The sequence below is a fragment of the Micromonospora sp. WMMD558 genome, from assembly GCF_049315255.1.
Lineage (GTDB): Bacteria > Actinomycetota > Actinomycetes > Mycobacteriales > Micromonosporaceae > Micromonospora.
The window spans coordinates 2,312,769-2,369,301 of the sequence record NZ_CP186061.1 but is presented as its reverse complement, the minus strand read 5'-3'; the positions used below and the strand labels follow the sequence as shown (position 1 = coordinate 2,369,301).

At 74.0% G+C, this 56,533-nt stretch carries 54 protein-coding genes and 1 pseudogene (2 of these 55 only partly in view); 25 read left to right on the top strand and 30 right to left on the bottom strand.

Annotated elements, in window-relative coordinates:
• Positions 1–11: the start of a chaperonin GroEL gene (gene groL, locus ACN26Y_RS11620; protein WP_155330300.1), read on the bottom strand. It extends 1,639 nt beyond the left edge of the window; only the first 11 of its 1,650 coding nucleotides appear in the window; it begins with the start codon at positions 9–11; the stop codon falls past the left edge of the window.
• A 70-nt stretch (positions 12–81) separates the two neighbouring features.
• Complete coding sequence (gene groES, locus ACN26Y_RS11615; protein WP_089005269.1) at positions 82–396, bottom strand: co-chaperone GroES; 315 nt, start codon at positions 394–396, stop codon at positions 82–84.
• A gap of 422 nt (positions 397–818) precedes the next feature.
• On the opposite strand from groES, the pseudogene ACN26Y_RS11610 reads away from it, so the two are divergent.
• The 10 genes and pseudogenes from ACN26Y_RS11610 to ACN26Y_RS11565 all read left to right on the top strand — a co-directional run.
• A pseudogene (locus ACN26Y_RS11610) lies at positions 819–1,007 on the top strand (Scr1 family TA system antitoxin-like transcriptional regulator); the annotation flags it as partial.
• The gene (locus ACN26Y_RS11605; protein ID WP_155330299.1) at positions 998–1,189 is read left to right on the top strand and encodes a DUF397 domain-containing protein; all 192 of its coding nucleotides are present in this window, start codon (positions 998–1,000) and stop codon (positions 1,187–1,189) included. The pseudogene ACN26Y_RS11610 and the gene ACN26Y_RS11605, both read left to right, overlap by 10 nt.
• A gap of 237 nt (positions 1,190–1,426) precedes the next feature.
• Entirely contained in the window at positions 1,427–2,659 is a 1,233-nt protein-coding gene (locus tag ACN26Y_RS11600) for a THUMP-like domain-containing protein (RefSeq protein WP_422734703.1), read from the top strand.
• A gap of 129 nt (positions 2,660–2,788) precedes the next feature.
• The gene (gene ybaK / locus ACN26Y_RS11595) at positions 2,789–3,268 is read left to right on the top strand and encodes a Cys-tRNA(Pro) deacylase (RefSeq protein ID WP_155330297.1); all 480 of its coding nucleotides are present in this window, start codon (positions 2,789–2,791) and stop codon (positions 3,266–3,268) included.
• Positions 3,269–3,502: 234 nt separating this feature from the next.
• Positions 3,503–4,600 (top strand): sugar ABC transporter substrate-binding protein, encoded by a 1,098-nt coding sequence (locus tag ACN26Y_RS11590; protein ID WP_155330296.1) that lies wholly within the window; start codon positions 3,503–3,505, stop codon positions 4,598–4,600.
• Between the two features lie 109 nt (positions 4,601–4,709).
• The gene (locus tag ACN26Y_RS11585; RefSeq protein WP_155330295.1) at positions 4,710–5,519 is read left to right on the top strand and encodes an ATP-binding cassette domain-containing protein; all 810 of its coding nucleotides are present in this window, start codon (positions 4,710–4,712) and stop codon (positions 5,517–5,519) included.
• Entirely contained in the window at positions 5,516–6,775 is a 1,260-nt protein-coding gene (locus ACN26Y_RS11580) for a sugar ABC transporter permease (protein WP_155330294.1), read from the top strand. Before ACN26Y_RS11585 ends, ACN26Y_RS11580 begins: the two co-directional genes overlap by 4 nt.
• A 28-nt stretch (positions 6,776–6,803) precedes the next feature.
• A complete protein-coding gene (locus tag ACN26Y_RS11575) occupies positions 6,804–7,985 on the top strand; it encodes an ROK family protein (RefSeq protein ID WP_155330293.1) in 1,182 nt (393 codons plus the stop codon).
• 122 nt (positions 7,986–8,107) lie between these two features.
• A complete protein-coding gene (locus ACN26Y_RS11570) occupies positions 8,108–8,842 on the top strand; it encodes a DUF4142 domain-containing protein (RefSeq protein ID WP_155330292.1) in 735 nt (244 codons plus the stop codon).
• Between the two features lie 29 nt (positions 8,843–8,871).
• Entirely contained in the window at positions 8,872–10,533 is a 1,662-nt protein-coding gene (locus tag ACN26Y_RS11565) for a copper resistance CopC/CopD family protein (protein ID WP_422734702.1), read from the top strand.
• Between the two features lie 66 nt (positions 10,534–10,599).
• Here the strand turns inward: ACN26Y_RS11565 and ACN26Y_RS11560 are convergent, their stop codons facing one another.
• Genes ACN26Y_RS11560 through tsaB form a run of 4 tightly spaced genes read right to left on the bottom strand, consistent with a single transcriptional unit; the run spans position 10,600 to position 13,090 of the window.
• Positions 10,600–10,854 carry a hypothetical protein gene (locus tag ACN26Y_RS11560; protein WP_155330290.1) on the bottom strand — a complete coding sequence of 85 codons (255 nt, stop codon included), beginning with the start codon at positions 10,852–10,854 and terminating at the stop codon, positions 10,600–10,602.
• 14 nt (positions 10,855–10,868) lie between these two features.
• Positions 10,869–11,915: a tRNA (adenosine(37)-N6)-threonylcarbamoyltransferase complex transferase subunit TsaD gene (gene tsaD, locus ACN26Y_RS11555; protein ID WP_422734701.1), complete on the bottom strand. Its 1,047-nt coding sequence runs from the start codon at positions 11,913–11,915 to the stop codon at positions 10,869–10,871.
• Positions 11,908–12,372, bottom strand: a complete 465-nt coding sequence (gene rimI, locus ACN26Y_RS11550) for a ribosomal protein S18-alanine N-acetyltransferase (RefSeq protein WP_422734700.1) — start codon at positions 12,370–12,372, stop codon at positions 11,908–11,910. Before rimI ends, tsaD begins: the two co-directional genes overlap by 8 nt.
• Before the next feature lie 40 nt (positions 12,373–12,412).
• Positions 12,413–13,090, bottom strand: a complete 678-nt coding sequence (tsaB, locus tag ACN26Y_RS11545; protein ID WP_155330288.1) for a tRNA (adenosine(37)-N6)-threonylcarbamoyltransferase complex dimerization subunit type 1 TsaB — start codon at positions 13,088–13,090, stop codon at positions 12,413–12,415.
• A 381-nt stretch (positions 13,091–13,471) separates the two neighbouring features.
• On the opposite strand from tsaB, the gene ACN26Y_RS11540 reads away from it, so the two are divergent.
• Positions 13,472–14,167 carry a helix-turn-helix domain-containing protein gene (locus tag ACN26Y_RS11540; RefSeq protein ID WP_422734699.1) on the top strand — a complete coding sequence of 232 codons (696 nt, stop codon included), beginning with the start codon at positions 13,472–13,474 and terminating at the stop codon, positions 14,165–14,167.
• Between the two features lie 12 nt (positions 14,168–14,179).
• On the opposite strand, the gene ung is transcribed toward ACN26Y_RS11540, so the two are convergent.
• From ung to ACN26Y_RS11510, 6 genes are all read right to left on the bottom strand, one after another.
• The gene (ung, locus tag ACN26Y_RS11535) at positions 14,180–14,881 is read right to left on the bottom strand and encodes a uracil-DNA glycosylase (protein WP_155330286.1); all 702 of its coding nucleotides are present in this window, start codon (positions 14,879–14,881) and stop codon (positions 14,180–14,182) included.
• A 105-nt stretch (positions 14,882–14,986) separates the two neighbouring features.
• On the bottom strand, positions 14,987–15,463 hold the full coding sequence (tsaE, locus tag ACN26Y_RS11530; RefSeq protein WP_155330285.1) for a tRNA (adenosine(37)-N6)-threonylcarbamoyltransferase complex ATPase subunit type 1 TsaE: 477 nt from the start codon (positions 15,461–15,463) through the stop codon (positions 14,987–14,989).
• A 52-nt stretch (positions 15,464–15,515) separates the two neighbouring features.
• Positions 15,516–16,610 (bottom strand): alpha/beta fold hydrolase, encoded by a 1,095-nt coding sequence (locus tag ACN26Y_RS11525; RefSeq protein ID WP_422734698.1) that lies wholly within the window; start codon positions 16,608–16,610, stop codon positions 15,516–15,518.
• Positions 16,607–17,725 carry an alanine racemase gene (alr, locus tag ACN26Y_RS11520; RefSeq protein ID WP_155330283.1) on the bottom strand — a complete coding sequence of 373 codons (1,119 nt, stop codon included), beginning with the start codon at positions 17,723–17,725 and terminating at the stop codon, positions 16,607–16,609. Before alr ends, ACN26Y_RS11525 begins: the two co-directional genes overlap by 4 nt.
• Positions 17,726–17,809: 84 nt before the next feature.
• Positions 17,810–19,279 carry an NAD(P)H-hydrate dehydratase gene (locus tag ACN26Y_RS11515; protein WP_422734697.1) on the bottom strand — a complete coding sequence of 490 codons (1,470 nt, stop codon included), beginning with the start codon at positions 19,277–19,279 and terminating at the stop codon, positions 17,810–17,812.
• Positions 19,280–19,321: 42 nt separating this feature from the next.
• Positions 19,322–19,690 (bottom strand): holo-ACP synthase, encoded by a 369-nt coding sequence (locus ACN26Y_RS11510; RefSeq protein WP_155330281.1) that lies wholly within the window; start codon positions 19,688–19,690, stop codon positions 19,322–19,324.
• A gap of 174 nt (positions 19,691–19,864) precedes the next feature.
• Between ACN26Y_RS11510 and ACN26Y_RS11505 the strand changes: the two genes are divergently transcribed.
• Together ACN26Y_RS11505 and ACN26Y_RS11500 are read left to right on the top strand one after the other, a co-directional pair.
• The gene (locus ACN26Y_RS11505) at positions 19,865–20,161 is read left to right on the top strand and encodes a type VII secretion target (RefSeq protein WP_155330280.1); all 297 of its coding nucleotides are present in this window, start codon (positions 19,865–19,867) and stop codon (positions 20,159–20,161) included.
• A complete protein-coding gene (locus ACN26Y_RS11500; RefSeq protein ID WP_155330279.1) occupies positions 20,158–21,759 on the top strand; it encodes an alpha/beta hydrolase in 1,602 nt (533 codons plus the stop codon). The genes ACN26Y_RS11505 and ACN26Y_RS11500 overlap by 4 nt, the downstream gene beginning before the upstream one ends.
• Before the next feature lie 60 nt (positions 21,760–21,819).
• Here ACN26Y_RS11500 and glmS read toward each other — a convergent pair whose 3' ends face one another.
• Complete coding sequence (gene glmS, locus ACN26Y_RS11495; protein ID WP_155330278.1) at positions 21,820–23,733, bottom strand: glutamine--fructose-6-phosphate transaminase (isomerizing); 1,914 nt, start codon at positions 23,731–23,733, stop codon at positions 21,820–21,822.
• 162 nt (positions 23,734–23,895) lie between these two features.
• On the opposite strand from glmS, the gene ACN26Y_RS11490 reads away from it, so the two are divergent.
• The gene (locus ACN26Y_RS11490; RefSeq protein ID WP_422734696.1) at positions 23,896–25,089 is read left to right on the top strand and encodes a pyridoxal phosphate-dependent aminotransferase; all 1,194 of its coding nucleotides are present in this window, start codon (positions 23,896–23,898) and stop codon (positions 25,087–25,089) included.
• Positions 25,086–26,195, top strand: a complete 1,110-nt coding sequence (locus ACN26Y_RS11485; protein ID WP_155330276.1) for a threonine aldolase family protein — start codon at positions 25,086–25,088, stop codon at positions 26,193–26,195. The genes ACN26Y_RS11490 and ACN26Y_RS11485 overlap by 4 nt, the downstream gene beginning before the upstream one ends.
• A gap of 425 nt (positions 26,196–26,620) precedes the next feature.
• Here the strand turns inward: ACN26Y_RS11485 and glmM are convergent, their stop codons facing one another.
• The 7 genes from glmM to ACN26Y_RS11450 form a co-directional block, all read right to left on the bottom strand.
• Positions 26,621–27,976: a phosphoglucosamine mutase gene (gene glmM / locus ACN26Y_RS11480; RefSeq protein WP_155330275.1), complete on the bottom strand. Its 1,356-nt coding sequence runs from the start codon at positions 27,974–27,976 to the stop codon at positions 26,621–26,623.
• A 114-nt stretch (positions 27,977–28,090) separates the two neighbouring features.
• Positions 28,091–28,555 (bottom strand): 30S ribosomal protein S9, encoded by a 465-nt coding sequence (rpsI, locus tag ACN26Y_RS11475; RefSeq protein WP_030501567.1) that lies wholly within the window; start codon positions 28,553–28,555, stop codon positions 28,091–28,093.
• Between the two features lie 20 nt (positions 28,556–28,575).
• Positions 28,576–29,019, bottom strand: a complete 444-nt coding sequence (rplM, locus tag ACN26Y_RS11470; RefSeq protein ID WP_091102704.1) for a 50S ribosomal protein L13 — start codon at positions 29,017–29,019, stop codon at positions 28,576–28,578.
• A gap of 192 nt (positions 29,020–29,211) precedes the next feature.
• Positions 29,212–30,579: a NarK family nitrate/nitrite MFS transporter gene (locus ACN26Y_RS11465; RefSeq protein WP_155330274.1), complete on the bottom strand. Its 1,368-nt coding sequence runs from the start codon at positions 30,577–30,579 to the stop codon at positions 29,212–29,214.
• Between the two features lie 202 nt (positions 30,580–30,781).
• Entirely contained in the window at positions 30,782–31,075 is a 294-nt protein-coding gene (locus ACN26Y_RS11460) for a type II toxin-antitoxin system PemK/MazF family toxin (protein ID WP_155330273.1), read from the bottom strand.
• The gene (locus ACN26Y_RS11455) at positions 31,065–31,322 is read right to left on the bottom strand and encodes a DUF6364 family protein (protein WP_155330272.1); all 258 of its coding nucleotides are present in this window, start codon (positions 31,320–31,322) and stop codon (positions 31,065–31,067) included. Before ACN26Y_RS11455 ends, ACN26Y_RS11460 begins: the two co-directional genes overlap by 11 nt.
• A gap of 81 nt (positions 31,323–31,403) precedes the next feature.
• Complete coding sequence (locus tag ACN26Y_RS11450) at positions 31,404–32,102, bottom strand: class I SAM-dependent methyltransferase (RefSeq protein ID WP_422734695.1); 699 nt, start codon at positions 32,100–32,102, stop codon at positions 31,404–31,406.
• A 236-nt stretch (positions 32,103–32,338) separates the two neighbouring features.
• On the opposite strand from ACN26Y_RS11450, the gene ACN26Y_RS11445 reads away from it, so the two are divergent.
• From ACN26Y_RS11445 to ACN26Y_RS11425, 5 genes are read left to right on the top strand one after another with little or no spacing between them, the layout of a single operon-like run.
• Complete coding sequence (locus ACN26Y_RS11445) at positions 32,339–34,408, top strand: molybdopterin oxidoreductase family protein (RefSeq protein ID WP_422734694.1); 2,070 nt, start codon at positions 32,339–32,341, stop codon at positions 34,406–34,408.
• On the top strand, positions 34,405–35,844 hold the full coding sequence (locus tag ACN26Y_RS11440; protein ID WP_155330269.1) for an FAD-dependent oxidoreductase: 1,440 nt from the start codon (positions 34,405–34,407) through the stop codon (positions 35,842–35,844). Before ACN26Y_RS11445 ends, ACN26Y_RS11440 begins: the two co-directional genes overlap by 4 nt.
• Positions 35,841–38,354 carry a nitrite reductase large subunit NirB gene (nirB, locus tag ACN26Y_RS11435; protein WP_155330268.1) on the top strand — a complete coding sequence of 838 codons (2,514 nt, stop codon included), beginning with the start codon at positions 35,841–35,843 and terminating at the stop codon, positions 38,352–38,354. Before ACN26Y_RS11440 ends, nirB begins: the two co-directional genes overlap by 4 nt.
• Positions 38,351–38,707 (top strand): nitrite reductase small subunit NirD, encoded by a 357-nt coding sequence (gene nirD, locus ACN26Y_RS11430; protein ID WP_155330267.1) that lies wholly within the window; start codon positions 38,351–38,353, stop codon positions 38,705–38,707. Before nirB ends, nirD begins: the two co-directional genes overlap by 4 nt.
• A complete protein-coding gene (locus tag ACN26Y_RS11425) occupies positions 38,708–39,796 on the top strand; it encodes a uroporphyrinogen-III synthase (RefSeq protein WP_155330266.1) in 1,089 nt (362 codons plus the stop codon). It abuts the gene before it with no gap.
• Between the two features lie 140 nt (positions 39,797–39,936).
• Here the strand turns inward: ACN26Y_RS11425 and ACN26Y_RS11420 are convergent, their stop codons facing one another.
• The 4 genes from ACN26Y_RS11420 to ACN26Y_RS11405 all read right to left on the bottom strand — a co-directional run bounded on the left by ACN26Y_RS11420 (position 39,937) and on the right by ACN26Y_RS11405 (position 44,473).
• The gene (locus tag ACN26Y_RS11420) at positions 39,937–40,560 is read right to left on the bottom strand and encodes a GTP-binding protein (protein ID WP_155330265.1); all 624 of its coding nucleotides are present in this window, start codon (positions 40,558–40,560) and stop codon (positions 39,937–39,939) included.
• Positions 40,541–40,906, bottom strand: a complete 366-nt coding sequence (locus ACN26Y_RS11415; RefSeq protein WP_155330264.1) for a DUF742 domain-containing protein — start codon at positions 40,904–40,906, stop codon at positions 40,541–40,543. The genes ACN26Y_RS11420 and ACN26Y_RS11415 overlap by 20 nt, the downstream gene beginning before the upstream one ends.
• Before the next feature lie 88 nt (positions 40,907–40,994).
• Complete coding sequence (locus tag ACN26Y_RS11410) at positions 40,995–41,402, bottom strand: roadblock/LC7 domain-containing protein (protein ID WP_030329975.1); 408 nt, start codon at positions 41,400–41,402, stop codon at positions 40,995–40,997.
• Positions 41,399–44,473, bottom strand: a complete 3,075-nt coding sequence (locus ACN26Y_RS11405; RefSeq protein ID WP_422734693.1) for a nitrate- and nitrite sensing domain-containing protein — start codon at positions 44,471–44,473, stop codon at positions 41,399–41,401. The genes ACN26Y_RS11410 and ACN26Y_RS11405 overlap by 4 nt, the downstream gene beginning before the upstream one ends.
• A gap of 445 nt (positions 44,474–44,918) precedes the next feature.
• On the opposite strand from ACN26Y_RS11405, the gene ACN26Y_RS11400 reads away from it, so the two are divergent.
• Positions 44,919–46,100 (top strand): ABC transporter substrate-binding protein, encoded by a 1,182-nt coding sequence (locus tag ACN26Y_RS11400; protein ID WP_155330262.1) that lies wholly within the window; start codon positions 44,919–44,921, stop codon positions 46,098–46,100.
• Between the two features lie 118 nt (positions 46,101–46,218).
• Here the strand turns inward: ACN26Y_RS11400 and ACN26Y_RS11395 are convergent, their stop codons facing one another.
• Positions 46,219–47,127 carry an ABC transporter permease gene (locus ACN26Y_RS11395; RefSeq protein ID WP_422734692.1) on the bottom strand — a complete coding sequence of 303 codons (909 nt, stop codon included), beginning with the start codon at positions 47,125–47,127 and terminating at the stop codon, positions 46,219–46,221.
• A gap of 96 nt (positions 47,128–47,223) precedes the next feature.
• Positions 47,224–48,255: an ABC transporter substrate-binding protein gene (locus tag ACN26Y_RS11390; RefSeq protein ID WP_155330260.1), complete on the bottom strand. Its 1,032-nt coding sequence runs from the start codon at positions 48,253–48,255 to the stop codon at positions 47,224–47,226.
• Between the two features lie 266 nt (positions 48,256–48,521).
• Between ACN26Y_RS11390 and ACN26Y_RS11385 the strand changes: the two genes are divergently transcribed.
• The 4 genes from ACN26Y_RS11385 to ACN26Y_RS11370 all read left to right on the top strand — a co-directional run bounded on the left by ACN26Y_RS11385 (position 48,522) and on the right by ACN26Y_RS11370 (position 53,273).
• Positions 48,522–49,301: an ABC transporter ATP-binding protein gene (locus ACN26Y_RS11385; RefSeq protein ID WP_155330259.1), complete on the top strand. Its 780-nt coding sequence runs from the start codon at positions 48,522–48,524 to the stop codon at positions 49,299–49,301.
• 2 nt (positions 49,302–49,303) lie between these two features.
• A complete protein-coding gene (locus ACN26Y_RS11380; protein ID WP_155334036.1) occupies positions 49,304–50,254 on the top strand; it encodes an LLM class F420-dependent oxidoreductase in 951 nt (316 codons plus the stop codon).
• Positions 50,251–50,553, top strand: coding sequence for a cupin (locus tag ACN26Y_RS11375; protein WP_155330258.1), 303 nt, complete (start codon positions 50,251–50,253; stop codon positions 50,551–50,553). Before ACN26Y_RS11380 ends, ACN26Y_RS11375 begins: the two co-directional genes overlap by 4 nt.
• 77 nt (positions 50,554–50,630) lie before the next feature.
• Positions 50,631–53,273, top strand: coding sequence for a hypothetical protein (locus tag ACN26Y_RS11370; RefSeq protein ID WP_155330257.1), 2,643 nt, complete (start codon positions 50,631–50,633; stop codon positions 53,271–53,273).
• Between the two features lie 149 nt (positions 53,274–53,422).
• On the opposite strand, the gene thiC is transcribed toward ACN26Y_RS11370, so the two are convergent.
• From thiC to ACN26Y_RS11350, 4 genes are all read right to left on the bottom strand, one after another.
• Positions 53,423–55,015: a phosphomethylpyrimidine synthase ThiC gene (gene thiC, locus ACN26Y_RS11365; protein ID WP_366598261.1), complete on the bottom strand. Its 1,593-nt coding sequence runs from the start codon at positions 55,013–55,015 to the stop codon at positions 53,423–53,425.
• 17 nt (positions 55,016–55,032) lie between these two features.
• Entirely contained in the window at positions 55,033–55,821 is a 789-nt protein-coding gene (thiD, locus tag ACN26Y_RS11360) for a bifunctional hydroxymethylpyrimidine kinase/phosphomethylpyrimidine kinase (RefSeq protein WP_422734691.1), read from the bottom strand.
• The gene (locus ACN26Y_RS11355; protein WP_230688959.1) at positions 55,818–56,426 is read right to left on the bottom strand and encodes a thiamine phosphate synthase; all 609 of its coding nucleotides are present in this window, start codon (positions 56,424–56,426) and stop codon (positions 55,818–55,820) included. The genes thiD and ACN26Y_RS11355 overlap by 4 nt, the downstream gene beginning before the upstream one ends.
• Positions 56,427–56,497: 71 nt before the next feature.
• Positions 56,498–56,533 carry the 3' portion of a thiazole synthase gene (locus tag ACN26Y_RS11350; protein WP_155330254.1) on the bottom strand. Its footprint extends 741 nt past the window's final position, so the window shows 36 of its 777 coding nt (coding positions 742–777); its start codon lies off the right edge, out of view; it ends in the stop codon at positions 56,498–56,500.

Below are 56,533 nucleotides of genomic sequence, written 5' to 3'. Positions count from 1 at the left end.
ATCTTCGCCATGAATGTCCCTTCGAAGCGTCGTTGCCCCGGCCCGGCGAGCCGGACCGGGGCAACGACACTGCTCGGTTGCCTACTTCTCGATGACCGCGAGGACGTCGCGGGCGGAGAGCACCAGGTACTCCTCGCCGGCGTACTTGACCTCGGTGCCGCCGTACTTCGAGTAGAGAACGGTGTCGCCGACCTTGACGTCGAGCGGCACGCGGTTGCCCTTGTCGTCGATCCGGCCCGGGCCGACAGCGAGGACGGTGCCCTCCTGCGGCTTCTCCTTGGCGGTGTCGGGGATCACGATGCCCGACGCCGTGGTGGTCTCAGCCTCGTTCGCCTGGACCACGATCCGGTCCTCGAGCGGCTTGATCGCAACCTTGGTCGCGGTAGTCACGGGCATACCCTCCTGGGGTACTGGTTTCGTTACCGGCCGGCAAGCCGACCAGCGCAATCTGCCACATGCCACCGGGCGGGGCCGTCGTCGCGGGTGCCGGTCCGCCTGGCGTTCACCTCCCGGGCACCCGGCCCGGGGGGTTGGCACCCTCAGGGTGAGAGTGCTAATCGCAGGTTATTCCTCGGCTAGCACTCCGTCAAGGAGAGTGCCAACGGGACACCCGACGCGTCGCCACAGCTTCGCCACTCTTCACCGCAACACGCCGGCTTTCGCTTCCCCGGCGGGCGAGCGCGCTCGTACGTTCCGGCAACGGTCGGGACACGGAGGGTGGCGAATGATCGAGGTACCGACACTGGGCTTCCTGCGCGACCAGTTGCGCCGGGCCCGCCAGGCGCGCGGCCTCAGCCAGGATGAGCTGGGCAGGCTGATTCATCCTGGCCCGGCTCGCCGACGGCACCGAGCTGGCACATCTGGACAACCAGCTCCGGGGCCAGACGGTGGACGGCCCGAACGACCTTGCCACCTTGGGACGGCGTTGGGAGACTGTGGCCGGTGAGGCGCTGCCGCGCCGGCAGTCCGCCCGCCTGATCGAGGAAGTGGCGACGTCATGGACCTGACCCGCGCCGCCTGGCGCACGTCCACCCGTAGCAACAACAACGGCGGCGCCTGCGTCGAGGTCGCCGACAACCTGCCCGGCGTGATCGCGGTGCGGGACAGCAAGGACCCGGCCGGCCCGGTGCTCGCCTTCACCCCGGCGAGCTGGCGGGCCTTCGTCGCCGCCTGCCCGACACCTCGCTGACACCGCACGCGCCTCCCCCACGCCGGCCCGGTGTCGCCTCCGGGTCTGCCCGGCCACGCCGAGTCACCCCTCTGCGCCGTCCTTGGCATGATCCACTCGGGTTCCTGCATATCGCGGTGTCCGAGTGAGCGGGACACCCCGATGTCACGGAAGTCGAGTCGATCATGCGAGGGCCGGCCGTTCGGCCCCGGGCTCCCCCGGCCCGGCCGGTTCGGGACCGGCCGGAAGAATGGCCGGGTGGACCTGGAACAGCTGGCGGAGCTGCGTACGCCCGAGGGGTCGGCCGCGCTCGCGGCGGCGGCCAAGGTGGCCGGCGGCGACCCGCTGGCCGCGGCGGCGGCGCTCCGCTCGGCCGGGGTGCCCGCCGCGCTCGCCGCGGCGGCGCTCACGCAGGCCGAACTGCGCCGCCGGGCGGTCGGCAAGTTCGGTGCGGCGGCCACCGGCATGTTCTTCACCCGCGCCGGACTGGAGCAGGCCACCCGGGGCGTGGTGGCACGCCGTCGCGCCGACCGGCTCCGCGCCGCCGGCGTGACCACCCTGGCGGACCTCGGCTGCGGCCTCGGCGCCGACGCGCTCGCCGCCGCCCGTGCCGGCATCCGGGTGTACGGAGTGGAGGCCGACCCGCTCACCGCCGCGATGGCCGCCGCGAACGCCGAGGCGACCGGGCTGGCCGAACGGTTCACCGTGGAGTGCGGCGACGCCACCGGGTTCGACGTGAACCGGGTCGACGGGGTCTTCTGCGACCCCGCCCGCCGGAGGTCCGGCCGGCGGATCTTCGACCCGAACGCGTACTCGCCGCCGTGGGACTTCGTGGTCGGGCTGGCCGAGCGGGTACCGCGCACGGTGGTGAAGGTGGCGCCCGGCCTCGACCACGCGCTGATCCCGCCCGGCGCGGAGGCGGAGTGGGTGAGCGTCGACGGCGACCTGGTCGAGGCCGCCCTCTGGTGCGGCGACCTGGCGACCGTCCCCCGCCGCGCGACCGTGTTGAAGGAAGGGCCCCCTTTTAACGCCTCCGGTAGAGAAGGGTCCCCTTCTCACCACGCGACCGTCCACGAGCTGACCGGTTCCGGCACGGTCGAGGCGCCGGTCGGTCCCGTGCGACGGTACGTGTACGACCCGGACCCGGCGGTGGTCCGCGCGCACCTCGTCGCCGAACTGGCCGGCGAACTGGGCGCCACGCTGGCCGATCCGGCGATCGCCTACCTGTACGCCGACACCCCCGCGCCGACACCGTTCGCCCGCGGTCTGGAGATCACCGACGTGCTGCCGTTCTCGCTGAAGCGGCTGCGGGCGCTGCTGCGGGAACGCCAGGTCGGCCGGGTCGAGATCCTGAAGCGCGGCTCGGCGCTCGAACCAGAGAAGCTCCGCCGCGACCTGAAACTCACCGGCAACCAACCAGCCAGCCTCATCCTGACCCGGGTGGCCGGCGCCCCGACGGTCCTGATCGCCCGCCCGCTCCCACCCGGCTGATCCAACCCCGTTGATCATGAGGTTAGCGGCGACGGCAACGGCGTGTCGCACCGCTAACCTCATGATCAACGCGGGCTTCCGGCGGGGATACCGGGTGGAACGGGTGGGGCGGGCATTAGGTTGGCGGGCGTGGCGGGACAGGGGACTCCGGCAACGGCCTTGCTGGCGAAGCGGAAGGTCGCGCACCGCACCCATCCGTACGACGTGTCGCCGGAGGCGCCGAACTACGGGGCGCTGGTGGCGGCGGCGCTCGGCGTGCCCGCGGAGCGCGTCTTCAAGTCCCTGGTGACCGAGGTCGACGGTACGCTCACCGTCGCGGTCGTCCCGGTGACCGGCGAGCTGGACCTGAAGGCCCTCGCCGCGGCGGTGGGCGGCAAGCGGGCCGCGATGGCCGACCGCGCGGTGGCCGAGCGCGCCACCGGGTACGTACGGGGTGGGATCAGCCCGCTCGGCCAGCGCAAGCGCCTGCCCGCCGTGCTCGACGAGAGCGCCCTGCGGCACGACACCGTGTACGTCTCGGCCGGCCGCCGGGGCCTCCAGCTGGAACTGGCCCCGCAGGACCTGGTCGCCCTCACCGACGCCACGACCGCCCGGATCGCCTCCGCCTGACCCCGGCGCCCGCGCACTTCCCCGGCTGCTCCGGTCCGCCCGTTTCACCCGACCTTGCCCCGGCGGAGAGCGCTCGCCGCTTGGGTAAAGCCCGGGAGTCGCTGACGTTGCCGAATTGTTACTGCCCACAACAAACTCATGACCTCGGCACTCTTGTGCCGGCGGTGGAGCGCGGAATACGTTGCCGGGCACAACAAAACAACACCATCCCCCACCTCCGAAAGGACCCTGCACATGCGCAAGGGCTTCCTCGCCGTCGCCGCCGCGGGCCTCCTGGCCACCGGCAGCATGGCGGCCTGTGGTGACAACTCTGACGGCGGCGACCAGGCCGGCGGCCAGAAGACCCCGAAGATCGGCGTGATCCTTCCGGACAGCAAGTCCTCCGCCCGCTGGGAGGGCGCGGACCGCAAGTTCCTGGAGGAGGCCTTCAAGGCCGCCGGCGTCCAGTACGACATCCAGAACGCCCAGGGCGACAAGTCCCAGTTCTCCACCATCGCCGACCAGATGATCACCAGCGGTGCGACCGCCCTGATGATCGTCAACCTGGACTCCGGCACCGGCAAGGCCGTGCTGGAGAAGGCAAAGTCCCAGGGTGTCGCCACCATCGACTACGACCGGCTGACCCTCGGCGGCTCGGCCGAGTACTACGTCAGCTTCGACAACGAGGCCGTCGGCAAGCTGCAGGGTGAGGGCCTGGCCAAGTGCCTCACCGACGCGGGCAAGCAGAAGCCGGTCGTGGCCTACCTGAACGGCTCCCCCACCGACAACAACGCGACCCTGTTCAAGAACGGGTACGACTCGATCCTCAAGCCGAAGTTCGACTCGGGCGAGTTCACCAAGGGCCCGGACCAGGCCGTTCCGGACTGGGACAACGCCCAGGCGGGCGTCATCTTCGAGCAGATGCTGACCCAGACCAAGGGCAAGATCGACGGCGTGCTGGCCGCGAACGACGGCCTCGGCAACGCGGCGATCTCCGTCCTGAAGAAGAACAAGCTCAACGGCAAGGTCCCGGTGACCGGCCAGGACGCGACCCCGCAGGGCCTGCAGAACATCCTCGCCGGTGACCAGTGCATGACCGTCTACAAGGCGATCAAGGAGGAGGCCAAGGCCGCCGCCGAGCTCGCCATCGGGCTGGCCAAGGGCGAGCGCAAGCAGACCGGCCAGACCGTCAAGGACCCGGAGAGCGGGCGGGACGTGGCGTCCGTGCTGCTCACCCCGAAGCTGATCTACAAGGAGAACGTTAAGGACGTCATCGCCGACGGCTTCGTGACCAAGGACGAGGTCTGCACCGGCGACTTCGCCAAGCTCTGCACCGACGCCGGCATCAGCTGAACCCCGCCGTGGTGAGCGCCGCCCGGCACGGGCCACCCCCGTGCCGGGCGGCGCACCGCCGCTGCCGACGGGCTGAAGAGACCTCCCCTTGATCCGTAAGGAGAACCCCGTGTCCGCGACCCCCCTGCTGGAGCTACGCGGGATCGACAAGAGCTTCGGTCCCGTCCAGGTCCTGCGCGACGTCGCCTTCTCCGCCTACCCCGGCGAGGTGACCGCGCTGGTCGGCGACAACGGCGCCGGCAAGTCCACCCTGGTCAAGTGCATCAGCGGCATCTACCCGACCGACGCCGGTGAGTTCCTCTTCGACGGCCGGCCGGTGACCATCAACAGCCCGCGCGACGCCGCCGCGTTCGGCATCGAGGTCGTCTACCAGGACCTCGCGCTCTGCGACAACCTCGACATCGTGCAGAACATGTTCCTCGGCCGGGAGAAGCGCAGCGGCATCGTGCTGGACGAGCCGACCATGGAGCAGATGGCCGCGGAGACGCTCGCCGGTCTGTCGGTACGCACGGTGAAGTCGCTGCGTCAGCACGTCTCCAGCCTGTCGGGAGGCCAGCGCCAGACGGTGGCCATCGCCAAGGCGGTGCTCTGGAACAGCAGGGTGGTCATCCTCGACGAGCCCACCGCCGCGCTCGGCGTCGCGCAGACCGCGCAGGTGCTCGAACTGGTCCGCCGGCTGGCCGACAACGGCCTGGCCGTGGTGCTCATCTCGCACAACATGAACGACGTCTTCGCCGTCTCCGACCGCATCGCCGCGCTCTACCTCGGCCAGATGGTCGCGCAGGTGAAGACCACCGACATCACCCACGCCCAGGTGGTCGAGCTGATCACCGCCGGCCGGTCCGGCGCGCTCGGCCTCGGCAACGGGCAGCACGACAACGGCGGGGAGCCCGCCACCACCCCGGGAGCCGTCCGATGACCACCACCGCAGTACGCGAGGAGGGCCCGGCCGCCGTCACAGCGGCGCCCACCGTCGCCAGTCACGTCCGCAACTACCTGGCCCGGGTCCGCGGCGGTGACCTCGGCTCGCTGCCGGCCGTCACCGGCCTGGTCGTCCTCTGTGTCGTCTTCGCGATCGTGCGGCCGGTCTTCCTCTCCGCCGGAAACTTCGCCAACCTGTTCACCCAGGGCGCGGCGGTCACGGCGATCGCGATGGGCCTGATCTTCGTCCTGCTGCTCGGCGAGATCGACCTCTCCGCCGGCTTCGCCAGCGGCGTCTGCGCGGCGATCCTCGCCAACGTGGTGACCGTGCTGGGCTACCCGTGGTACGTCGCGGTGCTCGCCGCGCTCGCCACCGGCCTGGTCATCGGCCTGACCCTCGGCTTCCTGGTGGCGAAGGTCGGCATCCCGTCCTTCGTGGTCACCCTCGCCGGCTTCCTCGCCTTCCAGGGCGTGGTGCTGCTGCTGATGAAGGAGGGCACCAACATCTCGATCGGCGACGAGGTGATCATCGCGATCGAGAACCGGTGGGTGCCCCCGCTGATCGGCTGGGCGCTCTTCGCGGTCGCGGTCGCCGGGTACGCGGCGGCGCAGCTGCTCCAGCACCACAACCGCACGGCGCGTGGCCTGGTCACCGACCCGGCCCTGGTGGTCTTCGGCCGGATCGCGGCGCTCGCGCTCATCCTCGGCTTCGCCGTGTACGTGCTCAACCAGGAGCGCAGCATCAACCCGCTGATCAGCTCCAACAAGGGCATGCCGATCGTGGTGCCGATCCTGGCCACGCTGTTGGTCTTCTGGACGTTCGTGCTCAACCGCACGGCGTACGGCCGGCACCTGTACGCGGTCGGCGGCAACCGCGAGGCCGCCCGGCGGGCCGGCATCAACGTCGACCGCATCCGGATCTCCGCGTTCGTCATCTGCTCCACCATGGCCGCGATCGGCGGCATCATCGCCGCCAGCAAGGACAGGTCGGTCGACCCGAACACCGGTGGCAGTAACGTGCTGCTCTACGCGGTCGGCGCAGCGGTCATCGGCGGTACGAGCCTCTTCGGCGGCAAGGGTCGCATGATCAACGCGGTGCTCGGCGGCGCCGTGGTCGCGGTCATCATCAACGGCATGGGCCTGCTCAACCTCAGCGCCGGTCTGAAGTACGTCTTCACCGGCGCGGTTCTGCTGCTCGCGGCCGGTGTGGACGCGCTGTCCCGGCGCCGGTCCGCCGCCACCGGCACCCGCTGACCAGCTTCACCCGGAGTAGCACACCGCGATGCGCGTAGGACCGAGCCAGGACGAGATCCGCCGGCAGAACCTCGGGGCGCTGCTGCGCCACGTCCACCTGCACGGGGCGACGTCACGGGCGGAACTCACCACCGCGCTCGGGTTGAACCGCAGCACCATCGGCGCACTCACCACCGACCTCGCCGCGGCCGGACTGGTGAGCGAGGGGGCGCCGAAGGAAACCGGCCGGGCCGGACGACCGTCGCTGGTCGTCCGGCCCGAGTCGGCCCGGGTGCACGCGTACGCGTACTCCATCGAGGTGGACCGGCTGCGGGCCGCCCGGGTCGGTCTGGGCGGGGAGGTGCTCGACCGCCGGGAGCTGGAGCGGCCCCCCGGCCTCACCGCCGCGGAGGCCGCCCCGCTGCTGGCCGGGGCGGGCAAGGAGATGCAGCAGACCGTGTCCGCGGACGCGATCTGCGTCGGCGCGGGCGTCGCCGTCTGTGGGATGGTCCGCCGCGACGACGGCCTGGTCCGGCTCGGCCCGACGACGGGCTGGGTGGACGAGCCGATCGGCGCGGCGATCGGCGCGGAGCTGGGCCCGGACCTGCCGGTCAGCGTGGGCAACGTGGCCGACGTGGCGGCCTTCGCGGAGCACGCCCGGGGCGCGGCGGCCGGCTGCGACAACGTCATCTACCTGTACGGCGACGTCGGCGTCGGCGCCGGCATCATCGCCGGCGGACGGCGGCTGACCGGGCACGGGGGCTACAGCGGCGAGGTCGGGCACATGGTCGTGGTACGCGACGGCGCCCGCTGCGAGTGCGGGTCCCGCGGCTGCTGGGAGACCGAGATCGGCGAGCACGGCCTGCTCCGCGCGGCCGGCCGCTCGGACGCGCGCGGCCGCGAGGCGTTGCTGGCCGTCTTCGACGCCGCCGACCGGGGGGACGCCCGCGCCCAGACGGCGGTACGGCAGGCCGGCGACTGGCTCGGCTTCGGCGTCGCCAACCTCGTCAACATCTTCAACCCGGAGATGGTCATCTTCGGCGGCACCATGCGGGACCTCTACCTGGCCGCTGCGGCCCAGGTGCGCAGCCGTCTCAACTCGATCGCGCTGCCGGCCTGCCTGGAGCACGTCCGGCTGCGAACCCCGAAGCTCGGTGAGGACGCCCCGCTGATCGGCGCCGCCGAGCTGGCCTTCGAACGCCTCCTCGCCGACCCGCTCGACGTCGGCTGATTCGCGAATCCCCACTGAACTGATCCGGCGCTCAATCCGTACCTGAGGACGGACGGGCGGCCGGCGAGGTGCGGCTGCCCGGCCGAGACGTACCGGCCCGGAACCCAGGAGGCACCGCAGACATGGCACCGCGCAGATCCGCCCGTCGCCAGGGCCACCGGACCCGTCGTTTGGCGGTCCTGCTCATCGCGTTCGCCGCCGGGCTCGGGGTGCTGCCCGGCGCGGCCCTCGCCGCCCCGGCCGGCCAGCAGCTCAACGCCGCCGACGCCGCACTGCTGGCCGGTGTCCGGCTGGCCGGGCTGTGGGAGATGCCCGCCGGCCAGATGGCCGCCGAGAAGGGACGGTCGCCGCGGGTGCGGGAGATCGGCGCGGAGATCGCCAAGCAGCACGAGGAGCTGGACCGGCTGACCGTGGAGGCCGCGAACAAGCTCGGCGCGATCATCCCGACCGACCCGACCCCGGAGCAGAAGGGGTGGCTGACGGAGATGAAGAACGCGCGTGGGACGCAGTTCGACCAGATCTTCGTCACCCGGCTGCGGGTGGCCCACGGCAACATCTTTCCGGTGATCGGCGCGGTGCGGGCCACCACCCGCGACCCGATCATCCGGGAACTGGCCGAGGCGGCGAACACGTTCGTCAACAACCACATGCAGATGCTGGAGAGCACCGGGCTGGTCCGCTGGGCGGAGCTGCCGCCGGCCGCGCTGCCCGCGCCGGGTGAGGACGGTCTGCTCGCGGCGGCGTCGGCCAACACGGCACCCCAGTTCGGGGTCAGCAGCGCGCTGGTCTGGCTGGTCTTCCTCGCCGCCCTCGGCACCGGCGGCGTCGCCACCTGGCGGATGCTCCGCCGCACCTGACACCCGCCGCGCCCCTACCGCCCATGCGGATGACACGCACCAGGGAATCCCCGCCCGGACGCATCCGGGCGGGGATTCTCCTCGGGCTCGTCCTGGCCTGCCTGTGCCTCACCGTGCTCCCGGCGAGTCCGGCGGCCGCGCACGCCGTCGTGGTCGCCACGACCCCGCAGCGCGACGAGGTCGTCGGCTACGCGCCCCGGGAGGTGGTGGTCACCTTCAGCGAGCCGGTGGCGCCGGTCCCCGGCCGGATCCAGGTGCTCGCCCCGGACGGCCGGCGGATCAGTGTCGGCGAACCGGAGGTACGCGGGGCGACGCTCCGCGTCCGCGTCCGGGTCCCGGACCGGCCGCTCGGCACCTACCTGGTCAGCTACCGGGTCATCTCGGCGGACAGCCACCCGGTCGCCGGCAGCTTCACCTACTCCGCCGGGGCACCCTCCAGCACCCCGCCGCAGCCGGGGCCGGAGGACGCGTCGCCCGGCGGCCTGCTGGTGCCGGCGGCCAAGTACCTCGGATACCTGGGCCTGGTCGCGGCGGTCGGCCCGACCCTGCTGGCGGCCACGATGTGGCCCCGCCGGCGCTCCCGGCGCGGTGCCCTCGTCGTGGCGTGGACGGGGCTCGGGCTGGTCGCCGTCGCCACGGCCGCCACCTGGGTCGGGCAGGCCGCCGAGGCGGTCGGCGTGCCGGTCGGCGAGTTGTCCCTCGCGGACCTCCAGGCGGTCGGCACCGGCGCGGTGGCGGTGGTGTACGCCGTCCGGCTGGCACTGCTCGGGGTCGGCGCCACGCTGCTGCCCGCCGTCGTCGGGGGCACCGCCGGCCGTCCACGCACCGCGCTGCTGGCGGTGGTGGGGCTGGCCGCGGCGGCGACCTGGCCGCTCGCCGGGCACCCCGTCGCCGCTCCGCTGCCACCGGTGAGCATCGCCCTGGTCACCATCCACCTCGCCGCGGTGACCGTCTGGTTGGGCGGGCTGCTCACCCTCACGGCGTTCCTGCTGCGCCGGACCCACCCCCGGGTCCTCGCCCGGATCCTGCCGGCCTGGTCGAGGTGCGCCACCGTGGCGGTGTGCTGGCTGGTCATCACCGGCGTCGGTCAGGCGGCGATCGAACTCGGCCGGCCGTCGGCGCTGCTGGGCAGCGCGTACGGCCGGCTGCTCTGCGCGAAGGCCGCCCTGCTGGCCGCCGTCCTCGCCGTGGCCGCCTGGCAGCGGCACCTCGTCCGGCGGCGGGTCGCCGCCGGCCGCCCCCGCTGGGTCGCCCGCGCGGCCGGTGTCGAACTCGCGGCGACCGCGGTCGTGCTCGCCCTCACCGCGGTGCTCGTGCAGACCCCGCCGGGGCGCACCGCCGGGACGGAGGCGGCCGGGGCGACCCGGGAGGGCGTCGCGCGGTCCGTCAGCACCGACCTGCTCACCGTGCAGTTCGACGTGTACCCCGCCCAGGCCGGCGCGCTGAACAGCCTGCACGCCTACGTCTACACCCCCGCCGCGAAGCCGCTGCCGGTCGTCGAGTGGAGGGTCACCGCCGCGCTCCCGGCCGCCGGTGTCGAGCCGATCGCCGTCCCGGTCGACACACCGGAGCCGCACCACGCCAGCGCCGCACTCCGCTTCCCGGTCCCCGGCGAGTGGACTCTCCGGATCACCGCCCGGGTCTCCGACATCGACCAGTCCACCGTCACCGCGACGGTGCCCGTCCGCTGACCGTGGCGGTGGCGGTACGGCCCGGCGAGCGGCTCAGACGGGTCGCCGGCACGCCGCCGGGCGGCGTCAGCGGTCGACCTGGGTGAAGTCCCAGGAGTGCGGCGGGCGGGCGACCAGCGTCACCGGCGGGTCGGGCAGCGGCCGGGGGTTGCCGCGCCACTTGGAGATCACCACCACCCGGTGGTCGGTGGACGAGAACACCTCGCTGGACAGGTGCAGCGGGTCGTGGTCGAAGTCGGGCAGGGCGGTGTCGCACACCCACGTGATGAGGTCGGCCACCCCGTACGGCTCGGCCCGCACCTCCCACATCCGGACGATCACGTCGGCTCCTCCCCTCACACGCTGACCGTGGTCAGCGGCATCGCCGAATCCGCCGGAAGGTCCAGCCGGCTCGGCGCGACACCGGAGGCGACCAGGTGCGAGCCGAGCGCGGCGACCATCGCGCCGTTGTCGGTGCACAGCTTCGGCCGCGGCATCCGCACCCGGACGCCCTGTTTCGCCGCGCGCTCCCCGGCCATCGCCCGCAGCCGCGAGTTGGCCGCGACTCCCCCACCGATCACCAGGGTCTCCACCCCGTTGGCCCGGCAGGCGTCGAGCGCCTTCCCCACCAGCACGTCACAGACCGCCTCCTGGAAGGACGCGGCCACGTCGGCCACCGGGACCGGCTCGCCGGCCCGCTGCCGCGCCTCGACCCAGCGGGCCACCGCGGTCTTCAGCCCGGAGAACGAGAAGTCGTACCGGTGCGCCACCAGGTCCTTCGCGGCGGTCAGCCCGCGCGGGAAGCCGATGGCGCCCGGGTCACCCGCCCCGGCCTCCCGGTCGATGTGCGGGCCGCCGGGGAAGGGCAGGCCGAGCAGCCGGGCCACCTTGTCGAACGCCTCGCCGGCCGCGTCGTCGATCGTCGCGCCGAGCGGGGTCACCCCACGCGCGAGGTCGTCGACCAGCAGCAGGGACGAGTGCCCGCCGGACACCAACAGGGCGACCGCCGGCTCGGGCAGCGGCCCGTGCTCCAGGGTGTCCACGGCGACGTGCGCGGCGAGGTGGTTGACGCCGTACACCGGCTTCTCGGCGGCGACCGCGTACCCCTTGGCGGCGGCGACGCCGACCAGCAGCGCGCCGGCCAGCCCGGGCCCGGCGGTGACCGCGATGGCGTCGACGTCGGCGAGCGTCACCCCCGCCTCGGCCAGCGCCCGGTCCATCGTGGGCACGATCGCCTCCAGGTGCGCCCGGCTGGCCACCTCGGGGACCACGCCGCCGAACCGGGCGTGCTGCTCGACACTGCTGGCGAGCGCGTCGGCGAGCAGGGTGTGCCCGCGGACGATGCCGACCCCGGTCTCGTCGCAGGAGGTCTCGATCCCGAGGACCAGGGGTTCGTCAGCCATCGCTCCGCTCCTCGTGCCGCTGCATGACCAGCGCGTCGGTGTTGCTCGGCTGGTAGTAGCCACGCCGTACGCCGATCACCTCGAAGCCGTACATCGCGTAGAGCTTCTGGGCGGGGGCGTTGTCCGCGGCGACCTCCAGCAGCGTGCTACGGACGCGCCGCCGTGCCGCCTCGGCCAGCAGCGCCTCCAGCAGCAGCCGCCCGACGCCCCGGCGCTGCGCCTCCCGCCGTACGGCGATGTTCTGCACCCAGGCCTCGTCCGGCGAGGCGGTCGTGAGCCCGGCGTAGCCCAGCACGGCGCCGCCGTCGTCGGTCGCGACCAGGTAGTAATGCCCGTTGGCCAGCTCGTTCCAGAACATCGCCGGGGACCACTGCTCGGCACCGAAGAGGTCCGCCTCGATCGGCAGGACCTCTTCGATGTGCCACCACCGGAACCGCTCCAGCCGCACGCTGCTCACGGGGTCACCTCGGCTCGCAACCCGGGCACGCTCCTCGCGGTCACGGTAGGACCGGCTTGCGCGCGGTCGCCGCGACCGCGTCCGGCCGCCGCAGGTAGAGGGGGGTCAGCGGTTCCCCGGGCGCGCCGGCCCGGATCCGCTCGGCCGCGAGCAGGGCCAGCACGGCGGCCTCCGGGTAGCGGGGCTCGGCCGCGACCGGCAGGGCCAGCGTCTCCGCGTACCGGTGCGCGCCGTCGCCCACGGCGAGGGTGACGGCCAGGCCCCGGGCGCGCTCGGCGGCCACCGCCGGAGCGGACACCTCGGGGCCGGCGATCCGCTGGCCCGCACCGTCGTAGACCGCCCAGTAGATCTCCCGGCGCCGCGCGTCGCTGGCGGCGAGGACCGGTTCGCCGGCGGCCGCCGGGTGGCCGATCCCGTCCAACGAGCAGACACCGTACGTGGGAACGCCGAGCACCTGCCCCATCGTGGCGGCGGTGACCAGCCCCACCCGCAGCCCGGTGAACGGGCCGGGGCCGAGACCCGCGACGATCGCGGTGAGGTCGGCGGGGCGCGCGCCGGCGTCGGCGAGGACCGCGTCCACCTGCGGGGCGAGCAGCTCCCCGTGCGCGCGGGCGTCGACGGTGCGGCGGTGCGCCCGGGTCTCGACGCCGGCCGCCGAGACCTCCACCAGCGCGGCGGTCACCGCGGGCGTCGAGCTGTCCACCACCAGTACGAGCACGGTGAACCAGCCTAGTCGCCCCGACGCTCACCCGAGTGACGCCCCGGATCACCGCAGATCCCGCTGCCCACAGCGCCCCGCCCGTGCCGCTCCGCCGAGCCGCACCCCGCCAGCCCCCCACCCAGCCAGCACCCCGCCAGACTCTCCTCTGCCCTGCCCGTCCCTCCGCCAGGCTTCCCCTCCGTTGGGGACCGATGCGCGCCCGCCGGATCGGGCTGCTCGGTGTCCCGATGCCGTCCGGCCAGGAGCGGGTGCGTGCGCCTTCTGGTGCCGGACCACGGCATGTCGGGCTGGGAAGACCTGGTGCTGAGCGATATGCCGCTCAGTCATATTTATGACCGACAGTCATATCGCTTTCCACCTAGTTGTCATCCTCTGGCGGTGACGAAGAGTTCCCTCGCCCAGCAGATCGCCGCGACGCTCCGCCGCGAGCGGACGTCGCGGTTCCTCACCCAGCAGGCCCTCGCCGACCTCGCCGGCATCAGCCAGAGCGCTCTGGCCCGAATCGAGCGCGGTGACCGCGTGCCAAGCATCCCGCTGGTCGAGCGGGCCTTCGCCACCCTCGATCTCCAGCTCCGCGTCACGGTGGAGCAGCTCGACGCCCACCTGGACGCCCAGCTCGACGAGCTCGCCGCGCGACCGCTGGCGGACCGGCTCGACGACCTTCCGCTGGACCGGGTCCTGGAGCGGCTCGGCGACCTGCCGCACCTCCTGACCGGCTGCACCGCGGCACTGATCCAAGGCGTGCCGGCGCCCGTGGACGGCATCGACCTCGCCGTCCGTTGGCGGGACTCAGCCCGGTTCACCGCCTGGCTCGAAGCCGTCTACGGACAGCGGTGGAACGAGCGGTGGGGCGACTACGGCGGGCTGCGCCTCGAGCCGGAGGAGCCGGGCGAACACCGCTGGCGCACCCGGTACGGGGAGATCCGCGCGCAGATGTGCGACGAGCTGCCGGAGGCCATCGAGGTGAAGCACCGCGATCGCGGCTACCGGGTGGTGCCGGTAGGGGTGCTGGAGCTGACCGACCCCCGGACAGCGTCGCTTCTGCAGCGTTGGCGCAGCCGGGCCGCTGGCTGACCGGCCGGAGGCTCAGCCGGCCGTGCGCTCCCAGTCGATCGTCGGCAGGCCGACGTCGGCGAGCGCCTTGTTGGCGGCGCTGAACGGGCGGCTGCCGAGGAACCCGCGCGGATTCATCGGGCTGGGGTGGCCGGCCTCCAGCACCACGTGCCGCGGGTTGGTCACCAGGGCCGCCTTCTTGCGCGCGTACCCGCCCCAGAGCAGGAACACCACCCGCGTCTCCAGCGCGTCGAGGGCGCGGATGGTGGCGTCGGTGAACTCCTCCCAACCGGAGTTCGCGTGCGAGCCGGGGGTGGCCTGGCGGACCGTCAACACCGCGTTGAGCAGCAGCACCCCCTGCGCCGCCCAGCCGCTGAGGTTGCCGCCGGCCGGCTTCGGCACACCCAGGTCGTCACCCAACTCCTTGAAGACGTTGCGCAGCGACGGCGGCACGGCCACCCCGTCCCGGACGCTGAAGCTCAGCCCGTGCGCCTGCCCGACCCGGTGGTACGGGTCCTGCCCGAGGATCAGCACCCGGCAGTCCGCCGGGGCGCACAGCCGGTAGGCCGAGAACAGGTCCTCGACGGGCGGGAAGACAGTCTGCGTGGCGTACTCCCGGGCGACGAACCCGGCGAGCGCCGCGGTGCGGGCCGGGTCGAGGTGCGGGGTGAGCACCGTGCGCCACGCCTCCGGCAGCAACGCCGGCAGGTCCAGGGTGGGAACGTCGTCGGGCATCGGCGGCCTTTCCGGTCAGGTCGGTCCCGGGCACTCTAGGCCGCCGGTGCGACAGCCTCCGCCGCGGGCTTCAGCGGCCAGCGGGCCACCGTGCCCGGCGGCCGCTCAGGCCAGTACGGCCAGCCGGGACGCCCAGTCGCCGCCGACCGGCTCCAGGTCCACCACCCGGGTGTCGTCGTCCCGGCGGTCGATCCGGACCCGCAGGTGGGCGTCGACGAGCTGCTCGACCAGGCCCTCCCCCCACTCGACCACGGTCACCGACTCGTCCACCGAGGCGTCCAGGTCCAGGTCGTCGATCTCGGCGCGCGGGTCGGCCGCGTCCCCCAGGCGGTACGCGTCCGCGTGCACGAGCGCCACCCGCCCGCCCAGGACCGGGTCGGGGCGGTGCACCCGGGCGATCACGAAGGTCGGCGAGGTGACGTCCCCCCGTACCCCGAGCCCGGCGCCGATGCCCTGGGTGAGCGCCGTCTTGCCGGCGCCGAGCGGACCGGTCAGCAGCAGCAGGTCACCCGCGCGGAGCAGGCCGGCCAGCCGGCGGCCGAACGCGTGCGTGTCCTGCACCGTCGGCAGCGTTACCCTCACGGTGCCTCCCGGTCCGCGACCGCGCGGTTCCGCCGCGCCGCACCCCGCGCGCTCACGGCACCGCCAGGAAGCGGGTCAGCGCGGAGTTGACCTCGTCGGCGTGCTCCAGCATCACCACGTGCCCGCTGTCGGGGATCTTGACGAACTCGGCGTGCGGCAGTCGCCGGACGATCTCCTCCGAGTGCGTGACCGGGGTGATCATGTCCTTGTCCCCGACGATCACCAGCACCGGCGTGCCGCTGAGCGCGGCGAGCGCCGGAAAGCGCGAGTGGGTGGCGAGCGTCCGCAGGTAGCGGGTGACCGTGTCGGCGGACGTCCGGGAGTTCATCTCCTCCACGTACGACACCAGCGCCGCGCTCGGCCGGCGGGTCCCGAAGCCGTACTTGCGGGTGAGCAGCCAGGCGACGTTGGTGGTGGACTTCCGCGCCCGGTCGATGACCGTGCCGCCGTAGCGGGTGGCGTTGCTCATCATGTAGAGCACCGGCGCGCCCACGCGGCCGAGCAGGGCCGGGGCGACCAGCTTGGTCTCCGCCAGCAGGCCGCCCGAGGTCGCCATCAGCACGGTGCCGACCACCCGGTCGCCGAAAAGCTCCGGGAAGAGCTCGGCGAACGCCATGATCGTCATGCCGCCCATCGAGTGGCCGACCAGCACCAGCGGGCCCTCCGGAGCGGTGCGGTCGATCACCGCGCGCAGCGTCCGGCCCAGCGCGGCCAGGTCGTACTCGCCGGTCTCCAGTCGCCCCGACCGGCCGTGGCCGGGCTGGTCGTACGCGACCACGCGGTGCTCGCCCCGCTCGGCGAGCATCTTGCGCTGGAAGTGGAAGGTGCCCATGTCGAGGCAGAACCCGTGCACCAGCACCACGGTCGGGTTGCCGGGCACCGGCCGGGTCGGCTCGACCACCTCGACGTGGATGTCGGTGCCGTCCGGCATCTCCACGCACAGCGCCTCGTCGTACCGCTGCTCGCCGAAGATTTCCCCGGCGTACGGGTCGGCAGGGTCGGCCTTGAACCGGCGAACCAGGGCGCGCTCGGTCGCGACGCCCGCGGCCAGGCCGGCGGCGGCGACCCCGACGGCGGCCAGCGCGCCGACGGCGGCCCGGGCGGGACCGGACCGGGGCAGGGGGATCCGGGGGCGGGACGACGTCACGGGCGCTCGCCGTCGTAGACGCGGGGCACCCGGCTGCTGCCGAAGCGGGTGACGATCTCGTAGTTGATCGTGCCGACCGCCTCCGCCCAGTCGTCGGCGGTGGGTGCACCGTCGGCGCCGCTGCCGAACAGCGTGGCCACGTCCCCGGCCGCGACCGGGTCGTCGCCGCAGTCGAGCACGAACTGGTCCATGCAGACCCGGCCGGAGATGGTCCGCCGGACGCCACCGAGCTGGACGGGGCCACTGTTGGAGGCGTGCCGGGGCACCCCGTCGGCGTACCCGAGCGGCACCACCGCCAGGGTGCTCTCCCGCTCGGTCGTGTAGGTGTGGCCGTACGAGACGCCCGCGCCCGCCGGGACCCGTTTGGTGAGCATGATCCGGGCGCGGGCGGTCATCGCCGGGCGCAGCCCGAAGCCCTCGCCGGTCACCGGGGAGAGCCCGTAGACGGCCAGCCCGGGGCGGACCAGGTCGAAGTGGGTGTCGGGCCGGGTCAGCGTGGCCGCCGAGTTGGCCAGGTGCCGGTAGCGCGGGCGCAGTCCGGCCTTCTCCACCATGCCCAGCCCCTCGTGGAAGACGGCGAGCTGGCGGTCGGTCGTCGGGTGGCCGGGCGAGTCGGCGTACACGAAGTGGCTCCACACGCCGACGACCTCGACCAGGCCGTCGGCCTGAGCCTTCGCGGCGGCGTCCAGCAGGGTCGGCCAGTCGGCGACGGTCGCGCCACCCCGGGACAGGCCGGTGTCGATCTTGAGGTGGAGACGGGCCGGCCGACCGGCGACCCGGCTCGCCTCGATCATCTCGTCGAGCTGGGGCAGGCTGGCCGCACCGAGGTCGACGCCGGCCGTCACCCCCTCGTGCAGCGGCAGCCCCGGAGCGAGCAGCCACGCCAGGACCGGCGCGGTGATCCCCGCCCGGCGCAGGGTGAGGGCCTCGTCGAGGGTGCAGACGCCGAGCCAGTCGGCCCCGGCGTCCAGCGCCGCGCGGGCGGCCGGCACCATGCCGTGGCCGTACCCGTCGCCCTTGACCACCGCCATCAGCTCGGCGGTGGTGCCGGACCGGAGCCGGCTCACGTTCTCGCGGATCGCGTCAAGATCGACGCGTACCTCGGCCTGCCACATGCCCCCAAGCCTACTGAGCTGATCACCGCGGCCTGACCCGCCCACGTCGATCCGGATGTCGCGCATGTCCGGCACCGCATCCGCTCAGGGCAGGCGGGCCAGCACCGGGCGCAGGGCGGCCGCCACGTCGGACGCCGTCACCGGGCCGCCCCGGGCCGCCTCACGGCCGGCCAGCCCGTGCAGGTACGCGGCCGCGGCGGCGGCCCGCTCCGGCGCCAGCCCGGCGGCGAGCAACGAGCCGAGCAGCCCGGCCAGCACGTCCCCCGTGCCTCCGGTGGCCAGCGCCGGCGTGCCGGTCGGGTTCACGTACGCCCGGCCGTCCGGCGTGCCGATCACCGTGCGGTCGCCCTTGAGCAGCACCACCGCGTTCATCCAGGCGGCCAGCCGCAGCGTGGCCGCCACCCGGTCGGCGCCCGGCGTCTCCCCGCAGAGCCGGGTGAACTCCCGGTCGTGCGGTGTGACCACGATCGGCGCGTCCCGCCGCCGCAGCTGCTCGGCGAGCGAACCGTCCACGAGCAGGGTCAGGGCGTCCGCGTCGAGCACGGCGGGAACCGGTGCCGCCAGCACGGCGCGCAGCTCGGCGGCGGCGTCCTCGCCGGTGCCGAGCCCCGATCCGCAGACCCACGCCTGCACCCGGCCGGCGTCGGCGACCCGCCCGGTGGCGATCACCGACGGGTGGTGGTGCAGCACCTCGTCGCGGGCCCCGCCCGCGTACCGGACCATGCCGGTCGGGCCGGCCGATGCTCCGGCGACCGAGAGCACCGCCGCACCCGGGTAGGTGGCGGAGCCGGTGGCCACGCCGACCACGCCCCGGCTGTACTTCTCCGTGGCCGCACCGAGCCGCGGCCACCAGTCGACCACGTCCGACCACTCGGTCACCCGGAGTGCCGGGCTGCCGCGCAGCCACGGCTCCAACCCGATGTCGACCAGCTCGACCTGACCGGCCAGTGCCGCGGCGGGACCCACCACCAGGGCCGGCTTCAACGCGCCGAAGGTCACCGTCACGTCGGCGCGTACGGCGCTCGGCCGGCCGTAGGCGGTGAGCGGCACGTGGCCCGTGTCCACCGCAACCCCGCTGGGCACGTCCACCGCGACCACCGTCGCCGGCGCACCGTCCCGCCCGCAGTGCCGCACCAGGCTCGCCGCGAGCTGGTCCGCCGTCTGCCGGAGGCCGCCGCTGCCGCCGATCCCGACGATGCCGTCGAGCACCAGGTCGACCCGGGCGGGTGGGCGCTCGACCAGCCGACCGCCCGCGGCGCGGAACGCCGCCAGGCCGTCGGCGTGCGCCCGGCCGGGGGTCAGCAGCAGGGCCGACACGGCCGCCCCGCGGCGCGCCAGGTGCGCGCCGGCGAGCAGCGTGTCACCGCCGTTGTCCCCCGAACCGACCAGCAGCAGTACGCGGGCGGCGTACACCCCGCCCCGGTCGGCGAGGAGCAACGCGCACCGGCGGGCCAGTCCGGCGGCGGCGCGCTGCATCAGCGTTCCCGGCGGAAGCGTGGCCATCAGACCCGCCTCCGCGGCGCGTACGTCCGCCACCCGCCACACCGGTCTCATCCGACTCCCGTCCCGTGCGAGGCGTGCCCGGCACGCCACCGATCAGCGTTCCGCGACCACCATCGCCGAGGCGATGCCACCGTCGTGCGACAGCGAGATGTGCCACCGGTTGACCCCCCGCTCGGCGGCCGCCGCCGCGACGGTGCCGGAGACGGTCAACCAGGGCCGGCCGTCCGGATCCGGCACGATCTCGCAGTCGTGCCAGCTCAACCCGGCCGGCGCGCCGAGCGCCTTGGCCACCGCCTCCTTGGCGGCGAACCGGGCGGCCAGCGACTCGGGCGAGCGCGGGTTGCCGGAGCCGGTGTACCGCTCGGCCTCGGTGAAGAGCCGGTCGGCGAGCAGCGGCGTCCGCGTGAGGGCCCGGGCGAACCGCTCCACGAGGACCACGTCGATGCCGACCGCGACGATCACGGGCCCACCCTACCGGCGCGGGCCGCCGCACATTAGCCGTCGACGCCGCCTGGGGCAACGCCTGTGGACAAGCCGGCGGTACGGCGGCGACCGGTCGTCCACAGGGCACGCGCGGCGGGGCCGGCGAACCCTAACGTTCCGCCCGTCCATGTCGACGACGTCACGGGGGCGACGATGAGCGAGGAGATGTTCAGTGTCCGGCCGGACGCGCTGCGCCGGAGCGCGTCCGGGCTCGCCGACGACGCGTACCGGCTGGCGCACGGGGTGGGCGGCGCGGCCGGGCTGGTGGTGCCGGCGCCGGAGTGGGCCGCCGGGACGGCGCTGGCCGGGTGCGAGGCGGCCGTGCACGCCTGGTTCGGGGGGCTGGGCGCGCGGGTGGCGGCCACCGCGGAGGCGGTCCGCTCGGCGGCCGAGGCGTACGACGCGGTGGACGACCGGGCGGCGGCCCGGCTGGCCGGGGCGCCCCGATGACGGCTCCGGCCGGGCCGGGGTACCGGGAGCTGTGGGCGGCCGACCCGGGGGCGTGGCGGGCGGCCGGAGCGGCCTGGTGCGCCGCCTCCGCGCTGGTCGAGCGCCGCGCGGGGGAGCTGACCGGGAGGGCCGCCGCGCTGCGGGACGCCTGGTCGGGTCAGGCGGCCGGTGCCGCGGCCGCCCGTCTCGGCGGGCTGCGCGGCGAGCTGCTCGCCGGCCGGCCCGGTATGGTCGAGGCCGACCAGGTGCTGGCCGAGTTCGCCGGCCGGCTCGCCACCGCCAAGGCGCGGCTCGACACGGCGGTCACGCTGGCCGACCGCTCGGGCGTGCGGGTGGACCGGCGCGGCCAGGTCAGCGCCGACCCGTCGCGCCCGGCGACGGCCGGCACCGGCCGGGCGGTCGCGGAGGTGGCCGCCGGGATCGGCGCCGCACTCGACGCGGCGCGGGCCGCCGACCGCGACGCCGCCGGTCGCCTTGCCGAGCTGGCCGGCGCGGCGGCATCCGGCTGGGTCGGCCCACCCCCGCCCGGCCGGCCCGGGGCCGATTCCACGCCGGTGGCGGTGCGGGCCTGGTGGGCGGGGTTGAGCCCGGCGCAGCGCCGGTGGCTGGTGGCGTACGAGCCGCAGCGGGTCGGCCGCCTCGACGGGGTGCCGGTGGCCGCCCGGGACCAGGCCAACCGGCTCCTGCTCGGGCAGCACCGCGAGGACCTGCTCGCCGAGCGGCGACGGCTGCTCGACCGGGTGCCGCCCGGGCCGCTCCGGCTGGCCGGGCTGCGCCGGGTGGACGCGGCACTCGCCGGGCTGGACGCGTTGGCCGGCCGCCTCGCGGCGCCGGAGGGCCCGCGGGCGTACCTGCTGACGCTGGCCACCCAGGAGGAGGGACGGGCCGTCGTGTCGCTCGGCAACCCCGACCGCAGCGACCAGGTGCTCACGTACGTGCCGGGCATGACGGCCGGCCTGGACGACGTGACCGGTGAGCTGGACCGGGCGGGCCGGGTCCTGTCCCGCTGCACGGCACTCGCCCCGGGCGAGGAGACCGCGGCGGTGCTCTGGCTCGACTACGACGCCCCGGACTTCCTCCACGAGGCCGCGTGGGCGGGGCGGGCGGGCGACGCCGGGCCGGCGCTGCACCGGTTCCAGGAGGGGCTGCGCGCCACCCACGACGGCGAGGACGCCCGGCTGACCGTGCTCGGGCACAGCTACGGGTCACTGGTCGTGGGCAGCACGGCGCGGGACCACGGCCTCGCCGCCGACGCCGTGGTCTTCGTGGGCTCGCCCGGCGTCGGGGTGGACCACGCCCGCGACCTGGGCCTGCCGCCGGGTCAGGTCTGGGCGAGCACCGCCGCGGACGACGTGATCCGGTTGGCGCGCCCCGCGGACGAGCTGCTCCAGCGGCCGCTGCTGGGCACGTCGCCGATCGGCGCGGCGGTCGCGCTGCTCGACGGGCCGGAGCGGGCCCTGTGGTTCGGGCGCGACCCGTCCGACCCGAGCTTCGGCGGGCGTACCTTCCCCAGCGGCCGGTACGGCCACACCGGCTACTGGGAACCCGGCAACCCGGCGCTCGACGGCATGGCGCGGGTGGTCCTCGGCCGGCCGTAGCCCGGACCTGCGACGGGCCCGCCGGACCGACGGAAGCGGTCGGGCGGGCCCGTCGTCGACTCACTCGACCGTGACGGACTTCGCCAGGTTGCGGGGCTGGTCGACGTCGTGGCCCCGGGCGGCGGCGATCTCCGCCGCGAGCACCTGCAACGGCACGGTCGTGACCAGCGGCGCGAGCAGCGTCGGCGTACGCGGGACGTAGATGAGGTGGTCGGCGTACCGGACCACGGCCTCGTCCCCCTCCTCCGCGATCACGATGGTCCGGGCGCCGCGCGCCCGCACCTCCTGGATGTTGGAGACGACCTTGTCGTGCAGCATGCCCCGGCCGACCGGCGACGGCACGATGCAGATCACCGGCGTGCCCTTGTCGATCAGCGAGATCGGGCCGTGCTTCAGCTCACCGGCGGCGAAGCCCTCGGCGTGCATGTACGCCAGCTCCTTGAGCTTCAGCGCGCCCTCCAGCGCCACCGGGTAGCCCACGTGCCGGCCGATGAACAGCACGGTCGGCTCGGACTTCAGCTCACGGCCCAGCTCGCGTACCGGCTCGATCCGGTCCAGCAGCTCGCGCAGCTTGCCGGGCATCTCCTGGAGCTGGGCGACCACGGCGCCGACCTCGTCGGCGAACTTGATCCCGCGCACCTGGGCCAGGTGCAGCCCGATCAGGTAACACGCGACGACCTGGGTGAGGAACGCCTTGGTGGACGCGACCGCGATCTCCGGGCCGCCGTGCGTGTACAGCACCGCGTCGGACTCGCGCGGGATGGTGGAGCCGTTGGTGTTGCAGATGGCCAGCACGCGGGCCTTCTGCTCCTTGGCGTGCCGCAGCGCCATCAGCGTGTCCATGGTCTCGCCGGACTGCGAGATGACCACGATCAGGGTGGACCGGTCCAGGACCGGGTCGCGGTAGCGGAACTCGCTGGCCAGCTCCACCTCGCAGGGGATGCGGGTCCAGTGCTCGATGGCGTACTTGGCGACCAGGCCGGCGTGGTAGGAGGTGCCGCAGGCCACGATGAAGATCTTGTCGACGTCGCGCAGGTCCTGGTCGCTGAGGCGGACCTCGTCGAGCATGATCTCGCCGGCCTCGGTGAGCCGGCCGAGCAGCGTGTCCGCAATGGCCTGCGGCTGCTCCTCGATCTCCTTGAGCATGAACCAGTCGTAGCCGCCCTTCTCGGCGGCCGACGAGTCCCAGTCGATGTGGAAGTCCTTGCCGGTGGCGGGCTGGCCGGCGAAGTCGGTGATCTCGATGGTGTCGCCGGTGATCAGGACGATCTGGTCCTGACCCAGCTCGATCGCGTCCCGGGTGTGCTCGATGAAGGCGGCGACGTCACTGGCGAGGTAGTTCTCGCCGTCGCCCCGGCCGACGACCAGGGGCGAGTTGCGCCGGGCGCCGACCACCGCGCCGGGGATGCCGGCGTCGACGGCGAGCAGGGTGAACGCGCCCTCCAGGCGCTGGCAGACCACGCGCATGCCGGCGGCGAGCAGCTGCGGCCCGTCCGGGTGGCCGGCGGCGCGCAGGTCGGCGAGCGCGGCGGCGAGCAGGTGCGCGGCACACTCGGTGTCGGTGTCGCTGGTGAACTGGACGCCGTCGGCCTCCAGCTCGGCGCGCAGCTTGGCGAAGTTCTCGATGATGCCGTTGTGGATGACGGCGACCCGTCCGTCGGGGGCCAGGTGGGGGTGGGCGTTGCGGTCGGTGGGGCCGCCGTGGGTGGCCCAGCGGGTGTGGCCGATGCCGGTGGTGCCGTCGCCGATGCCGATCGGGCTCGCGGCGCAGGACGCCGGGTCCTCGGCGGCCCGCTCGGACAGCACCTTCTCCAGGTTGGCCAGCTTGCCGGCCTTCTTCTCGGTCAGCAGCTCGTCGTCGCAGACGATGGCGACGCCGGCCGAGTCGTAGCCGCGGTACTCCAGCCGCCGCAGCCCGTCGAGCACGATGCCGAGTGCCGGGCGCGCGCCGGCGTAACCCACGATTCCACACATGGGTGGCAGCCTAACCCAGTTTCGCTCAGCGCGCGTGCTCGGAAGTCCAGTAAACGATCAGCAACTTTGAGCGAAGGGAGCAGGACGCTACGGAGAGTCACGAAACGCCATCAACGGGCTCGACGGGTTGAACCGGCACGGCGAGTCCGTAGGCTGGCGGGCGTGACGACCGCCCACGTCGATCCCCTGGTGGCCCGGATGCGCCCGTTCGGGACGACGATCTTCGCCGAGATGTCCGCTCTCGCCGTCCGCACCGGGGCGGTCAACCTCGGCCAGGGCTTTCCGGACGCCGACGGGCCGCCGGAGATGCTGGCCGCCGCGGCCGAGGCGCTGCGGACCGGCCAGAACCAGTACCCGCCGGGTCCGGGGACCCCCGCGCTGCGCGCCGCCGTCGCGGCCCACCAGCGCTGCTTCTGGGGGCTGGAGTACGACCCGGACGGCGAGATCGTGGTGACCGCTGGCGCCACCGAGGCGATCGCGGCGGCGATCCTCGGCCTCTGCGAGCCGGGTGACGAGGTGGTCTGCTTCGAGCCGTACTACGACTCGTACGCCGCCTCGATCGCCCTGGCCGGGGCGGTCCGGCGGCCGGTCACGCTGCGTCCCGGCGTCGACGGCCGGTACGCCTTCGACCCCGACGCGCTGCGTGCCGCGTTCGGGCCCCGCACCCGGCTGGTCCTGCTGAACTCGCCGCACAACCCGACCGGCAAGGTCTTCACCGCCGACGAGCTGGCCCTGGTCGCCGAGCTGTGCCGCGAGCACGACGCGTACGCGGTCACCGACGAGGTGTACGAACACCTGGTCTTCACCGACGCCGCATCGGCGCACGTACCCCTCGCCACGCTGCCGGGGATGCGCGACCGGACCCTCCGGATCTCCTCGGCCGGCAAGACGTTCTCCTGCACCGGTTGGAAGGTCGGCTGGGCGAGCGGCCCGGCCGCGCTCGTGTCGGCGGCACTGCGGGTCAAGCAGTTCCTGACCTTCGTCAACGCCGCACCGCTGCAACCCGCGGTCACCGTGGCTCTGGGCCTCGGCGACGACTACTTCACCGCGTTCCGCGACGGCATGCAGGCCCGCCGCGACCAGTTGGTCGCCGGCCTCACCGATGCCGGGTTCGAGGTGCTCGCGCCGGAGGGCACGTACTTCGTCACCGCCGACGTCACCCCGCTCGGCGGCCGGGACGGGGTGGAGTTCTGCCGGTCACTGCCGGAGCGTTGCGGTGTGGTGGCCGTACCGACCCAGGTCTTCTACGACGACCCGGAGGCCGGCCGGCGGCTGATCCGGTTCGCCTTCTGCAAACGTCCGGAGGTGCTGACCGAGGCGGTCACCCGGCTCCGCCGGCTCGGGACGGCACGGTGAGCGGCCAGCAGGCCGAACGGCTCCGGCGGTTGGCCGCGCTGCGGGGCTGCGACGTGGTCCTGTCCGGAGCGCGTCCGGCGACCGTCGGCGAGCGGCTGGACGCGATGCGGGCCGCGCTGCCCGAGGACACCCTCCCCGACGTGTACGGCGAGGGCGGTGTGGTCGAGCACGTCGAGCACCGGATCGCCGACCTGCTCGGTACCGAGACCGCCGTCCTCTTCCCCACCGGCACCATGGCGCAGCAGGTCGCCCTCCGCCACGGCGCCGAGGTGACCGGCCGGGACGCGGTCGCCCTGCACCCGCTCAGCCACCCCCTGGTCCACGAACGGGACGCGTACGCGGTGCTCACCGGCCTGCGTGCCGCCCGCACCCCGGACGGCGCCCGGTTCCCGACCGCCGAGGAGGTCACCGACCTCGGCGAGCCGTTCGGCACGCTGCTCCTCGAACTCCCGCTGCGGGACGCCGGGTTCCTGCTGCCCACCTGGGACGAGCTGGTGGCGGTGGTCGACGCGGGCCGCGCCCGGGGCGCCCGGGTGCACGTCGACGGCGCCCGGCTGTGGGAGTCGACCGTGCACCTCGGGCGGCCCGCCCCGGCGGTCACCGCCCTGGTCGACAGCGTGTACGTCTCGCTCTACAAGTCCCTCGGGGGTGTCTCCGGGGCGGTGCTGGCCGGCGATCCGGAGCTGACCGGGTACGCCCGCGCCTGGCGGCACCGCTACGGCGGGACGGTCTTCCAGCAGTGGCCGGCAGCACTGGCCGCGCTGCACGGGCTGGACCACGAACTGCCCCGCCTGCCCGGCTACGTGGCCCACGCCCGGCTGGTCGCCGAGACGCTCGCCACGATTCCCGGGGCCCGGGTCTTCCCCGCGCCACCGCACACCCACCAGTTCCGGTTCTGGCTGCCCTACCCCGCCGACGCGCTCAACGACGCCGCCCTCGCGCTCGCGGAGGAGGAGAAGGTCTGGTTCGTGGGCCAGTGGCGGGACACCGACGTCCCCGGGCTGGCGCTGGCCGAGGTGACGGTGGCCGACCCCGCCCTGGAGCTGGACGCCGACCAGATCAGCGACCTGGCCGCCCGCTTCCTGCACCGCGTGCCGACCAGCTGACCGCGGCCCCTGTTTTGCCGGGCGCGTGCACACCGGGGCGCGGGCCGCGTGCACACCGCGGCCTTGTCCTGCCCGGCGCGTGCCGTGCCAGGGGATGCGTGCACACCGCGGCCCTGCTCCGCCGGGCACATGCACTCCGCGGCCCTTTGGACCTGATGTCGTGGATGAATCAGCCCTGACTCGCCGACATGATGTCGCGGGCGAGTCAGCTCCAAAGCCTCCGTGCGCCGCACGCCCGGGCGCCGTGACGACACCGCAGTAGTGGGCCACGGCCCGCGCGCTGTCAGCGACGCCCGAGCGCTATCGGCACAGCCGCCGGCGTTGTCGGCAACGGGCCGAGCGATGTAGCGATGGCGCCGGACGTGGGCGACCGCCGGGCGCCGCAGCGACGGCACCCGGCGTCGGAATGGGCCGGCAGGGGCCGGTCAGGCGACCGGGCTGGCGGTGCGGACCTGCTCGGCGATCCGCTCGGCCACCGAACGGGCGGTCGCCTCGGTGCCGGCCTCGACCATGACCCGGACCAGCGGCTCGGTGCCGGAGGGGCGCAGCAGCACCCGCCCGGTCTCGCCCAGCTCGGCCTCGGCCCGCTCGACCTCGGCCCGCACGGCTGGCGCCGCGGCACCGACGGTGCGGTCGCCGACCGGCACGTTGATCAGCACCTGCGGCAGCCGGGTGATCACAGCGGCCAGCTCGGCCAGGGACTTCCCGGTCGCCGCCACGCGCGACATGAGGTGCAGGCCGGTCAGCACGCCGTCGCCGGTGGTCGCGTACGCGGGCATGACGATGTGCCCGCTCTGCTCGCCGCCCAGCGCGAGGCCGGACGCGCGCAGCTCCTCCAGCACGTACCGGTCGCCGACCTTGGTCTCGACCAGCCGGATGCCCTCGCGGGACATGGCCAGGCGCAGGCCGAGGTTGCTCATCACCGTGGCGACCAGCGTGTCGCCGGTGAGGGTGCCGGCCTCCCGCATGGCCAGCGCCAGGATCGCCATCAGCTGGTCGCCGTCGACCTCGTCGCCGTCGGCGGTCACCGCGACGCACCGGTCGGCGTCGCCGTCGTGGGCGATGCCCAGGTGCGCGCCGTGCTCGACGACGGCCTGGCGCAGCGCCTCGATGTGGTTCGAGCCGCACTCGTCGTTGATGTTGAGGCCGTCGGGCTCGGCGTGGATCGCGATCACCTCGGCGCCGGCCGCCTGGTACGCCGCCGGGGCCACCTCGGCGGCGGCGCCGTTGGCGCAGTCCACCACGACCTTGATCCCGTCGAGCCGGTGCGGGACGGTGCCCACCAGGTGCTGCACGTAGTGGTCGGCGCCGTCGAGCAGGTCGTGGACCCGGCCCACGCCCGCGCCGATCGGGCGCTCCCAGGCGGTGGTCGCGTTCGCCTGGACGGCCGCCTCGATCCGCATCTCGATCTCGTCCGGCAGTTTGTGCCCGCCGGCGGCGAACAGCTTGATGCCGTTGTCCGGCATCGGGTTGTGCGACGCGGAGAGCATCACGCCGAGGTCGGCCTTGGCCTCGGCGGTGAGGAACGCCACCGCCGGGGTCGGCAGCACGCCGACCCGGACGACGTTCGCACCGGCGCTGGTGAGGCCGGCCACCACGGCGGCTTCGAGCATCTCGCCGCTGGCCCGCGTGTCGCGGCCGACGACGGCCAGCGGGGGATGGCTCTTGTCCGACTCGGCGAGAGTGTGCGCGGCGGCCACCGCCACCGCGAGCGCCAACTCGGGCGTGAGATCCGCGTTCGCCCGCCCGCGTACGCCGTCAGTGCCGAACAACCGGCCCATACCCGCCAACCTCCGATGGAACTGCCGATGATGGAGAACGGAACGGCCGGGCCACCTCCCGTCGTGGGGGAGGCGGTCCGGCCGTCCGTCAGAAGTACAACGTGCAGCTGATGGTCAGCGCTTCGAGTACTGGGGAGCCTTGCGGGCCTTCTTGAGGCCGTACTTCTTGCTCTCCTTGACCCGCGCGTCCCGGGTCAGGAAGCCGGCCTTCTTCAGCGCGGGACGGTCGTCCGGCTCGCTGACGATCAGGGCCCGGGCGATGGCCAGCCGCAGCGCACCGGCCTGACCGGTGGTGCCGCCACCCCGCAGGTTCGCGATGACGTCGAACGCCTCGGCCTTCTCGGCGGTGACCAGCGGGTCCTTGATGAGCTGCTGGTGCACCTTGCTCGGGAAGTAGGCCTCGAGGTCCCGGCCGTTGCAGGTGATCTTGCCGGAGCCCGGCACGATGCGAACCCGGACGATGGCCTCCTTGCGGCGGCCCACGGTCTGGATCGGCCGGTCACCACGGGGCGCGCGGGCGACGGGCGCCGGCGCCTCGGTGGCCTCGGGGGCGACCTCGGTGGCGGTGATGTCGGTCATGCTGCTTCCTTCGCCCGCGCTCACTGCGCGATCTGCTTGATCTCGAACGGCACCGGCGACTGCGCGCCGTGCGGGTGCTCGGCACCGGCGTAGACCTTCAGCTTCTTGATGAGCTTACGGCCGAGCTTGTTGTGCGGGAGCATCCCCTTCACGGCCAGCTCGATGGCCCGCTCGGGACGCTTGGTCAGCAGCTCGTCGTAGCCGACCTGCTTCAGGCCACCCGGGTAGCCGGAGTGACGGTAGGCGATCTTCTGCTGCCGCTTGTTGCCGGTCAGCGCGACCTTGCCCGCGTTCACGATGACGACGAAGTCGCCCGTGTCGACGTGCGGCGCGAAAGTCGGCTTGTGCTTGCCGCGCAGCAGCGTGGCGGCGTGGGTGGCCAGGCGGCCCAGCACGACATCAGAGGCGTCGATGACGTGCCACTGACGCTCGATCTCACCCGGCTTCGGGCTGTACGTACGCACAGGTCTACCTTGTCTCGTCGTCGGTCTGGGGTCGCGCGCCGGGTGACCAGGCGCGCACGAACGACCAAGCGTACCTCAGGTGGCACGCCTCTAGATGTCGCACAACAGCAGGTAACGATACCCAACGCCGTGTGGGCCGGTCAAAACGGGGGTCCGGCGCGCACGCCGGACCCCCGCGGGGGATGAGCGGACTCACACCCGGGCACGCGCCATCCGCGCTCCCGGCCGCAGGTACGCCGCCCAGGTCACCACGATCATCACCAGGAAGAACCCGACATAGAACCGCAGAGCCGGCTGGATGCCCCCGTAGGTCGACTTCGCCCAGGCATAGCAGATCGGCACGAGGAACCCACCGAACGCGCCGACCGAGGAGATGATCCCCAGCGCCCCGGCCGCCTGGCGGCGCATCGCCAGCATGATCTCCGGCGTACCGCCCAGGTCCTCCCCCTTCACCTGGAAGATTCGGGAGATCATCCGGTAGGTCGAGCCGTTGCCGATGCCGGTCGCCACGAACAGCAGCATGAACGCCAGGAAGAAGACGCCCAGCCGGCGCTCCTGCACCGACCACAGCGCCAGGTACGCCCCGCCGGCCATCAGGACGAAGCTGGCCACGGTGATGCGCGCGCCGCCGATGACGTCGGAGAGGCGGCCGCCGAACGGCCGGCAGATCGAACCCACCGCCGCGCCCAGGAACGCCCAGCTCAGCGCGATGTCCGGCCGACCGAACACGCCGTTGAGCAGGGTCGGGAAGGCCGCCGAGTAGCCGATGAACGAGCCGAAGGTGCCGATGTACAGGAACGACATGACCCAGGTGTCCCGGTGCCGCAGCGACGACCAGACCGGCCGGACGTCCGCCTTGGCCTCGACCAGGTTGTCCATGAACAGGTACGCGCAGACCGCCGCGATCACCGCGAGCGGGATGTACATCAGACCGGCCCGGGCCAGCGCGAGCCCGCCACCGAGCACGATCACCTGGGGCACCAGGAACTGCACCACCGCGACGCCGATGTTGCCGCCGGCCGCGTTCAGGCCGAGCGCCCAGCCCTTCTCGCGTTCCGGATAGAAGAACGAGATGTTCGCCATGCTGGAGGCGAAGTTGCCGCCGCCGAAGCCGGCCGTGGCGGCGATCAGCAGCAGCGGCACGAACCCGATCTCGGGATGCTGGACCGCCCAGGCCAGGCCCGCGCACGGGATGATCAGCAGCAGGGCCGAGACGATGGTCCAGTTGCGGCCGCCGAAGACCGGCACCGCGAACGTGTACGGCAGCCGCAGCAGCGCGCCGACACCGCTGGGCACGGCGGTCAGCCAGAGCGCCTGGCTGGTGGTCAACGTCCAGCCGACGTCGTCGAGCCGGACGACGACGATGCTCCAGAGCAACCAGACGGAGAAGCCGATGTGCTCGGCGAAGATCGAGTAGATGAGGTTGCGCCGGGCGATCCCCCGGCCGACGGTCCGCCAGAAGTGGCCGTCCTCCGGGGCCCAGTGCCCGATCCACCGGCCCGGCCGGCGTTGCAGGTCGATCTCCTCCGCTGTCGTCTCGGGCACGCTCGTCGTCGTCATCAGGCGCTCCTTCCGGCCGGTCCATGTCGTGGCTCGCACGACCCACCGGTCCGGCCGGTGTCGAGCGATCCTGGCCGAAAGCTAGATAGCCGCCGTTACCGGAGCGTTTCGTCGACGAGGTCGGGCAGGCAACGGTGATCGCACCGGGCCGGATGACCGTCCGTGAGAAAGCCGGATGACCGTCCGTGAGAAAGAGAGCGCGTCAGAGCTGTTGCAGGATGCGCAGCGCGCGGCCGACCCGTTGCATGGTCTCCGCGTCGGCGACGTCCACGCACTCGGTGAACCACTTCTTCATCGGGGAGGAGAGCCGGTCGGGCATCACCACCCGGTCCCCCATCTCGACGGCCAGGGGCGAGTCGCGCAGCAGCGCGGTCTCGACGACCTCCGCCACGATCACGATCGGCACCGCGGTCGAGTTGTACACGTCGGAACTGATGATCAGCCCCAGTCGTTCACGGGCGCCGGAGACGCGCCAGACCTCACCCCTACGCAGCACGCGGACGCCCGCCGAAGAGCAGGTCGTCGACCATGCCCACCTCGCGATCGTCGGCGAGGGCGGCGGACTCCAGGTCGATCCCGGCCCGGCCGACGGCGGCGGCGTGCGCCGAGAAGACCTCGCGCAGCGCCTTCTCCCGGGCGGCCTGGTCCATCCAGGCGGACAGGGACAGGCCCTCGCGCTTGGCGAACCGCCGGGCCTCCTCGATCGTCTCGTCCGAGAACGACAGGGTCACCTTGGCAGTCATGCCGACCAGATTACCCAGCGGTGTGACCGACAGTCATCCCTCGTGACGCCGGTCGACAAACCGGTCAGACCGGACTCACGGTCAACCCGGCACCCGGCCGCCGAACACCGCGAACCGCCACGCCTTGAAGAAGCAGTCCACGTCGACCAGGCCCGCCTCGACCAGCCAGGCGCACTGGGCGGCGACGGGCGCCGGCCGGTCGTACGCCATCCGTTCCCGCGCGGCCGCGATCTCCGCGTCGTCCGAGCCGAGCGCGGTGGCCTGGGCGACCCACACCTCGTCGTAGCGCCGGTCCAGCTCCCGCGTCGGGCCGGCGACCTGCTCGGCGTTGACGAACACGCCACCGGGGACGAGCACGGCGGCGGCCCGCCGGTACAGCGCCCGCTTGTCGGCGTCGTCCAGGTGATGGATCGCGAGCGCGCTGACCACGGCGTCGTACCGGCCCGCCGGGATCGGGTCACCCAGGTCGGCGTGGACCGTGCGGTGCGGCACGCCGGCGGCCCGCAGATGGTCCGCGGCGACCGCCAGCATCGCCGGCGCGGCGTCCACGACGGTCACCCGCACCCCGGGCACCGCCGCGGCGACCAGCAGGGAGAGCAGCCCGGTGCCGGCGCCCAGGTCCAGCACCTCGGGGGTACGCCCCGCCGCGAGCGCGGCGCGCAACGGCGGCGCGGCCACCTCGACCGCCGTTGCGTAGAACTGGTCGAAGCAGGGCACCAGCCGGCGTCGGGCCTCGTCGTACCGGCCCGCCACGGCGTCGAACGCCTCCGCCACACTCATCGCCTCTCCCAACTTCTGGGAATTTTTTCTCACATTCTAGACCAAGCCGGCCCGCCCGCTGCCCCGGTGCGGTGTGAGCCGCTCTTGACAGGACCGAAACAAACGGGACCCGGACCGGAAACCCCTCGGCGGCACGCTTCTCGGGCATGACAGACGGTGCGCGACCTGCGACTGCACCGGGGCCCCCGCCCCGGGAGGCGGCGACGCACTGCCCGTACTGCGCCCTGCAGTGCGGCATGACGCTGCGGGAGGAGAACGGCCGGGTGGCGGTGCTGCCCCGGCAGTTCCCCACCAACCGGGGCGGTCTCTGCCAGAAGGGCTGGACCGCCGCCGAACTGCTCGACCACCCCGAGCGGCTCACCAGTCCCCTGCTGCGTGACCCGGCCAGCGGCGAACTACGCCCGGCGACCTGGGACGCCGCCCTCGACCGGGTCGCCGAGGGAATCCGAGGCGTCCAGTCCGGACACGGCCGCGACGCGGTCGCCGTCTTCGGCGGCGGCGGACTCACCAACGAGAAGGCGTACGCGCTGGGCAAATTCGCCCGGGTGGCGCTGCGGACCCGGCACATCGACTACAACGGCCGGTTCTGCATGTCCTCGGCGGCGGCGGCCGGCATGCGCGCGTTCGGCGTCGACCGGGGCCTGCCGTTCCCGCTGTCCGACCTGGGCGGGGCCGACACCCTCCTGCTGGTCGGCGCGAACCCGGCCGAGACGATGCCCCCGCTGGTGCGCTGGCTGACCGAGCAACGCCAGCGCGGCGGGAAGCTGATCGTGGTCGACCCCCGGGTCACCGCCACCGCCCGCCTGGCCGATCTGCACCTGCAACCGCTGCCCGGCACCGACCTGGCGGTGGCGAGCGCGCTGCTGCACATCGCCGTGACCGAGGGCCTGGTCGACAAGGACTACATCGCCGCCCGGACCACCGGCTTCGAGGAGGTCCGCCGGGCCGTGGCCGCGTGGTGGCCGGCGCGCGCCGAGGCGCTCTCCGGGGTGCCGGTGGCGGATCTGGAGGCGACCGCCCGGGCACTGGGCACCGGCGAGCGGGTGGTCATCCTGACCGCGCGCGGCGCCGAGCAGCACGCCAAGGGCGTGGACACGGTCACCGGGTACGTCAACCTCGCGCTCGCTCTCGGCCTGCCGGGCCGGCCCGGCTCCGGGTACGGCTGCCTCACGGGCCAGGGCAACGGGCAGGGCGGCCGGGAGCACGGGCAGAAGGCCGACCAACTCCCCGGGTACCGCCGCATCGACGACCCGGCCGCCCGCGCACACGTCGCCGGGGTGTGGGGCGTACCGGCCGACGACCTGCCCGGGCCCGGGGTGCCCGCGTACCGGCTGCTGGACTCGCTCGGCACCCCGGACGGGCCGAAGGCGCTGCTCGTCTTCGGCTCCAACCCGGTGGTCTCCGCGCCCCGGGCGACCCGGATCGAGGGCCGGCTGCGGGACCTCGACCTGCTGGTGGTGGCCGACTTCCTGCTCTCCGAGACGGCCGCCCTCGCCGACGTGGTGCTGCCGACGGCGCAGTGGGCCGAGGAGGACGGCACGATGACCAATCTGGAGGGCCGGGTGCTGCGCCGCCGCGCGCTGCGGGAGCCCCCGCCCGGCGTCCGCACCGACCTGGCGATCCTCGCCGACCTCACCGCCCGCCTCGCCCAGGTGCAAGGAAGGGACCCTTCGCAGTCACCAGGCGTTAACAAGGGGCCCTTCCTTCCGGCCGAGCCGGCGACGGTGTTCGCGGAGCTGCGGCGGGCATCGGCCGGCGGGATCGCCGACTACGCCGGCATCACCTGGGAGCGGATCGACACGCACGACGGCGCGTACTGGCCCTGCCCGGACCCCGACGGGCCGGACACGCCCCGGCTCTTCGCCGAGCGCTTCCCGACCCCGGACGGACGGGCCCGGTTCCACGCGGTCGAGCACCGGCCCGCCGCCGAGGAGGTCAGCGCGGCCTACCCGCTGCACTTCACCACCGGCCGGGTGCTCGCCCAGTACCAGTCGGGCACCCAGACGCGGCGGGTGCCGGCGCTGAACCGGGCCGCTCCGGAGGCCTTCGTGGAGCTGCACCCGGACCTGGCCGGGCGGCTCGGGGTGACCGACGGCGAGCCGGTCCGGGTGGTCTCCCGCCGGGGCGAGATGGTCGCACCGGCCCGGCTCAGCACGGCGATCCGACCGGACACCGTCTTCGCGCCCTTCCACTGGGGCGGCGCGGCCCGCGCCAACTCGGTCACCAACGACGCCGTCGACCCGGTCTCCGGGATGCCGGAGTTCAAGATCTGCGCCGTGCGAGTCGAGAGGGTGGAGACGCCGTGACCGAACGGATCGTGATCGTCGGGAACGGGATGGCCGGAGCCCGACTCGCGAGCGAACTGCACGCACGCGACGGGGACCGGAAGGTCACCGTGCTCGGGGCGGAGCCGCACCGGGCGTACAACCGGATCATGCTGTCCACGCTGCTGGCGGGGAAGATCGGCGAGCCGGACGTGGAGCTGGCCGAGGTCGCCGGGCAGGGCGTCGACCTGCGAACCGCGGTGACCGTCACGGCGATCGACCGGGCGGACCGCGCGGTCCGCACCCACGACGGCGACCGGATCCCGTACGACCACCTCGTGCTCGCCACCGGCAGCCGGGCCATCGTGCCGCCGCTGCCAGGACTGGACGGCCCGGAACTGCCCGAGCGGGTGGTGCCGTTCCGCACCCTGGACGACTGCCGGCGGATCCTCGCCGTCGCCGCCGGGGCACGCCGCGTCCTCGTGCTCGGCGGCGGGCTGCTCGGGCTGGAGGCGGCCCGCGGGCTCGCCGCCCGGGGACTCGACGTGGCCGTGGTGCACCCCGTGCCGTACCTGATGGAGCGCCAGCTCGACCCGGCCGGCGCCGCGGTGCTCGCGCGGACCCTCGCCGGTCTGGGCGTCACCACCCACCTGTCGGTCCCGGCCACCGCCGTGGCGGCCGACGCCCACGGCGTACGCCTCGACCTCGCCGACGGCCGGTCGCTCGACGCCGACCTGCTGGTGCTCTCCTGCGGGGTGCGCCCCGACACGGCGCTCGCCGCGGCGGCCGGGCTGGCGGTCGAGCGGGGTGTGCTCGTGGACGACCGGCTGCGCACCAGCGACCGGTGCGTCTCGGCGATCGGCGACTGCGCCCAGCACGACGGCGCGCTGACCGGCCTGGTCGCCCCGGCGTGGGCGCAGGCGCGCGTGCTGGCGCAGGTGCTCACCGGCGAGGACCCGCTGGCCCGCTACCGGCCGAGGCCGGTGGTGACCCGGCTCAAGGCGGCCGGCATCGACCTGGCCGCGATGGGCGACCCGGCCGGCGACGGGCCCGGTGAGGAGCTGACCTTCACCGACCCGGCCCGGGGCACGTACGCCCGGCTGCGCATCCACGACGAGCGGCTGACCGCCGCGATCCTGCTCGGCGACAACCCGGCGGTCGGCACGGTCATCCAACTCTTCGACCGGGGGCAGCCGGTCCCCGCGGACCGGCGGTCCCTGCTGCTCGGCCGGGCGTTCGGCGCGGCACCGGCCGAGCCGGCCGCGACGCCGGCGCTGATGCCGGACGCGGTGACGGTCTGCCAGTGCAACAACGTCAGCAAGGGGGCGCTGGTGAGCTGCTGGCGTTCCGGGGCCCGGACGGTCGACGCCGTGGTGGCGGGGACCCGTGCCGGTACGGGCTGCGGCGGCTGCCGGGACGCGGTCGCCGGAATCGTCGAATGGCTGTCCAGCGTGGACTCGGTGGAGGTGGCGCGATGAACGGCGGCAGAGTGCTGGTCGTCGGCAACGGCATGGTCGGGCAGCGGTTCGTGGACGCGTTGCGCGCCCGGGACACGACCGGTCGCTGGCGGGTGACGGTGCTCGCCGAGGAGACCCGGCCGGCGTACGACCGGGTGCGGCTCTCGGCGTTCTTCGACGGGGTGGGCGAGGACGAACTGAACCTGCACACCCCCGACGACGGCGTCGAGTTGCGGCTCGGCGAGCCGGTCACGGCGATCGACCGGGCCCGGCGCGTGGTCACGACGGCGGCCGGGGAGTACCCGTACGACGCGCTGGTGCTGGCCACCGGGTCGTACGCCTTCGTCCCGCCGGTCGAGGGGACGGACCTGCCGGGGGTCTTCGTGTACCGCACGCTGGACGACCTGGCGGCGATCCGCGAGCACGCGCACGGCCGGCGCACCGGCGCCGTGATCGGGGGCGGCCTGCTCGGTCTGGAGGCGGCGAACGCGCTCCGGCTGCTGGGGCTCGCCACCAGCGTGGTGGAGTTCGCGCCGCGGCTGATGCCGGTGCAGGTGGACACCGCCGGCGGCGCGATGCTCCGCCGGTACGTCGAGGAGCTGGACGTGACCTGCCACCTCGGGGTCGCCACCAGCGCCCTGCGCCCCGGCCCGGACGGGTCGGTGGCCGCGCTGGAGCTGAGCGACGGCGGCCGGGTCGACGCCGACCTCGTCGTCGTCGCGGCCGGCATCCGGCCGCGCGACGAGCTGGCCCGGGCCGCCGGCCTGCCGCTCGGGCCCCGGGGCGGGGTGCTCGTCGACGACACGTGCCGGACGGTGGACGAGCGGATCTGGGCGGTCGGCGAGTGCGCGGCGGTCGACGGGACCTGCCACGGCCTGGTCGCGCCGGGTTACGCGATGGCCGAGGTGGTCGCGGACCGGCTGGTCGGTGGCGCGGCGACCTTCCCGGGCGCGGACACCGCGACCAAGCTCAAGCTGCTCGGGGTGGACGTCGCCTCGTTCGGTGACGCGCACGGCACCACCGAGGGCTGCCTCGACGTGACGTTCACCGACCCGGCCACCCGGGTGTACGCGAAGCTGGTCCTCTCCGACGACGCGAGCACGCTGCTCGGCGGGGTGCTGGTCGGCGACGCCGGCGCGTACCCGACGCTGCGGGCGAGTGTGGGCGGCCCGCTGCCCGGCCCGCCGCTGGCGCTGCTCGCGCCGGCCGGGGGCGGCGCCGGGGCGACGACGCTGCCGGGTTCCGCGCAGGTCTGCTCCTGCAACGCGGTGACCCGCGACGACATCGACGCGGCGATCGCGGGTGGCGCCGCCGACGTGCCGGCGCTCAAGGCGTGCACCCGGGCCGGCACCAGCTGCGGCTCGTGCGTACCGATGCTCAAGCAGCTCCTCGACGCCGCCGGGGTGAAGCAGTCCACGGCACTCTGCGAGCACTTCGACGCGAGCCGGCAGGAGCTGTTCGACATCGTCCGGGTACGCGGCATCCGTACCTTCTCCCGGCTGATCGCCGAACACGGCCGGGGGCGTGGCTGTGACATCTGCAAGCCGGCGGTGGCGTCGATCCTCGCCTCCCTCGGCAGCGGGCACATCCTCGACGGGGAGCAGGCGTCGCTCCAGGACACCAACGACCACTTCCTGGCCAACCTGCAACGCGACGGCAGCTACTCGGTGGTGCCACGGATCCCCGGCGGCGAGATCACCCCGGAGAAGCTGATCGTGATCGGCGAGGTGGCCCGGGACTTCCAGCTCTACACGAAGATCACCGGTGGGCAGCGGATCGACCTGTTCGGCGCGCGGGTCGAGCAGCTGCCGCAGATCTGGCGGCGGCTGGTCGACGCCGGCTTCGAGTCCGGCCACGCGTACGGCAAGGCGCTGCGCACGGTGAAGTCGTGCGTCGGGTCGACCTGGTGCCGGTACGGGGTGCAGGACTCGGTCGGACTGGCCATCGCGCTGGAGCTGCGCTACCGGGGTCTGCGCGCCCCACACAAGATCAAGTCCGCGGTGTCCGGCTGTGCCCGGGAGTGCGCCGAGGCCCGCAGCAAGGACTTCGGCATCATCGCCACCGAGACCGGATGGAACCTCTACGTCGGCGGCAACGGCGGTTTCCGGCCCCGGCACGCCGACCTGTTCGCCAGCGACCTCACCACGGCCGAGCTCGTCACCCTGATCGACCGGTTCCTCATGTTCTACATCCGCACGGCGGACCGGCTGCAACGCACCGCCGCCTGGATCGAGGCGATGGACGGCGGGCTGGACCACCTCCGCGCGGTCATCGTCGACGACTCCCTCGGCGTCTGCGCCGAACTGGACGAGGCGATGGCCCGGCACGTCGCCTCGTACTCGGACGAGTGGCGGGACGTCCTCGACGACCCCGTACGGCTGCGCCGGTTCACCTCCTTCGTCAACGCGCCCGACGTGCCCGATCCCTCGATCCGGTTCACCTCGGAACGCGGCCAACCGGTGCCCGCCCCCGCCACGGCGGCCGGCGAACGGCAGCCGGTGGCGCTCGGGATGCCGGAGGTGCGGCGATGAGCACGGCGACGAGCACGGCGACGCTCACCTGGACCGCGGTCTGCCCGCTGGACCGCCTGGACCCGGACCGGGGCGTGGCGGCACTGGTCGACGGCGTGCAGATCGCGCTGTTCCGCACCGCCGACGGCCTGTTCGCCATCGACAACCTCGACCCGGTCTCCGGGGCGTACGTGCTCTCCCGCGGGATCGTCGGCAGCCGGGGTGGCGTGCCGACGGTGGCGTCCCCGCTGCACAAGCAGGTGTACGACCTGAGTACCGGGCGCTGCCTGGACCTGCCCGGGGTCACCGTCCGGTCGCACGAGGTGCGCTGCCGCGACGGCCTGGTCGAGGTGCGGCTGAGAGGTGGTGGGTGAATGCGCGACGAACTGGCCGGCTTCACCATCGGGGTGACCGCCGACCGGCGACGGGACGAACTGGCGGCGCTGCTCCAGCGGCGGGGTGCGCGGGTGGTCCTCGCCCCCGCCCTGCGGATCGTCCCGCTGGCCGACGACACCGAGCTGCGCGAGGCGACCCGGGCCTGCCTGGACCGGCCGCCGGACATCCTGATGGCCAACACCGGCATCGGAATGCGCGGCTGGCTGGAGGCGGCCGAGGGCTGGGGGCTGGCCGAGCCGCTGCGGTCGGTCCTCGGCGAGGCGTACGTGGTGGCACGCGGCCCCAAGGCGCGGGGCGCGATCCGCGCCGCCGGCCTGCACGACCAGTGGTCCCCGGCCTCGGAGAGCTGTGACGAGGTGGTCGACCACCTGCGCCGGCGCGGCGTGGCGGGGCAGGTGATCGCCATGCAGCTGCACGGCGAGCGGCAGCCCGAGTGCACGATGGCGCTGGAGGCCGCCGGGGCGACCGTGATCGAGGTTCCGGTCTACCGCTGGGCGCCGCCCACCGACCCGGCGCCGCTGCACCGGCTGATCGACCTGGTCGCCGGCCGGCTCGTCGACGCGGTGACGTTCACCTCCGCTCCGGCCGCCGAGGCGCTGCTCCGCGCCGCCGGGGACCGCACCGACGCGGTGCTCGACGCCTTCCGCGGCGACGTGCTGGCCAGTTGCGTGGGCGCGGTGACCGCGGAGCCGTTCCTGCGACGCGGGGTCCCGGTCAGCGCGCCGCACCGGGCGCGGCTCGGTGCCCTGGTCCGAACCATCGTCGACGAACTGCCCCAGCGTACGGTCACCCTGAAGGCCGCCGGCCACCTGCTCACCCTGCGCGGGCACGCGGCCCTGGTCGACGGGGACCTGCGCCCGCTGGCGCCGGCCCCGATGGCGGTGCTGCGGGCGCTGGCGGCCGCCCCGGGGCGCGTCCTGTCCCGGACCGCCCTGCTGCGGACGCTGCCGCGCGGCGCGGACGAGCACGCGGTGGAGATGGCGGTGGCGCGACTCCGCGCCGGCCTGAAGGCCCCAAGGGTCGTCCAGACGGTAGTGAAACGGGGCTACCGCCTCCGCGTGGACTGACGTGGAAGGAAGGGCCCCCTCTTAACGCCTGCGGTAGAGGAAGGGGCCCCTCTTAACACCACCACCGGGCCGCCGCCGGGCCGCCGCCGGGCCGCCGCCGGGCCGCCGCCGGGCCGCCGCCGGGCCGCCGGGCCGGGCCGTCAGCCGACCGGGGCCGGGTAGCCCCGGTCGTGCTCGGCCTGCAGGCGCGTCATGGCGTGCTCGACGACGGTCACCAGCACCTGCTTGACGGCGTCCCGGTGCCGGGCGTCGGTCATGACCAGCGGCACGTCCGCCGGGATGGCGAGCGCCTCCCGCACCTCGTCTAGTTCGTACTCGGGGGCGCCGTCGAACTTGTTGAGCGCCACCACGTACGGCAGGTTGCGGTTCTCGAAGTAGTCCAGCGGCGCGAACGCGTCGGTGATGCGGCGGGTGTCCACCAGGACCGCCGCGCCCACCGCGCCCCGGATGATCTCGTCCCACATGAACCAGAACCGGGTCTGGCCCGGCGTGCCGAACAGGTACAGGATCAGGTCCTGTGCCATCGTGATCCGGCCGAAGTCCATGGCGACCGTGGTGGTCTCCTTGCCGGGCACCTTGGACGGGTCGTCGATGCCGACGCCGGCCGCCGTCATGACCGCCTCGGTGGTCAACGGGGTGATCTCCGAGATGGCGCCGACCAGCGTCGTCTTGCCGACGCCGAAGCCACCCGCGATGACGATCTTCGCGGAGATGATCTCCCGGCTGCGGCTCGCCCCGGCGGGGTCATAGTTCGCGAAGTCCACTTAGCACCCTTCCAAGCAGGTTCATCCGCTCCTCGTACCCCACGGCGGGAGCGGCGGTGTGTAGCGTCAGCAGGCCCTCGGCCACCATGTCGGCGACCAGCACCCGGGTGACGCCCAGCGGCATCCGGGTGTACGCGGCGATCTCCGCCAGCGACTGCGCCCGGCCCTCGCAGACCGTCGCGATGCGGTGCTTGTCGTGCCCCGCGAAGCGGGACTCGGCGACCGCTGTGGCGCTCGCGGACAGCACCGCCTCCAGGGCGATGTCCTGCCGCGGCTCGGTCCGGCCCCGGGTGACCGCGTAGGGGCGTACCAGCTCGCCACGCGGGTCCGCACGCCGGTGATCCATCCGCGGTCACCTCCCCTCTGCCGGTCCGGAGCCCTCCGGCACCGGATCACCTGTCCCAGGTCGGCGCGGGCGAGCGCCGCGCCCCGGGCTACGAACGCACCGCGTCCCGCGGCAGCGGCACCAGTGCGGCGCCGACCCGTTCCACCAGGAGCGCCATCTCGTACCCCACCTGGCCGACGTCGCAGCTGCGGGCCGCGAGCACGGCCATCGACGAACCGTCACTGATCGACATCAGGAACAGGTAACCGCTGTCCATCTCGATGACTGTCTGAAGCACCCCGCCGGCGCTGAACATCCGGGCCGCGCCCTCGGTCAGGCTCACCACACCGGAGGTGATCGCCGCGAGCTGGTCCGCCCGGTCCGCAGGCAGGTCCCGGGAGGAGGCGAGCAGCAGCCCGTCGGCGGACACCGCCACCACGTGGGCGATGCCCGCCACGCTGTCGGCGAAGTTGGTGAGCAGCCAACCCATGTCCTGCATGGCAGCTGGCCTGTTCATCGGCTCGTCTCCTTGGTCGAGGTGCTGTTCAGATCCGTGCCGGCCGCCCGCCCGCGCTGCACACCGCGGTGGTAGGCCGACAGGAGACCACGTACGTCGTCCGGCGTCCGCCGGGTGCGTTCCTGGGTACGGGGCTCGATGCCCCCGGGAACGAGCTGCGCCTGCGGCCTCCGCTTCGGCAGGCCGGAGCGGGTGGTGCCGTCGGTGGCCGGCTCGGCGGCCCGGCCGGCCCGGGACCAGCCCTCGTCGGCCGCGGTCCGCCACGCGTCCGCGTCGGCCGCCGGCGCGGCCGCGGGCGGCTCCGTGGCCGCCGTCGCGGCGGCGGCGGCCGGCCGACCGGCCGTCGCGGCGGGCGGGGCGTACGACGGCGGTGGCGGCTGCGCGGGCGGTGGCGGCTGCGCGGGCGGCGCCGCCGACGTGCCGGGCACCCGGGTGGGCAGCTTCGGCCGGGCCGGTGTCTCCTCCGCCGCCGGACGGTCCGTGGCCGGCGTGGCCGGCGGGCCGAAGTCCGGCCGGGCGAAGATGGCGGTGGCGTCGTTGCCGTGCGACCGGAACCAGACCGCCTCCATCTCCCGGAAGATCGGGGCCTCCGCCGGGAGGTCGACCGGTGGCGTGATCGGCGGGGTCGGTGCCAGCGACGCGGTGGCCGCCAGCCCCGCGCCGAGCCCGCCGCCGAACCCGCCGCCGGTCGACCCGCTGCCGGGGGCGGCACCGGTCGCGGCGCCCGTACCGACGGCGGGGAAGGCCCCCGTGGCGGTCGTGGCGGGGGTGTCCGCGGCGGGGCGGCGGGGCAGCGGGTCCAGCGTCGCGTACGCGGCCGTCGGCGCACCCGTGGCGAGGCCACCGGCGAACGCCGGCTGCACCGGGGCGACCGTGGGCTGCGCCCCCGTCCGGCCGCCCGCCTGGACCGGCGAGGTGGTGTCGCGAGCCTGCTCCGGCGCCTGCCACAGCGCCGGTGGCGCCTGGTCGGTGCGCCAGGGGTCCGGGAGGGTGGCGGTCCGCGTCGCGCCGGCCAGCGGTTCGCCGAGGCCGACCGGGGTGAGCGGGGTCTGCTCCACGGCCAGCGGCTGGCGCGGCCGGGCGATCGGCTCCCGTCCCCGGGTGGGCAGAACCACCGTGGTCGTCGGCAGGGTCACCTGGGCGACGGTGCCGCCCTCGACGTTGCGGCGCAGCTCGACCCGGATGCCGTAGCGGGCGGCGAGCCGGCTCACCACCGCCAGACCCATCAGCCGGAACGCCGCGACGTCGACGGTCGGCGGCTCGGCGAGCCGCCGGTTGAGCGAGTCCAGTTGCTCCTCGGACAGGCCGAGGCCGCGGTCCTCGACCTGGATCAGCACGTAGTCGCGGATCCGCCGCGCGTCGGCGACCACCGTCGTGTTCGGCGGGGAGAAGCGGGTGGCGTTGTCGAGCAGTTCGGCGACTAGCCGGACGACGTCGTTGACCGCGTGCGCGGCCACCGAGACGTCGGTGTCGACCGTGCCGAACTCGATCCGGTTGTACAGCTCCACCTCGGACTGCGCGGCGCGCAGCACGTCGACCAGCAGGGCGTCCTCCCGGCGCGGGACGGCCGAGTCGGCACCCGCGAGGACCAGCAGGTTCTCGTCGTTGCGGCGCATCCGGGTCGCCAGGTGGTCCAGCTCGAAGAGCCGCGCCAGCCGCTTCGGGTCCTCCTCGCTGCGCTCGATCGCGTCCAGTTCGCCGATCATGCGGTCGACCAGCGTCTGGCTCCGACGGGCCAGGTTGAGGAACATCGCCGAGACGCTCGTCCGCAGCGCGGCCTGCTCGGCGGCGACCCGGACCGCCTCCCGGTGGACCACGTTGAAGGCGAGCGCGACCTGGCCGACCTCGTCGCGGTTGGCGAGCTTGATCGGGTCGTGTACCTGTCGGACGATCTCGTCGACACCGCCGTCGCCGACGGTCTCCATGCTCTGGAGCCGGCGCACCGCGTCGGGCAGGTCGTGGTTGGCCACCGCGAGGGCGCCCTCCCGCAGCCGGTGCAGCGAGTGGTTCAGCGAACGCGCCAGCACCACGGCGAGGGTGACCGCGATGAGGAGCGTGAGGAGCACCAGCAGCGACTCGACCACGGCCTGCCGGAGAACGTCCGCGCGGGCCTGCTCGACCTGGGTCAGCAGCTCGTCCTGGAGCCGGATCTCGGCCCACCGCATGAGGTCGTTGACCGCGCCGATCGCGGCGCTCGCGTCGCGGGCGGTGACCAGGGGCCGCTGCCCGACCGAGCGGGTGATGTCGGAGGCGACCCGGTCGGCCAGCGTCACCGCGTCGCCGGAGACGGTGCTGTCCACCAGTGCGCGCTGCGTCGGGTCGGCCGCCAGGGAGAAGGCGAGCAGCGCCTCCTGCTGGCTGGTCAGGGTCGCCACGAAGGAGGAGAACTGCTCCTCGTCGATCCGGCCGGCGCTCAGCGCGGTGTAGGCGACCGACTCCTCCTCGGCGACGGCGGCCTTGGCGCGGGCGAAGGCGGCGACCGCACGACGGGCGTCCGCCAGCCGCTCCTCGCCGGGCAGTTGGGCCAGGCCGTCGCCGTACGCGACCAGGTCGGTCAGGATGACGCCGTACCGCAGCGACGCCTCGGCGACAACCATCTGCCGGCGGTCCAGCACCTGCTGCCGGGTCGCGTCGAGGGTTTCCAGGTGGTCGTCGATGGCCGCCAGGCGGTCGCGGACCGCGGCCGGCGCCGCGCCGACGCGCTCGCGCTCCTCCCGGTAGGCCTTCACCCGCTCGTCGGTGCTGCGCACCCGCAGGTTGTACGCGTCGGCGCGCTGCTCGGGCGCCGCGAGGTAGGCGGACGCGGCCATCCGCTCGGCGTGCAGGTCCTGGGCGAGCGCGGAGACGTCGACGGAGAGCTCGGTGAGCGCCTCGGCGCGGGAGGCGTCGTACGCGTCCGCGCCGACGGCGACCAGGCGGACCGCGGCCAGCGCGATGACCGCGGCGACCGGCACGACCAGGATCAGCGCCAGCTTGGACCGGATCCGGGCGTCGCGGAGCCGGGGCAGGCGGCGGCGACTCGACCGGTCACGGTCGCCGCCTGCGGGCAGGGTCGTCGGTCCGGTGCTCACGACATCGCCTCCGTCGTTTCTTCCACGCCTGACCCGCCGACCCGTGCCTGGTGCAGCGGAGAGCCCACGCGCGGCACGGCCGCGATTTCATCAGACGGGATGTGGTTTGGGAAGCCGCAGTGAGGCAGGAAACGGTCGGACGGCACCGAACAGGCACTCGACTCCCTCGCTGACGCCAGTGTCCCGACGCTCTGAACAGGCATTGTTGACGGTGAGTGGCGACACATGCCGGATCGGTGAGCGTTTGCAAAATTTGTGTTACCTCAACATGTGGGATCGGCGTCCCGAAAAGCCTCTCCACCGCCCGCTTGACCGCAGCGCCCGACATTGGCAAGGTTTTGCAGGCTTTCGCGCTCACCGTACGGCACGACAGATCCGTCCTCCACTGAGGATGGTCGATTCCGGCGGTGCCCGGGCCGCGCCCACGTCCACCTGGAGGACAACGTTGAGCCCCATCCGCTCCGCGACCGTCGCGGCGCTCGCCTCGGCCGTCCTGGCCACCACGCTCACCGCCTGCCAGTTCGGCGGTGAGGAGCGGGACACCAGCCCCATCGTCATCGCCGCGGACCTCGAACTCTCCGGGGCGTCCGCAACCGTCGGCAAGGCGTACCAGCGAGCCCTGGAACTGAAGGTCGAGCAACTGAACTCCTCGGGCGCGCTGGACGGCCGGCGCGTCGAACTCACGGTCAAGGACAATCGCTCCGACGCGAGCGAATCGTTGCGCAACATCAACGATTTCGGTGCTGACCCGCGGGTCAGCGCGATCATCATGGGCGGCTGCAACGAATGCGCGGTCGGCGCCGTGCGCACCATCGACGAAAAGCGGGTGCCCACCATCGCGCTGGCCCCCTCCGGCGCCGTCACCAACCCGGTCGGCCAGCGCCGGTACGTGTTCAAGCTGGCCCCGAACGCCGCCGACAACGCCGCCGCCCTCACCGGTGAACTGCGGCGCGGCGGTGCCCGCGAGGTCGGCCTGCTGCACAGCGACGACGACTACGGCCGGGAGGGGCTCGCGGCGCTCCAGCGCGAGTTCGCCAAGGCCGGCGTGAAGGTACGCCGGGTGGAGCAGGTCCGTGCCACCGACACCGACGTCGCCCGCCAGGTCGGCGCGGTCACCACCGGCAAGCCCGACGCCCTGGTGCTCTGGACGCCCCCGGAGCAGGCGAGCCTCGCCGCCGTGGCGGCCCAGGCGGCCGGCTTCCGCGGCTCGCTCTACCTGGACGCCTCGGCCGCCGGGGACCTCTTCCTCGGCACGGCGGCACGGGCCACCGAACGCGCCACCCTGGTGTTCACGCAGACCATGGTGATCGACGACGTCATCGCCACCACGCCGGCGAAGGCGGCCCGGCGGCAGTGGTTCCAGGACTACACCGCCCGGTTCGGCGGCTACCACGGCTCGTCCTCGTTCGCCGCGGACGCCGTCCAGCTGATCGCCGACGCCGCGGTGCGCGCGGGCGGCGAGCCCGGCGCGGTCAACCGGGACGGCATCCGCGACGTGCTGGAGACGTCCCAGTTGGACGGTCTGTCGGGACCCATCCGGATGACCCCGGACAACCACTCCGGCCTGATGCCGCAGGCGTTGACCACCCTGGTCGCGCGGAACGGCCGCTGGCGGCTGGCCGGCTGACCGCCGCCGTACGGGCGCTGCCGCTCGCCGGCCGGGCCGCGGCGTCCGCGCGGCATCGCCTCACCGGGCCCACACGGGTCCGCTCAGCGGGCCGGTGAGTCGATGCCCACCGGCCCGCTCAGCGGGCCGTGGTGGCGCGTACCCAGGGCAGGGCGAGGCGCTCGACGAGGGAGAGCGCCGAGTAGAGCGCGATGCTCATCGCGGCGATCAGCACGATCGCGGCCCACGCGGTCGCGGTGTCCCCCACGCCGTTGTACTGCAGGATCTGGTACCCCAGACCCGGCTTGTCGGAGTAGAACTCGCCGATCACCGCACCGATCGCGGCGAGCGGCATCGCCACCTTCAACCCGACGAATACCTGCGGCAGGGCGGCCGGGAAGCGCACCTTGCGGAACGACTGCCACCACGAGGCGTTCAACGACCGGGCCAGCTCGGCCAGGTCCGCCGGGGTGGTGGTGAGACCGGTCGCGGTGGAGAGCACGATCGGGAAGAAGCAGAGCAGGAACACCATGGTGAGGATCGGCTTCTCACCCCAGCCGACCGACACCACCAGCAGCGGGCCGAGCGCGATCTTCGGCACCGCGTTGACCGCCACGAGCAGCGGGGCGAACATCCGCTCGGCGCGCCGGGAGGCGGCCAGGGTCATCCCGATCAGCACCCCCGCCACGGTCGAGATCAGGAAGCCGAGCACCGTCATCATGGTGGTGATGCCGAGGGCCGGCAGCAGCACCTCACTGGACCGGGTCAGGGAGTCCCAGACGGTCTGCGGCGGTGGCAGCGACGCGGGGTGCACGAGGCCGAGCCCCGAGGTGACCAGCCACCAGAAACCCAGCGCGATCACCAGCCCCAGCAGCGGCAGACCGGCGTTCGCCGGCTGCGTACGGTGCCACCGGCCGGCGACCGCCGGTGTGGCGGGGACCGTCGGTGTGGCGGGGACCGTCGGTGTGGCGGGGACCGTCGTCGGGGGCGCGTCGGCGGCCTCCTCCGGCGGTCGCCGCTCGGGCCGGGTACCGGTCGCCTCGGTCACGGGAACCTCCTGTTCTGCCGGCTGGCCGCCGGCACGCGGCGGGGGGTGCGGCCCCGGACGCCGTCCCGTGGGCCGCACCCCCCGACCGGTCGGCGGTCAGGCCTTCGGCGCGAGGCTGAAGTCGATGATCTGGTCGGGCGTGAGGTTCTGCTTGAGCGCACCGGCGCCCTGGAGGATCGCGATGCTCTTGGCGACCCGGCCGCTGTCCAGCGTGCCGAGCTGGGTGCCGGTGTTGCTGGACCGGACGTAACCGGCCATCAGCTCCAGCTCGGCCTTGGCGGCCGCCGGCACGGCGGCCGGCACGTTCTTCTTCAGGATGTCGGCCGCCTCCTGCGGGTTGGCCAGGGCGTACTCCAGGCCCTTCAGCAGGGCGCCGGCGAACCGCTTGACCATCTCCGGGTCCTCCTTGGCGATCTTGGAGGAGGTGATCAGCACGTTGCCGTAGAGGTCCTGCATCACGTTGCTGTACGGCAGCAGGACCGCCTTCTTCTTGGTGACGGTCTCGATCGTGGGCTGGCCGACGACGAACTGCCCGATGCCGTCCACCGCGCCGGAGGCCAGGGTGCCCATGAGCGTCTGGGCCTCACCGTTGACCCAGGTCACCTTGCTCGCGTCGACGCCGGCCATCTTCGCGTACGTCGGGAAGAGGTTGCGGACCACGGAGCCGGGGGTGTCGGCGAGCTTCTTGCCCTCCAGGTCCTTCGGCGAGGCGATGTTCTTGCCCTCGACGGTGGCGATGGCGGCCATGGTTCGCTGCTGGATCGCGGCCACCGCGACGAAGTCCTTGGCCTGGCCGTTGCCGAGCTGGAGCAGGCCGCCGGTCAGGTCGATCGGACCGAACTGCGCCTGGCCGCCGACGATCGTCTGGATGACGCTGCCGGTGCCCTGGCCCGGCTTGATCTCGACGTCGAAGCCGGCGTCGCGGAAGAAGCCCTTGTCCTTCGCCACCCAGGCGTAGGAGTCCCGGCCGAAGTTGCCGAACGACGTGAGGTACGTCACCTTCTCCACGGAACCGCCGTCGCCGCCCTTGGCGTCCTCGGTGGAGTCCGAGCCGCTGCTGCAGGCCGCGACGAACGCGAGGGCGGCAGCCATCGAGGCCGCGGCGACCGTACGGGTCAGCCTTCTCATCAGTGCACCTTGTCCTTTCCGACCGGGGCCGGCGGGCCTCCGGAGGGGTTGTCTGGCGGTGCCGGCGGGAGGGGGGTGGCCGACACCACCGTCGTGAGGGGACTCTTCGCGGGCACAGCGTACGAGAATTCCACCTTTGCGACGCCAGGCGTATCGGGTTGCGAAACGGAAACGGCCTGACGTCCAACCCGGACGGTGCGATTGAGGCACGAGACGGATACTCTGTCCCGCGGATTGCTGACCGCCGACTCAGGGAGGCCCGCGGGATGATCCGTCTGTCCGGCGTATCCCGCACCTTCGACGGCCGTTCCGGCCGGGTGGAGGCCCTGCGCGGCATCGACCTCGAAGTCACCGAGGGCGAGTTCGTCGCCGTCGTCGGCCGTTCCGGCTGCGGCAAGTCCACCCTGCTGCGGCTGGTCGCCGGCCTGCTGCCGGTCACCGCCGGGGAGGTCACGGTCGGCGGCACCCCGATCAGCCGCCCCCGCCGGGACGTCGCCATGCTGTTCCAGCGGCCGGCGCTGCTGCCGTGGCGCACCGTGCTCGACAACGTCCTGCTCCCGGTCGAGATCTTCGGCTGGAAACGGGCGAAGCACCGCGACCGGGCCCGGCAACTGCTGGAGCTGGCCGGCCTGGCCGGCTTCGAGAAGCGGCTGCCGCACGAGCTCTCCGGCGGGATGCAGCAACGGGTGGCGTTGTGCCGCTCCCTCATCGGTGAGCCGCGGGTCATGCTCATGGACGAGCCGTTCTCCGCACTGGACGCGCTCACCCGGGAGGAGCTCTCCGGTGAGCTGCAGCGGGTGCACATGGAGACGTCCGCGACGGTCGTCTTCGTCACCCACTCGATCGACGAGGCCGTCCTGCTCGCCGACCGGGTGGTGGTGCTCAGCCCCCGCCCCGGCCGCATCCGCAGCGTCGTCGACGTGGCCGTCCCCCGGCCGCGCACCCTCGGCCGCAACGCGCACCTGGCCGACGTCGCCCAGGTCAGCGCCGACCTGCACGAGCTGCTGATGGAGAAGGACATGCCGGCCCCGGCGGAGGACCGATGACGATGCGGGTGTCCCTGTTCACCGAGCCGCACCGGGGAGCGAGCTACGACGACCAGCTCCGGTTCGCGCGCCGGGCCGAGGACTGCGGGTACGAGGGCTTCCTCCGCGCCGACCACTACCGGGCGATGGGTGACGAACCCGCGCTCCCCGGCCCCACCGACGCCTGGCTGACGCTGGCCGCCCTGGCCCGGGAGACCAGCCGGATCCGGCTCGGCACGCTGGTCACCTCGGCGACGTTCCGGCTGCCCGGGCCGCTGGCCGTGATGGTGGCCCAGGTGGACCAGATGAGCGGCGGCCGGGTCGAGCTGGGCATCGGCGCCGGGTGGTACGAACGCGAGCACACCGCGTACGGCATCCCGTTCCCCGGCGTCGCCGAGCGCTTCGACCGGCTCGCCGAACAGCTGGAGATCGTCACCGGGCTGTGGCGCACCCCGGCGGACGAGACGTTCAGCTACACCGGCGCCCACTACCGTCTGGTCGACGCTCCGGCGCTGCCGAAGCCGGTGCAGGTGGCCGGCCCACCGGTGATCGTGGGCGGGCGCGGCCCGAAGCGCACCCCCGAGCTGGCCGCCCGGTACGCCGACGAGTTCAACATGCCGTTCACCTCGGTGTCCCAGACGGCCGCCGCGTACGAGCGGGTCCGCGAGGCGTGCGAGCAGACCGGACGCGCCGAGTCCGGCCGGCCGCCGCTGGCGTTCTCCGCCGGGATCGTGGTGGCGATCGGACGCACCGACGCCGAGGCCCGGCACCGGGCCGCGCCCCTGCACGTGCCGAGCGCCCTTCCGCCGGAGGACCCGGTGGTCGGCTCGCCCGCGCAGCTCGTCGACCGCATCGGCGAGTTCGCCGCGATCGGCGCCGGCCGCGTGCACCTGCGCCTGATCGACCTCGCCGACCTCGACCACCTGGAACTCATCGCCGCCGAGGTGCTTCCCCAACTGGACGGACTCCGATGACCGACACCGACCTCGACCTCGGCCCGGTGGGCCAGGAGATCGTGTACGAGAACGACCGGGTCCGGGTCTGGCACATCAAGCTGGAGCCGGGCGAACGGCAGCCGCTGCACCGGCACGACCACCCGTACCTGGTGGTGGCCATCCAGGGCGCGAAGAACGTGGTGCAGACCGTCGACGGCACCCGCATCGACGCCGACGAGCCGACCGGCGGCGTCGTCTACCGGGACCCCGGGGCGGTGCACATGCTCACCAACGTGGGCGGCACGACGTACCTGGCCCGGCTGGTCGAACTCAAGTAGACCTGCCGCCGGCAGGGCTGCCGGGCCGCACGGCGTGCCGGTGGCGATCGGGCGCACCGGACCGTAACGTGCCGGACATGGCCAATCGGACCTTGGGCAGACTGCTGCTCACGGCGCTCGGCGTGAGCCTGCTGGCCGGAGCCGGCCAGCTCGGCGTCGCGTTCGGCTTCGGCGTCGTACGGCTCACCGGCGTCTTCACCGGCGGCACCGTCAACCAGTGGCCGGCCCAGCTCGCCTGGGTCGGCTGGTTCGCGGCGAACGCCGCCGTCATCGGTGCGGTACTCACCGAACGCCTGGCCCGCCGGGACGGGCCGCTGACCGGCACCGCGCGGCAACTCGCCGTCGCGGGCGCCGCCGCGCTGGGCGCCACGGTCGTCGCACCGCTCTGCATGCAGCCGGCCCGGGCCGCCGAACTGATCTCCATGGACCCGGTCTGGGCAGTCGCCATCTGCGCGATCCTCGGCGCGGGGGCCGGCGCGGGCGCCGCGCTCGCCGTCCTGGTCCGGCCACCGCTGGGCTGGAACATGGCACTGGTCGCCGGCGTCGTCTGGCTGCTGGCCCTGGTCTCGGTCACCCCGTCGCTCACCGCCACCGGCCCGTTGACCACCGTCCGCCTCGGGGTGCTGGAGCCGGCGTGGCTCGGCACCGCGGCGGCGCAGCGCCTGGCGCTGCTGGTCCTGCCTTTGGTGGCGCTCCTGGCGGGGGCGACCACCGGCGCCCTCGCCCGCTGGCGCGGACATCCCGCGCTGATCGGCGGTCTGACCGGGGTGGCCGGGCCGGCCCTGCTGGCGTTCGCCTACCTCACCGCCGGCCCCGGTGGTGGCGTCGACCGTTACCAGACCACGCCGTACTACGGCGCCCTGCTCGCCGTGGCCGCGGGCGCGCTCGGCTCGGCCGCCGCCGCCCTGCTGCGCTGGCCGCTCGTGGAGCGCCCGGCGGCGGTGAGCGCGGACACGCCGGCCGCCCGCGCGATCGAGCCCACCGACATCCTGCGGCCGCTGCCGGCCGGTCCGCCCCTGCCCGGAACCGCGGCGACCGCACCGTCCGCCGGTACGGCGGGCGACGCCGGTCACCAGATCGACGACGCCCGTACGCCGGCCGGCGGCGGAGATGCTCCGGGCACCGGGCGGGGTGGACGGGCACCGGAGACGCCGGGCGGTCCCACCCCGGCCCACTGGGACTGGCCCACCCCGGGTCGAACCTCCTCCGCCGCCGCAGCAACCGCCCCGTCGACGCCGGCAGCCGCCCCGCCGGCGCCGACAACCGCCCCGTCGACGCCGACAACCGCCCCGCCGGCGCCGGCGGCCGTCGTGTCCGGGCCCTCAGCCCGGCCCCCGGCACCCCCAGCGCCGGCAGGCCCGCCGACGGAGCGTGCCCGGCCAGCCGGGCCGGCGGGCAGCGCAGCGAAGCCCGCGACGGGCGCTGCTGACACGGCCGCACCGGCGGGCGCGGCAACCGAGCCGGCAACCGGTGCGGCTGACGCGGCCGGGCCGGCCACACCGGCGGCGGCCACACCGGCCGGGCCGACAGCGGATGCGGCCGGCGCCGCAGGGCCGGCCACGCCTCAGGACGAAGCAGCCCGCCCGGCGAGGTCGGCGGACGGAGCAGGCCGGCCCGCCAGGGCAACGGACGACACGGCCGGGCCGGTCGTGCCGGCGGGGAATCCGCCGCGAACCGGAGGCCGGGCGAAGGCCGCGGACCGGGCGGCGCCGGCGGCGGTGCCGGACGCGGCTCCGGCAAAGGGCGAGACGGCACCCCGGCCACGCCGTGGTCGCCGGACGAAGGCCACGCCGGCAAAGGCGGCCGCTGCCGCATCCCCGACCGCCGACGAGCCGGCAGTCGCCGACCAACCCCCCACCCGACCCGCAAACACCCCGCAGTCGGCCACCGACCGCAGCGGCCCGGCACCGGCCGCTGCGCGTGGCCCCGTACCGTCCGGGCCCCCTCCCACGCCACCGACCCCCGCCGTTCCGGCCCGTCCGGCGCCCACCCAGGTGGGGCCGGACCCGTCGTCCCGCCCCGATCCCACGCCGGTCACGCCGCCCCGCCCGACCCCCACCCCGGTCGGGCCGGAGCCGTTCGCCGCGTTACCGGCGCCGGCGCAACCGGCGCCGCGCCCGGTCACCCCGGATCCGTTCACCCCGCCAGCGCCCGGGTCCGCCCGTGCTGGCGACGGCCGGACGGCCGAGACGGCTCCCCGGCCCCGGCACCGGGCTCCCCTGCCGGACCTGACCAGCTCCGACACCTGGGACGCCTTCCCCACGGCCCGGCGCCCCGACCCGACGGAGACCCGTCCGGTGGCGAGCCAGCCGGCAGCGACCGGTGGTGACGCGTCGCCGGCAGCCGCCGCCGGTCCGGTGAGCCCGGCGACCGGAGGGGACTCCACAGCGTCCGTGGCCGACCGGCTGGCCGCCGCGTTCGCGGGCGGCGACAACCGCCCGGCGGGCGCCTCGTCACCGGCGACCGGGCAGGTCGCCGGCGCCCCCGCGGCCGATCCCGCCGAGGGGCGACCGGAGCCGAAGCGGCGCGGCCTGTTCCGGCGCAACCGGTCGCGGGCCGACCAGGCCGACGCCTCGTCGGACGCGGAGCCGCTGGCGGCGCAGGACGAGGAGTTCGTGGACTGGGTCGCCGGGCTGGGCAAGCCGCTGCCGGACAACGAGCCGGAGCAGGAGAGCGGCCGCCGCTCCCTACGCTCGACCGGCCGCCACCACCGCGACTGACACACCCGCCTGCCCTCCTTTGCTCTGCTTCAACCCACGCAACAGATTCCGCGTGATGTCGTTGCGCCCGTTGAAGCAGAGCAAAGGGGCGGGATGCACTGCCCGCCCGCCGTCCGGCCGACGGGCAGGCAGGCGGGCGGGCAGTGCGGTCAGGCCAGGGGCAGGTAGACGCGGCTACCGGAGGCCACGAACTCGTCGGACTTGTCCTTCATGCCGCGGGCCGCGTACTCCTTGAGCTCCTGCGTGATCTTCATGGAGCAGAACTTCGGCCCGCACATCGAGCAGAAGTGGGCCGTCTTCGCCGGCTCGGCCGGGAGCGTGGCGTCGTGGTACGCGCGCGCGGTCTCCGGGTCCAGCGAGAGGTTGAACTGGTCCTCCCACCGGAACTCGAAGCGCGCCTTGGACAGCGCGTCGTCCCACGCCTGCGCGCCGGGGTGCCCCTTGGCCAGGTCCGCCGCGTGCGCCGCGATCTTGTACGCGATCACGCCGGCCTTCACGTCGTCCCGGTCCGGCAGGCCGAGGTGCTCCTTCGGGGTGACGTAGCAGAGCATCGCCGTGCCGAACATGCCGATCATCGCCGCACCGATGGCCGAGGTGATGTGGTCGTACGCGGGTGCGATGTCCGTGGTCAACGGCCCGAGGGTGTAGAACGGCGCTTCGTGGCACCACTCCTGCTGGAGGTCCACGTTCTCCTTGATCTTGTGCATCGGCACGTGGCCCGGGCCCTCGATCATCACCTGGACGTCGTGCTCCCACGCGACCTTCGTCAGCTCGCCGAGCGTGCGCAGCTCGGCGAACTGCGCCTCGTCGTTGGCGTCCGCGATCGAGCCGGGCCGCAGGCCGTCGCCGAGCGAGAACGTCACGTCGTAGCGGGCCAGGATCTCGCACAGCTCCCGGAAGTTGGTGTAGAGGAAGTTCTCCTGGTGGTGCGCCAGGCACCAGGCCGCCATGATCGAGCCGCCCCGGGACACGATGCCGGTCACCCGGCCGACCGCGAGGGGCACGTACGGCAGCAGCACACCCGCGTGCACCGTCATGTAGTCGACGCCCTGCTCGGCCTGCTCGACGATCGTCTCCCGGAACACCTCCCAGCTCAGCTTCACCGGGTCACCGCCGACCTTCTCCAGCGCCTGGTAGATCGGGACCGTGCCGATCGGCACCGGCGAGTTCCGCACGATCGCCTCGCGCGTCTCGTGGATCCGCTTGCCGGTCGACAGGTCCATCACGGTGTCCGCGCCCCAGCGCGTCGCCCAGGTCAGCTTCTCCACCTCCTCGGCGATGGACGAGGTCACCGCGGACGTGCCGATGTTGGCGTTGACCTTGACCAGGAAGGCCTTGCCGATGATCGCCGGCTCGCACTCCGGGTGGTTGACGTTCAACGGCAGGACCGCCCGGCCGGCCGCGATCTCGTCGCGCACGAACTCCGGGGCCACGCCCTCCCGGATCGCCACGAACTCCATCTCCGGCGTGACGATGCCCGCCCGGGCGTACGCGAGCTGCGTCGGCCGCTTGCCGTCCACCCCGGCGAGCGGGGTGCCCGCACCCCGGGCGGGCGCCACATCCCCGCGCGACGCGATCCACGGCCCGCGCAGCGGCGGTAGCCCGACCTCGGGGTCCGAACCCGGCCCGGACGTGTCGTAGAGCCGTACCGGCGGGTTGTCACCGGTGAGGTCGACCTCGGCGAACGGCACCCGGATGTCCGGCCGCGAACCCTCGACGTAGACCTTGCGACGTGCCTGCATGACAGCCTCCCTGTCGCTCAAGCGGACCAGCCGAAGTGGTCCAGCGGGCCGTGTCCCGCACCCAGCTCCCAGTCCCGGGCACCGGTCAGCGCCCGGGTGACGTACTCCTTGGCGGTGGCGACGGCCGCCGGCACCGGCTCGCCCAGGGCGAGCCGGACGGCGACCGCCGCCGAGAACGAACATCCGGTCCCGTGGTTGTGCCGGGTCCGCACCCGGGGCGCGCGGAGCAGGGTGGTGACGCCGCCGCCGTGCAGCACGTCGACGGCCTCGCCGTCCGCGTCCAGGTCGCCGCCGGTGACCACGACGTGCTCCGGGCCGCCGGCCGCGAGGGCCTCCGCGGCGGCCACCATCTCCTCGACCGTGGACACCGGACGTCCGGTGATGGCCGCGGCCTCCGCGCAGTTCGGCGTCGCCACCTTCGCGTACGGCAGCAGCCGCTCCACCGCCGCGACCACACCCAGCGCGTGGCCACTCGTCGCGACCAGCACCGGGTCGACGACGAGGTGCGGCAGCCGCCCGTCCTTCGCCGCGTCGGCGACCACGTCGGCGATCGCCGGGGCGCCCAGCATGCCGGTCTTGACCGCCCGGACGGTGAAGTCGGCGAGCACACTGCCCAACTGGTCGGCGACCGTGCGCGGCGGCAGCGGCAGGACGGCGTCGACACCCCGGGTGTTCTGCGCGGTGACGGCCGTGAGGACGCTGGTGCCGTACGCCCCGAGCGCGGCGAAGACCTTCAGGTCGGCCTGGATGCCGGCGCCGCCGCCGGAGTCGGAGCCGGCGATGGTGAGGACTGTCGTTGGCGTCACGGCTCTCCCCCTGCTTGTCGAGCGGCTTGGTCGAAGGCGTTGGTGAGGGCGCCCGCTGCCTCTGCCGGGTCCGCTGAACGCATGACGGCACCCAGCACCGCCACGCCCGCCGCTCCCGCCTGGACGCAGGCGCGCACCTGCTCTGCCGTCTCGATGCCGCCGAGGGCCAGGACCGGCACGGGGCACGCTCCGGTCAGCGTGCGCAGGCCCTGGGGGTGGAGGGGTGGGCCGTAGCCGGGTTTGGTCCGCGTGGGGTAGACGGGTGAGAGGGTGGCGTAGTCCTCGGTGGTGAGTCGGGCGAGCTCGGTGCGGTCATGGCAGGAGCGGCCGACCAGACCGAGACGCGGCGGCGGGTACGGGCCGGCGGCGGGCAGGTGCACGGCGTCCCCGTCGAGCGGGTCCGGGCCGGCGACGACCAGGGTGCCGCCCACCGGCGCGAGGACGGCGCGCAGGTCGGCCGCGAGCGCGGCACGGTCGGGGCGGGGCAGGTCCTTCTCCCGCAGCACCACCCACCGCACTCCCCCGGCCACCGCGCCCGACACCACGTCGACGAGCGGCCGCCGCGCCACCCGCCGATCGGTGAGCAGCACGACGCCGGCCGGCACGCTGAAGACCCTGGAGGTCTGCGGCCCCGCCAGGGGCCGTTCCCTGCCGAGACCGGCCGCTGCCAGGGGCGTCACAGCTCCGGCCTGCCTTCGTCCGGGGTGGAGGC

Coding starts and splice junctions, on each gene's coding strand:
- groES (WP_089005269.1), bottom strand. CDS start 396: ATGCCCGTGACTACCGCGACCAAGGTTGCGATCAAGCCGCTCGAGGAC.
- ACN26Y_RS11605 (WP_155330299.1), top strand. CDS start 998: ATGGACCTGACCCGCGCCGCCTGGCGCACGTCCACCCGTAGCAACAAC.
- ACN26Y_RS11590 (WP_155330296.1), top strand. CDS start 3,503: ATGCGCAAGGGCTTCCTCGCCGTCGCCGCCGCGGGCCTCCTGGCCACC.
- ACN26Y_RS11580 (WP_155330294.1), top strand. CDS start 5,516: ATGACCACCACCGCAGTACGCGAGGAGGGCCCGGCCGCCGTCACAGCG.
- ACN26Y_RS11575 (WP_155330293.1), top strand. CDS start 6,804: ATGCGCGTAGGACCGAGCCAGGACGAGATCCGCCGGCAGAACCTCGGG.
- ACN26Y_RS11570 (WP_155330292.1), top strand. CDS start 8,108: ATGGCACCGCGCAGATCCGCCCGTCGCCAGGGCCACCGGACCCGTCGT.
- ACN26Y_RS11565 (WP_422734702.1), top strand. CDS start 8,872: ATGACACGCACCAGGGAATCCCCGCCCGGACGCATCCGGGCGGGGATT.
- tsaD (WP_422734701.1), bottom strand. CDS start 11,915: ATGGCTGACGAACCCCTGGTCCTCGGGATCGAGACCTCCTGCGACGAG.
- ung (WP_155330286.1), bottom strand. CDS start 14,881: ATGCCCGACGACGTTCCCACCCTGGACCTGCCGGCGTTGCTGCCGGAG.
- alr (WP_155330283.1), bottom strand. CDS start 17,725: ATGTGGCAGGCCGAGGTACGCGTCGATCTTGACGCGATCCGCGAGAAC.
- ACN26Y_RS11515 (WP_422734697.1), bottom strand. CDS start 19,279: ATGAGACCGGTGTGGCGGGTGGCGGACGTACGCGCCGCGGAGGCGGGT.
- ACN26Y_RS11505 (WP_155330280.1), top strand. CDS start 19,865: ATGAGCGAGGAGATGTTCAGTGTCCGGCCGGACGCGCTGCGCCGGAGC.
- ACN26Y_RS11500 (WP_155330279.1), top strand. CDS start 20,158: ATGACGGCTCCGGCCGGGCCGGGGTACCGGGAGCTGTGGGCGGCCGAC.
- glmS (WP_155330278.1), bottom strand. CDS start 23,733: ATGTGTGGAATCGTGGGTTACGCCGGCGCGCGCCCGGCACTCGGCATC.
- glmM (WP_155330275.1), bottom strand. CDS start 27,976: ATGGGCCGGTTGTTCGGCACTGACGGCGTACGCGGGCGGGCGAACGCG.
- rpsI (WP_030501567.1), bottom strand. CDS start 28,555: ATGACCGACATCACCGCCACCGAGGTCGCCCCCGAGGCCACCGAGGCG.
- ACN26Y_RS11465 (WP_155330274.1), bottom strand. CDS start 30,579: ATGACGACGACGAGCGTGCCCGAGACGACAGCGGAGGAGATCGACCTG.
- ACN26Y_RS11455 (WP_155330272.1), bottom strand. CDS start 31,322: ATGACTGCCAAGGTGACCCTGTCGTTCTCGGACGAGACGATCGAGGAG.
- ACN26Y_RS11450 (WP_422734695.1), bottom strand. CDS start 32,102: ATGAGTGTGGCGGAGGCGTTCGACGCCGTGGCGGGCCGGTACGACGAG.
- ACN26Y_RS11445 (WP_422734694.1), top strand. CDS start 32,339: ATGACGCTGCGGGAGGAGAACGGCCGGGTGGCGGTGCTGCCCCGGCAG.
- nirB (WP_155330268.1), top strand. CDS start 35,841: ATGAACGGCGGCAGAGTGCTGGTCGTCGGCAACGGCATGGTCGGGCAG.
- nirD (WP_155330267.1), top strand. CDS start 38,351: ATGAGCACGGCGACGAGCACGGCGACGCTCACCTGGACCGCGGTCTGC.
- ACN26Y_RS11425 (WP_155330266.1), top strand. CDS start 38,708: ATGCGCGACGAACTGGCCGGCTTCACCATCGGGGTGACCGCCGACCGG.
- ACN26Y_RS11415 (WP_155330264.1), bottom strand. CDS start 40,906: ATGGATCACCGGCGTGCGGACCCGCGTGGCGAGCTGGTACGCCCCTAC.
- ACN26Y_RS11410 (WP_030329975.1), bottom strand. CDS start 41,402: ATGAACAGGCCAGCTGCCATGCAGGACATGGGTTGGCTGCTCACCAAC.
- ACN26Y_RS11390 (WP_155330260.1), bottom strand. CDS start 48,255: ATGAGAAGGCTGACCCGTACGGTCGCCGCGGCCTCGATGGCTGCCGCC.
- ACN26Y_RS11385 (WP_155330259.1), top strand. CDS start 48,522: ATGATCCGTCTGTCCGGCGTATCCCGCACCTTCGACGGCCGTTCCGGC.
- ACN26Y_RS11380 (WP_155334036.1), top strand. CDS start 49,304: ATGCGGGTGTCCCTGTTCACCGAGCCGCACCGGGGAGCGAGCTACGAC.
- ACN26Y_RS11375 (WP_155330258.1), top strand. CDS start 50,251: ATGACCGACACCGACCTCGACCTCGGCCCGGTGGGCCAGGAGATCGTG.
- ACN26Y_RS11370 (WP_155330257.1), top strand. CDS start 50,631: ATGGCCAATCGGACCTTGGGCAGACTGCTGCTCACGGCGCTCGGCGTG.
- thiC (WP_366598261.1), bottom strand. CDS start 55,015: ATGCAGGCACGTCGCAAGGTCTACGTCGAGGGTTCGCGGCCGGACATC.